The 57,671-nt window shown below is 40.9% G+C and carries 46 protein-coding genes and 1 tRNA gene (1 of these 47 running past the window's edge); 42 read left to right on the top strand and 5 right to left on the bottom strand.

The genetic code is table 11. The features are described 5' to 3' along the window. The 3 genes from feoB to TDIS_RS06295 form a co-directional block, all read left to right on the top strand. A protein-coding gene (gene feoB / locus TDIS_RS06305) for a ferrous iron transport protein B (protein WP_068670465.1) crosses the window boundary here: on the top strand, positions 1–1,141 show its 3' portion. Its footprint begins 881 nt before the window's first position; only the last 1,141 of its 2,022 coding nucleotides appear in the window; its start codon lies off the left edge, out of view; the stop codon is at positions 1,139–1,141. A 20-nt stretch (positions 1,142–1,161) separates the two neighbouring features. Then, positions 1,162–2,442, top strand: coding sequence for a serine--tRNA ligase (serS, locus tag TDIS_RS06300; protein ID WP_068670463.1), 1,281 nt, complete (start codon positions 1,162–1,164; stop codon positions 2,440–2,442). Between the two features lie 40 nt (positions 2,443–2,482). Then, positions 2,483–2,558, top strand: a tRNA-Asn gene (locus TDIS_RS06295). 179 nt (positions 2,559–2,737) lie between these two features. Here TDIS_RS06295 and TDIS_RS06290 read toward each other — a convergent pair. Beyond that, on the bottom strand, positions 2,738–4,009 hold the full coding sequence (locus TDIS_RS06290) for a tyrosine-type recombinase/integrase (RefSeq protein ID WP_153303788.1): 1,272 nt from the start codon (positions 4,007–4,009) through the stop codon (positions 2,738–2,740). Positions 4,010–4,120: 111 nt separating this feature from the next. Here TDIS_RS06290 and TDIS_RS06285 point away from each other — a divergent pair, with 111 nt between their 5' ends. The 19 genes from TDIS_RS06285 (at position 4,121) to TDIS_RS11560 (ending at position 31,752) form a co-directional block, all read left to right on the top strand. Then, complete coding sequence (locus tag TDIS_RS06285) at positions 4,121–4,357, top strand: hypothetical protein (RefSeq protein ID WP_068670459.1); 237 nt, start codon at positions 4,121–4,123, stop codon at positions 4,355–4,357. Next, positions 4,357–4,749, top strand: coding sequence for a putative toxin-antitoxin system toxin component, PIN family (locus TDIS_RS06280; RefSeq protein ID WP_068670457.1), 393 nt, complete (start codon positions 4,357–4,359; stop codon positions 4,747–4,749). The genes TDIS_RS06285 and TDIS_RS06280 overlap by 1 nt, the downstream gene beginning before the upstream one ends. 114 nt (positions 4,750–4,863) lie before the next feature. After that, the gene (locus TDIS_RS06275) at positions 4,864–5,961 is read left to right on the top strand and encodes a DNA adenine methylase (RefSeq protein WP_068670455.1); all 1,098 of its coding nucleotides are present in this window, start codon (positions 4,864–4,866) and stop codon (positions 5,959–5,961) included. Between the two features lie 538 nt (positions 5,962–6,499). After that, on the top strand, positions 6,500–7,753 hold the full coding sequence (locus tag TDIS_RS06270) for an AAA family ATPase (RefSeq protein ID WP_068670453.1): 1,254 nt from the start codon (positions 6,500–6,502) through the stop codon (positions 7,751–7,753). A gap of 98 nt (positions 7,754–7,851) precedes the next feature. After that, complete coding sequence (locus tag TDIS_RS06265) at positions 7,852–9,348, top strand: DUF2779 domain-containing protein (RefSeq protein WP_068670451.1); 1,497 nt, start codon at positions 7,852–7,854, stop codon at positions 9,346–9,348. 71 nt (positions 9,349–9,419) lie between these two features. Continuing rightward, positions 9,420–10,493, top strand: a complete 1,074-nt coding sequence (locus tag TDIS_RS06260) for a metallophosphoesterase family protein (protein WP_068670449.1) — start codon at positions 9,420–9,422, stop codon at positions 10,491–10,493. Between the two features lie 13 nt (positions 10,494–10,506). Further along, positions 10,507–12,795 carry an AAA family ATPase gene (locus tag TDIS_RS06255; RefSeq protein WP_068670447.1) on the top strand — a complete coding sequence of 763 codons (2,289 nt, stop codon included), beginning with the start codon at positions 10,507–10,509 and terminating at the stop codon, positions 12,793–12,795. 140 nt (positions 12,796–12,935) lie between these two features. Next, complete coding sequence (locus TDIS_RS06250; RefSeq protein WP_084271002.1) at positions 12,936–13,130, top strand: nucleotidyltransferase family protein; 195 nt, start codon at positions 12,936–12,938, stop codon at positions 13,128–13,130. Between the two features lie 147 nt (positions 13,131–13,277). After that, positions 13,278–16,136 carry an SNF2-related protein gene (locus TDIS_RS06245; RefSeq protein ID WP_068670442.1) on the top strand — a complete coding sequence of 953 codons (2,859 nt, stop codon included), beginning with the start codon at positions 13,278–13,280 and terminating at the stop codon, positions 16,134–16,136. 168 nt (positions 16,137–16,304) lie between these two features. After that, positions 16,305–19,214: a site-specific DNA-methyltransferase gene (locus tag TDIS_RS06240; RefSeq protein WP_208595681.1), complete on the top strand. Its 2,910-nt coding sequence runs from the start codon at positions 16,305–16,307 to the stop codon at positions 19,212–19,214. A gap of 21 nt (positions 19,215–19,235) precedes the next feature. Continuing rightward, positions 19,236–20,714, top strand: a complete 1,479-nt coding sequence (locus TDIS_RS06235; protein ID WP_068670438.1) for an AAA family ATPase — start codon at positions 19,236–19,238, stop codon at positions 20,712–20,714. Between the two features lie 106 nt (positions 20,715–20,820). After that, on the top strand, positions 20,821–21,159 hold the full coding sequence (locus TDIS_RS06230) for a hypothetical protein (RefSeq protein WP_153303787.1): 339 nt from the start codon (positions 20,821–20,823) through the stop codon (positions 21,157–21,159). Between the two features lie 6 nt (positions 21,160–21,165). Beyond that, the gene (locus tag TDIS_RS06225) at positions 21,166–24,315 is read left to right on the top strand and encodes a DEAD/DEAH box helicase family protein (RefSeq protein ID WP_068670430.1); all 3,150 of its coding nucleotides are present in this window, start codon (positions 21,166–21,168) and stop codon (positions 24,313–24,315) included. A gap of 219 nt (positions 24,316–24,534) precedes the next feature. Further along, positions 24,535–26,376, top strand: a complete 1,842-nt coding sequence (locus tag TDIS_RS06215) for an ATP-binding protein (protein WP_068670427.1) — start codon at positions 24,535–24,537, stop codon at positions 26,374–26,376. Positions 26,377–26,471: 95 nt separating this feature from the next. Beyond that, the gene (locus TDIS_RS06210; protein WP_068670425.1) at positions 26,472–27,338 is read left to right on the top strand and encodes an SIR2 family protein; all 867 of its coding nucleotides are present in this window, start codon (positions 26,472–26,474) and stop codon (positions 27,336–27,338) included. 32 nt (positions 27,339–27,370) lie between these two features. Further along, a complete protein-coding gene (locus tag TDIS_RS06205; protein ID WP_068670423.1) occupies positions 27,371–30,691 on the top strand; it encodes a toll/interleukin-1 receptor domain-containing protein in 3,321 nt (1,106 codons plus the stop codon). 5 nt (positions 30,692–30,696) lie between these two features. Continuing rightward, positions 30,697–31,041 carry a hypothetical protein gene (locus tag TDIS_RS06200; RefSeq protein ID WP_068670421.1) on the top strand — a complete coding sequence of 115 codons (345 nt, stop codon included), beginning with the start codon at positions 30,697–30,699 and terminating at the stop codon, positions 31,039–31,041. A 67-nt stretch (positions 31,042–31,108) separates the two neighbouring features. Further along, on the top strand, positions 31,109–31,357 hold the full coding sequence (locus TDIS_RS06195) for a ribbon-helix-helix protein, CopG family (RefSeq protein ID WP_068670513.1): 249 nt from the start codon (positions 31,109–31,111) through the stop codon (positions 31,355–31,357). After that, positions 31,354–31,752, top strand: coding sequence for a PIN domain-containing protein (locus tag TDIS_RS11560; RefSeq protein ID WP_068670419.1), 399 nt, complete (start codon positions 31,354–31,356; stop codon positions 31,750–31,752). Before TDIS_RS06195 ends, TDIS_RS11560 begins: the two co-directional genes overlap by 4 nt. Positions 31,753–31,774: 22 nt before the next feature. Here TDIS_RS11560 and TDIS_RS06185 read toward each other — a convergent pair whose 3' ends face one another. Next, positions 31,775–33,382 carry a recombinase family protein gene (locus TDIS_RS06185; protein ID WP_068670417.1) on the bottom strand — a complete coding sequence of 536 codons (1,608 nt, stop codon included), beginning with the start codon at positions 33,380–33,382 and terminating at the stop codon, positions 31,775–31,777. Next, a complete protein-coding gene (locus tag TDIS_RS06180; protein ID WP_068670416.1) occupies positions 33,363–33,602 on the bottom strand; it encodes a helix-turn-helix domain-containing protein in 240 nt (79 codons plus the stop codon). The genes TDIS_RS06185 and TDIS_RS06180 overlap by 20 nt, the downstream gene beginning before the upstream one ends. Before the next feature lie 258 nt (positions 33,603–33,860). Here TDIS_RS06180 and TDIS_RS06175 point away from each other — a divergent pair, with 258 nt between their 5' ends. The 19 genes from TDIS_RS06175 to TDIS_RS06085 all read left to right on the top strand — a co-directional run bounded on the left by TDIS_RS06175 (position 33,861) and on the right by TDIS_RS06085 (position 53,602). After that, on the top strand, positions 33,861–35,492 hold the full coding sequence (locus TDIS_RS06175; protein ID WP_068670415.1) for a recombinase family protein: 1,632 nt from the start codon (positions 33,861–33,863) through the stop codon (positions 35,490–35,492). 2 nt (positions 35,493–35,494) lie between these two features. Then, the gene (locus tag TDIS_RS06170; protein ID WP_068670414.1) at positions 35,495–36,151 is read left to right on the top strand and encodes a hypothetical protein; all 657 of its coding nucleotides are present in this window, start codon (positions 35,495–35,497) and stop codon (positions 36,149–36,151) included. A 187-nt stretch (positions 36,152–36,338) separates the two neighbouring features. Further along, positions 36,339–37,805, top strand: a complete 1,467-nt coding sequence (locus TDIS_RS06165) for a B12-binding domain-containing radical SAM protein (protein ID WP_068670413.1) — start codon at positions 36,339–36,341, stop codon at positions 37,803–37,805. A gap of 2 nt (positions 37,806–37,807) precedes the next feature. Then, on the top strand, positions 37,808–38,794 hold the full coding sequence (locus TDIS_RS06160) for an ABC transporter substrate-binding protein (RefSeq protein ID WP_084271000.1): 987 nt from the start codon (positions 37,808–37,810) through the stop codon (positions 38,792–38,794). Beyond that, complete coding sequence (locus tag TDIS_RS06155; protein ID WP_068670412.1) at positions 38,791–39,684, top strand: ABC transporter permease; 894 nt, start codon at positions 38,791–38,793, stop codon at positions 39,682–39,684. Before TDIS_RS06160 ends, TDIS_RS06155 begins: the two co-directional genes overlap by 4 nt. A gap of 2 nt (positions 39,685–39,686) precedes the next feature. Beyond that, positions 39,687–40,418: an ATP-binding cassette domain-containing protein gene (locus TDIS_RS06150; RefSeq protein WP_084270999.1), complete on the top strand. Its 732-nt coding sequence runs from the start codon at positions 39,687–39,689 to the stop codon at positions 40,416–40,418. A gap of 7 nt (positions 40,419–40,425) precedes the next feature. After that, on the top strand, positions 40,426–42,618 hold the full coding sequence (locus TDIS_RS06145) for an ATP-binding protein (RefSeq protein ID WP_068670411.1): 2,193 nt from the start codon (positions 40,426–40,428) through the stop codon (positions 42,616–42,618). Beyond that, a complete protein-coding gene (locus TDIS_RS06140) occupies positions 42,615–44,378 on the top strand; it encodes a sigma 54-interacting transcriptional regulator (protein WP_068670410.1) in 1,764 nt (587 codons plus the stop codon). Before TDIS_RS06145 ends, TDIS_RS06140 begins: the two co-directional genes overlap by 4 nt. Positions 44,379–44,485: 107 nt before the next feature. Continuing rightward, entirely contained in the window at positions 44,486–46,015 is a 1,530-nt protein-coding gene (locus TDIS_RS06135) for an AAA family ATPase (protein WP_161939491.1), read from the top strand. Positions 46,016–46,232: 217 nt separating this feature from the next. Then, positions 46,233–46,784 carry a transglycosylase SLT domain-containing protein gene (locus TDIS_RS11415; RefSeq protein ID WP_068670408.1) on the top strand — a complete coding sequence of 184 codons (552 nt, stop codon included), beginning with the start codon at positions 46,233–46,235 and terminating at the stop codon, positions 46,782–46,784. After that, the gene (locus tag TDIS_RS06125; protein WP_068670406.1) at positions 46,781–47,251 is read left to right on the top strand and encodes a hypothetical protein; all 471 of its coding nucleotides are present in this window, start codon (positions 46,781–46,783) and stop codon (positions 47,249–47,251) included. The genes TDIS_RS11415 and TDIS_RS06125 overlap by 4 nt, the downstream gene beginning before the upstream one ends. Beyond that, positions 47,248–47,727: a hypothetical protein gene (locus TDIS_RS06120; RefSeq protein ID WP_068670404.1), complete on the top strand. Its 480-nt coding sequence runs from the start codon at positions 47,248–47,250 to the stop codon at positions 47,725–47,727. Before TDIS_RS06125 ends, TDIS_RS06120 begins: the two co-directional genes overlap by 4 nt. 12 nt (positions 47,728–47,739) lie before the next feature. After that, positions 47,740–48,138 carry a hypothetical protein gene (locus tag TDIS_RS06115; protein ID WP_068670402.1) on the top strand — a complete coding sequence of 133 codons (399 nt, stop codon included), beginning with the start codon at positions 47,740–47,742 and terminating at the stop codon, positions 48,136–48,138. Between the two features lie 14 nt (positions 48,139–48,152). Then, a complete protein-coding gene (locus TDIS_RS06110; RefSeq protein ID WP_068670400.1) occupies positions 48,153–49,016 on the top strand; it encodes a hypothetical protein in 864 nt (287 codons plus the stop codon). Between the two features lie 67 nt (positions 49,017–49,083). Next, the gene (locus tag TDIS_RS06105; protein ID WP_068670398.1) at positions 49,084–49,596 is read left to right on the top strand and encodes a hypothetical protein; all 513 of its coding nucleotides are present in this window, start codon (positions 49,084–49,086) and stop codon (positions 49,594–49,596) included. Further along, positions 49,589–50,167 carry a hypothetical protein gene (locus TDIS_RS06100; protein WP_068670394.1) on the top strand — a complete coding sequence of 193 codons (579 nt, stop codon included), beginning with the start codon at positions 49,589–49,591 and terminating at the stop codon, positions 50,165–50,167. Before TDIS_RS06105 ends, TDIS_RS06100 begins: the two co-directional genes overlap by 8 nt. Before the next feature lie 7 nt (positions 50,168–50,174). Further along, a complete protein-coding gene (locus tag TDIS_RS06095; protein ID WP_161939490.1) occupies positions 50,175–50,606 on the top strand; it encodes a hypothetical protein in 432 nt (143 codons plus the stop codon). Between the two features lie 2 nt (positions 50,607–50,608). Then, positions 50,609–51,367 (top strand): hypothetical protein, encoded by a 759-nt coding sequence (locus TDIS_RS06090; RefSeq protein WP_068670390.1) that lies wholly within the window; start codon positions 50,609–50,611, stop codon positions 51,365–51,367. 984 nt (positions 51,368–52,351) lie between these two features. Continuing rightward, entirely contained in the window at positions 52,352–53,602 is a 1,251-nt protein-coding gene (locus tag TDIS_RS06085) for a radical SAM/SPASM domain-containing protein (protein WP_068670389.1), read from the top strand. A 30-nt stretch (positions 53,603–53,632) separates the two neighbouring features. On the opposite strand, the gene TDIS_RS06080 is transcribed toward TDIS_RS06085, so the two are convergent. Beyond that, complete coding sequence (locus TDIS_RS06080) at positions 53,633–54,958, bottom strand: ISH6 family transposase (RefSeq protein WP_068670388.1); 1,326 nt, start codon at positions 54,956–54,958, stop codon at positions 53,633–53,635. Positions 54,959–55,277: 319 nt separating this feature from the next. Between TDIS_RS06080 and TDIS_RS06075 the strand changes: the two genes are divergently transcribed. After that, the gene (locus TDIS_RS06075; RefSeq protein WP_068670387.1) at positions 55,278–56,261 is read left to right on the top strand and encodes an ankyrin repeat domain-containing protein; all 984 of its coding nucleotides are present in this window, start codon (positions 55,278–55,280) and stop codon (positions 56,259–56,261) included. Positions 56,262–56,337: 76 nt separating this feature from the next. On the opposite strand, the gene TDIS_RS06070 is transcribed toward TDIS_RS06075, so the two are convergent. Continuing rightward, entirely contained in the window at positions 56,338–57,534 is a 1,197-nt protein-coding gene (locus TDIS_RS06070; RefSeq protein WP_068670386.1) for an IS256 family transposase, read from the bottom strand. Positions 57,535–57,671: the final 137 nt, after the last annotated feature.

Raw genomic sequence — 57,671 nt, 5'->3', positions numbered from 1 at the left:
TATATTTATTCTTTTCATGTATTTGCTATTTTATCTTACCTTTAAACTTGGGGCCTACCCCGTAGCCTGGCTGGAACATCTACTTGAAGCTTCCGAGAACCTTCTGCGGGCCAAACTTCCCCCGGGCCTTCTGCGGGAGATCCTTGTGGAGGGCGTTCTCGGAGGGGTAGGCGGAGTCTTGGTTTATCTGCCTAATATCCTCTTTCTTTTCCTAGGCATAAGCCTTTTCGAGGATACGGGTTATCTCGCGCGCGCGGCCTTCATTATGGATCGGGTTATGCATTCCTTGGGACTTCATGGAAAGTCGTTCATACCCCTTCTTATGGGCTTCGGTTGCAACGTTCCGGCCATCCTGGCTACCCGTACTCTTGAAAACCCACGTGAGCGTATTCTCACCATCCTCATAAATCCTCTCATGAGTTGTTCGGCGCGTTTTCCGGTCTATGTACTTTTTGCCGGGACCTTCTTTCGTGGGCATGAGACCCCGGTGGTCTTCGGGCTCTATGCCCTGGGGATTATCCTAGCGGCCCTCATTGCAAGATTGTTCGGAAGGATTCTGGTCAAAGAAGAGGACACCCCTTTCGTGCTCGAGCTTCCACCCTACCGGTTACCAACGGTCCGCAGCCTTTTCTTCCACATGTGGGACAAGACACGGATCTATCTTCGGAAGATGGGAGGCGTGATTCTGGTGGCCTCGCTCCTGCTATGGGGCTTTTCCGCTTTTCCTAGGGTGGACGGCCGATCCCCGGACCTTGCGGAAAGCTACATAGGTAAGGTGGGCCAAGCCATGGAGCCGGTGCTTGAGCCTCTTGGTTTTGACTGGCGTATGGGGGTGGCCCTTACTACGGGCTTTGTGGCCAAGGAAGTGGTGGTTTCCTCTCTCGGAGTGCTCTATAAGGTGGGGGAAGAAACCACCCAGACCCTTGAGGAGGCTCTCAGGGCTTCCGGCATGTCTCCGGCCGCGGCCTTGGCTTTCATGGTTTTCGTGTTGCTCTATGTGCCGTGTGTAGGGACCCTGATCGCCATCTGGAAGGAGACCGGAAGCTTGAAATATCCGGCCATCAATGTCATTTACCAGTTACTTTTGGCCTGGATCGTGTCCTTCCTTACTTATAGAATAGGGCAGTTTATAATAGGATAGCCAAATTCTGGGAGGCCGAGATGCTTGATATAAGGTTGATCCGGGAAAAGCCTGACTGGGTTAAAGAGAGACTTGCTACTCGCGGTGGAGATTATCCCATAGATCGGCTTTTGGAGCTCGATGAGGAACGGCGTAAGCTTACGGCCGAGGTGGACGGCCTTCGACACGAGCGCAAGAAACTCTCTGAGGAGATAGGGCGTCTCAAGCGCGAGGGGCAAGAGGCCGAAGATCTCGTCCGCCGAGTGAAAGAGATCGGGGAAAGGATCAAGGAGGTCGAAGATAGGCTACGGACTCTCAAGGAGGAGGAAAACCGGTTGCTTCTTGAGATTCCGAATATACCCCACGAAAGCGTTCCCGTGGGGGAAGACGAGACCGAGAACCAGGTGGTTAAGCGGTGGGGAGATCTTCCGAAATTCGACTTCGAACCTCGGCCGCATTGGGAGATCGGGGTGGAGCTCGGAATTCTCAATTTTGAGCAGGCGGCCAAGATTACAGGTTCCCGTTTTGTAGTTTATCACGGGGTAGGGGCGCTGCTTGAGCGGGCCCTTATCAACTTCATGCTCGATCTCCACATCCGTAAACACGGTTACCGGGAGGTCCTGCCTCCTTTTATCGTTAACGAGACCACCCTTATCGGAACCGGTCAGCTCCCTAAGTTCAAGGAGGATCTATTCAAGCTTGAGGATTGGGACTATTACCTGATACCCACAGCCGAAGTCCCAGTAACCAATCTTCACCGGGACGAGATCCTGACGGAGGAGGTTCTGCCTCTTTATTACACGGCCTACACCCCCTGTTTTCGTTCTGAGGCCGGATCTCACGGCCGTGATACCCGCGGTATCATAAGACAACACCAGTTTAACAAGGTGGAGTTGGTAAAGATCACCAAGCCGGAAACCTCCTACGATGAGCTGGAGAGCCTTCTTCTTGATGCCGAGGAGGTGCTACAGCTTCTTGGACTTCCTTACCGGGTATTGCTCCTCTGTACCGGGGACCTTGGTTTTTCGGCTGCCAAGACCTACGATATTGAGGTCTGGGCCCCGGGACAGAATCGTTTCGTGGAGATTTCATCTTGCTCTAACTGTGAGGATTATCAGGCCCGTCGGGCCAATATTCGTTATCGTCCGAAAGGGGGAGGCAAGCCCCGTTTTGTGCACACTTTGAACGGCTCTGGGGTGGCCGTAGGCCGGACGGTGATGGCCATTCTGGAAAACTACCAACAGGCTGACGGTTCGGTCGTCATCCCAGAGGTGTTGAGACCCTACATGGGAGGCCTCGAGCGCATCGAAAGGCCCTCTTGACAAGGCCGTAGGCCCTTTATAACTTTAAGAACTGATTGGTTCCCCGGTAGCTCAATCGGCAGAGCGGCGGGCTGTTAACCCGTAGGTTGCAGGTTCGAGTCCTGCCCGGGGAGCCAAAAATTCCCGGAAAGTTCCCTACTTACAAAACACCCGCTCTTGAGAACAAATTGCGATAAGGTGCTTGGGGCACCATTGGGGCACTTGCTCTATAAGTCCGCGAGAAACCGACGAAAACTCGCTGCAATCCATTCTCAATAAGAGGGGTCCCGAGAGGTTCGGCTCTGATTTTGGGTGATTATTCCCGGTTTTTCCGGCGGCGGCTCTCCTCTAGGGAGACCACCTTCTGCTTGGCCTCAAAGACCGGAGCCACCATCATGGCGTTCAAGCGGCCATATTTCCGGGTGGTGGATGGGCTACGGTGCCCCAGGGCCGCGCCGACCTGTTCGTAGGTGAAGCCGAGCTGTAGGAGTTGCATGGCGAAAGAGTGGCGGACGGCCTGGTAGAGATTTATCCCCTCCACACCCGCCTTGCGACAGGCCTCTTTGAAGGTAAGGGAGAGGAACTTCGCGGAGTAAGGTCTTGGGTCTTTGTAGCCGGGCACCTTCCGGGCGAAGACGAACATTGAGACCTTGTTCCGCGCAAGATCCTCGAAAAGATCCCTGAGCCTCCCCACAATGGGAATGGCCTTGGCTTTCCCCTCCTTGGGAGCCTCCACCAGCCGGTCGGCGCTGAATGTCCGCTTGATGAGGACGAAGCCCTCTTTGAGGTGGACCGCATCCCACATTAACGCTCGGGCCTCACCAGGGCGGCACCCGGTGAGGAACATGAACTCGAAGATGGGCCGATGGACCTCCGGTATCTCGGCGAGGATACGCTCCTGTGTCTCCGGATCGAGCCACCTGATCTCCGGCTCGGGAACCCGAATCTCCGGGAGGGGAGGAACCTCCTGAAGGATACCCCGGCGCTTCAGCCAGTTCAGAAAAGCCCGGAAGTCCACCAGGCGGTTGCGGATGGTTTTTGGGGAGAGACCTTCTTTCTGCCAGTCCATTGCAAGGCGGTGGAGGTGGACGCCCTGGATTTCGCGAACATCCATGGGGCCGAGGGCTTTCTCAATGAGGCGGAGGGTGTTTCGTTTATCACGGTAAGTGGAAGGCTTGAGATCTTTTTTCGTCTCCAAGTAGTCCTTGATGAGGGTAGGGAGTAAGTATTGCTTGAGTTCGCCCTTTACCCATTTAGAAGGGTCGAAAACACCCGACTCGATTTCATGCTGGATCAGCTCCCGCGCACGCTTGGCAAGCTCCCAAGAGGAGAGCGGCTGTCCGTCTTTGAATGAGTAGATCTTGATTTTGCGGCCCTTCCAACTCAGGTAGATGTAAAATCTGCGTGGGACGGTCTTACATTTGAGGCACAGATAACCTACGGGGGTCTCGGCGAAGGCTTTTCCGCATTTTGGGCACTTCTCTTTGGTCTTGATCCGCACCCGAGGCCCCTTGCGCTCCCTCTCGGGAGGCGCCACGAGCTTCTCGAGATCCAGTAGCACCATCAGAAGCTCTCTGTCAATCCTCACGTTTCATTTTTGTGCCTTCGCCATCAGGAAGAAAACGAATGGAAGCCTTCTAGGAGACAGAAGTAATTTGTGGTATGATTTATTCATACCAATTCTTGAGGAGGGAATGAGATGCCCCGGGTGGTTAAAAAGACCATTTCCCTTCCGCCCGAGCTTGCCCGGGTGGCGGAGGAGATAGCCCGGGAGGAAGGAAAGACTCTTAGTGGCGTGGTTCAGGAGGCCTTGAGGCTTCTCAAAAGGCAAAGGCTTTCCGAGGAATTTAAGTCCATCCAGGACTACTGGTCTCGCAAGGCCCGCGAGAAGGGCATCCTCACCGAAGAGGATCTTGAGTGCTATCTCAAGGATTAATGCGGGTTGTCTTCGATACCAACATTTATATTTCCGCTCTGGTTTTTCCCGGAGGTCTTGCGGAAAAGGCCATCTATCGAGTCCTTGAAGGGAAAGACGAGCTTTTCATTTCCAAAGCGATCCTTGACGAGCTATTGAGAGTCTTAGCGACTAAGTTCAGCAAAGACCGGGAAGAACTTGCCCGCCTAGCGGTATGGCTATCTGAAATAGCTCAATTTGTAAGTCCTAAGAGGAAGCTAACTATCCTTTCGGATGAAGCGGACAATCGGATTCTGGAGTGTGCAGTAGAGGCTGGAGCCGAGGTCATCGTTACCGGAGACCGGGAGATCTTGGATCTTGTCCAGTTTGAGGGGATCAGGATTTTGAGCTTAAGAGAGTATTTGAAAATCTGAAGTCTCTCGCCCAAGCCTGCCCAACATCTTCACATACTTCCACCGCACGATTTTTCCTCGGGGCTTCTTTTTTTTAAAAGGACTAAAAGCACCCTGCGAGGAGAGACCCGAATTATGAGAAGGGGCTTGAAGCCTTTTCTGCGGTGGGTGGGAGGCAAGAGGTGGCTTACCGCAAGGTATGGGGATATGTTTCCCAGGGAGTTCAACCGCTACATCGAGCCCTTTGTGGGCTCCGCAGCGGTTTTCTTCTATCTTCTTCCCGAGAAAGCGATCCTGGGAGACATAAACGAAGATCTGATCCTTACCTATGAGGCACTGCGGGAGGACTGGTGCCGTGTCTACGAGCTTCTCAAGGTCCACTACGAAAAACACTCAAAGGAGTATTACACCCGAGTTCGAAAGGAGAGGCCCGAAGCAATCTTCGAGCGGGCGGCATGGTTTCTTTACTTGAACAGTGCCTGTTTCAATGGGCTTTGTCGGTACAACCTGCGAGGTGAGTTCAACGCCCCCATGGGTAAGGAGATCAAACCTCTTTTGCCTCCGGAATTTTGGGAGGAGGTTTCCTGGGCCCTTCAAGCTGCGGATCTCCGCGTGAGCGATTTTGAGGCTCTGGTGGATCTGGCGGGGAAGGGTGACTTTCTCTTCATAGATCCTCCGTATGCGCTTCCCGAAAAAAGAGGGTTCAAGGACTATGTGCTCAAGGCCTTCGGCTGGGAGGATCAGGAGAGGCTCCTCAAGGCTCTATCGCGGGCTCTTGAGCGGGGAGCCGTGATCCTAGGGACGAATGTCTTTAACGAGGGGCTCGTTGAGATGTACCGGGAGGTTTTCGGGGAAAACCTGGCCCTGGTGGAGAGGGTAAGCTGTTTGGCTGCTAAAAAGGAAGGGCGAGGGAAGTATCGGGAGTTCATCTTCTGGGGAAACCTGGAGGTTCCCGCCGAGCTGAGGCCCGGGTTACCTCTTGAGGATCTTACTCGGAATTGCTTTTCGCTTTCGATCTCGGAGGGCGATTTTTCGAAAGATGGTTTTCAAAACTCTTCCTCTTCTGAGGAGGGGATAGGTTGGATGGAGACGGAGGTCGCCGCTTGGCGGTGGCCGGATGTTTCCGAAGGACGCCACCCTGCCGAAGGGTTGGTAGCCGTAATCGAACCCGTTTTCAAAAATTGGCTTCGAGTGAGGGACGGTCCTTTCGTGGAGGATCAAGACTTTACCTGAAGAATGATCCGACTCAGGTGCCTTTAAGTTGCAGTAATGTAGGCTTTTTCTTCTTAAAGGCCAGCCGAAAGAGGGATATTGCGAAAAAAATCGCCTGCCAGAGGCCTCTCTGGATCGAGCCCTTTTCTTCTGCGGACTCCCCCAGATCTTTTCTCCAGGAAGAGTCTCGCAAGATCAAAAAGTGATTCGAAAATGACGACCGTTCCACGAATTTCTGCCATACTGAGTTTTTAGAAAATCGTTTTTCAATTTGAGAAGGCGGTGTTTTTCGACAACCGTTGGGCATTTTGAGATTCAGACCTGCCGGAAACCTGCTGGCCACCCTAGTAGAGGGAGAACTTAGATTCGAGATGGCAAAAGATCTACTCTTTGGTGGGAAGGATCGACTCTGCCAGGAAGAACTAATCATTATTGGATCTATATATTCTTCCCCGAGACCCCCTTGAGGCCCTTCTGAAAGCTTCCTGAGTCCTTCCGGAAAGATCTTTTCCTCGGATCTTTCTTTAGGTGAGGACACCGAAGGGGAGGACGAAAGGGAATGGATCTTGGTCTGGATCTGGATCTCATGGCGATCTTGGTTGCGTTGGTTTTCGTGGTGCTCCTCCTTGTGCGGAGTTTCCGGATATTAGGGCCTGCGGCATCCGCTCCTTCGGAGGGGGCTTTTTTCTTCTTTTTAGACAGGGGTGAAAACCCTAAAAGGAGGAGCGCCATGAAAGAGTGTCATTGCCCGAAGCAAAAACTTTTGAGGCTAAAGGAAGAGCTTCTCGCCAAGCATCTTTACGGTCTCAAAGAGGAGCTTTTGGAGGAGCTTGAAAAGGGCTCTTTCAAAGGAGATGACGACGTGGTGGTGAGGGCAAGGGCTTTGGTAGCTGGTCTTGACGAATTTCGGCTTTTCTATCCCCAACTTCAGCGTCCGGTCTTAGAAAATCTTTCCGATGAAAAGGTCCTTGAGCTTTTCGAGCACATGAAAAGGGAGCTTCCTTTAAGGGAAGAGGTGGTTAAGAGGATTCTGGTGCAGTTTCTTTTAAAGTTTTTGATGGGGTCTCGGTGCACGCGGGCTCCTTTCCTGGTGGGACCTCCGGGAACAGGCAAGAGCCAGGCGGTCGTGGCGCTTCGGTATGCGCTTGAGAGAATTGGAATTTCGGCCTGCGTGATGAGAGTGGTCTGCACCTCGGGGGATGAAGGGAAGGAACAGATGGACATGAAACTTTTCGGGACCGAAGCTCACTATTCCAACGCCCATCCTTCGGAGATCTTGAAGCTTGTGGCGCAGAAGAAACACCGGGTGGTGATCGTCTTTCTGGATGAAGTGGACAAGGCCGGGGTAGAGATCGTGCCCATCCTGGTGAAACTGCTTGATCCAGCCCAACCTCTGGAGGACAACTTTGTTTCCGGGATGTTTCCTAGTCGCAGGCATGATATGAGGTACAAGGTTTTTGTGATGCTTGCGGGGAATAGGACCGGGGAGTTCGAAGGGCTACCGGAGCTTTGCGATCGGGTGGAGTTCATCGAGTTTCCGCCTTACAGCCCGGAGGAGAAGGTGAAGGTTCTCCTGAACCTTTCTTACAGGAACCTTTCGAATGTCTTGAAGAGGTATTCTGCTGAGACTGTCCGCAAGGTGGCCCGAAAGGTTTTGGCGGCGCATAAAAGTCTCGAAGTGACTTTTCGGTATCTGGTAAACCGGGTGGAGGTGGAGCTTCTTGAAGAGCGATTTCCGTTTCTAAGAACTGGCAGTAAGAAGATCAAAGGACTTACGGTCATTTCTAGAATTGGCTTTTGCCTCTCTAAATAGAAAGGAGGAATAACCGCTAATGGCTAGCCCCGGGGAGGGGCCGGCTAGGCCACTCCTCGGGGAGTTCAGGAGGCAATGAAGAATAAGGAGGGCCAAAAATGCGACACAATCTTAAAAGTCAAAACATCGGTTTATCGAAAAGCCGGATCATGTCTTATCTTCAATGTCCGAAAAGGTTATGGCTTGAAGTCCACAAGCCGGAACTTAAGGAAGAAAATAAAGACGAACTGAAGTTATGTATCTTCTGGGGAAACAAATTAAACGAAATAGCTAGAACACGATATCCAGGAGGTATTCTGATTGAGTATTCTCAAAATCTATCTCATACTCTGGAAAAAACCAAACAATTGATAAATGAGAACATACATTCGGCATTTTTTGAACCCGCTTTTGCTCACCAAGGACTCCTCGTTCGAGTGGACATTTTGAAAAGACTAAGAAACAAATACGAACTGATAGAAGTAAAATCTGCCAAGAAAATAAAAGATTATTACCTCGATGATTGTGCTATACAGTGGTTTACTTTACAAAATTCCGGTATACCGGTAACCAAAGTCAAGGTAGCCTACATAAACGAAAACTTCGAATATCGGGGGGACGGAAACTACGGTGACCTTTTAATAACGGAAGATGTTACCGAAAAATGTCGGCCCAAAATCCAGAAGATCCCTCAATGGATAGATGACGCTTACCGAATCATTGCCTCGCCTGAGGAAATAAACCAATTTCCCGGATCGCACTGTAATAGTCCGGTAAAATGTCCCTTTCAGAGTTACTGTAAAAACCTCCACGGAATAGAGTTTCCGATATGGAATCTCCCCCGGATTACCAACAACCAACATTACGAGTCATTCCTTAAGAAAGGCGTTTACGACATCCGCCACATCACCGAAGCGGAGGCCTGTCTTCTTTCCGAAAAACAGAAGCTGGTTTGGGAATGTACGGTGAGAAACAAAGAGTATTTTGATCCCACACTGCGGGAAAAACTCCGGAGTTACACTTATCCCCGCTTTTATCTCGATTTTGAAACGGTAAGTTTTGTGGTTCCGGTATGGGAAAGAACCCGTCCCTACCAACATATTCCCTTTCAATATTCCTGTCACATAGAAACGGCCCCCGGAGTATTGGAACACCGGGAATACGTAGACCTTAGCGGAAACGATCCGCGAAGAGAGTTCGTCGAAAGTCTTATAACGCTCTTCAAGGGCACCCAAGGTCCCATATTTGTTTACTGGAATTTCGAGGGGAGAATCCTCTCCCAGCTTGCTCAGGATTTTCCGGAATACAGGGAAGACCTGGAGAGCATTAAGGCCCGTCTCGTGGATCTCTGCAAGCTCTTAAACGACCACTACTACCATCCCGACATGAAAGGCTCATGGTCTTTAAAGAGCGTGGCTCCAGTGGTCATCCCCGGATTTTCTTACGAGGATTTGGAAATAAGTCACGGAAGCATGGCCACACATGCCTATCTCCAGGCTTACTACGGAATGATCCCTCAGGAAGAAATCCCGAAGCTTGAAAGGGAACTCAAGCGGTATTGCGGGCTTGACACACAAGCCCTTTACGAGCTGGTCCGAATCTTCTCCCAAAAATAGGACCGTTCAAACTTATTGAACGGTGAGGTGTTATAAAATAAAGACCAAACCAAAAGAAAAGGAGTTTACCGATGAAACTTTACCATCTCTCTGATCTTCACCTAGGGGTTGAATCCCCGTTTCTAGGAAGAGCGGGTCATCAGAGGATGGTGATGCGAAAACTTCGGGAGGTGATATCTCGAGCCAGAGAAGAAGATGTAAAGTTCGTGGTGCTAGCGGGAGATATTTTCGATTCCAACGCCCTGTCCTCCTCTCTGGTTCTGGAATTTCTGGAGCTCCTTTCCGAGGCCAAAGATGTAAACTTCATACTCCTTCCCGGAGGTGGAAACGCTCACAGAGAGGAGGTAAGCGGACACGATGCCTATACCGAAAATTCCCTTTACCGAAGACTGGAGGTTAAGTCCTATTTCGACCGCAAAGATCACCTGTTTCTCTTAACCCCGGAAGACCCTGTGGCGGTCTTCAGAGAGGAAGGCATGGCCTTCTACGGCGGATTTTTCGACTACCCCAAAACAAGACTTGCGGAGGGCGTGTCGTATCATGTGGCGGTCATGCACGGAGCCTTTGGCGAAAGACCGGAGTTTAAGGAAAAGTCTCTGAAAGACGAAAGGGCCCTCGCTTACGATTATCTGGCTCTCGGGCACTATCACCGTTTCAAAATGCTTTCCAACAAAGCCGCCTACAGCGGGGCCTTCATCCAGTTTGAATTTCTGCCTTATCGGAAGGGAGCAAGCGGTTATGTAGAGGTTGACCTTTCTATCTCCCCTCATCCCCAAATCGCTTATAGAGCCTTTGAGGATGCCCCTCGTTTTATTTACTTCAAGGTGCTCTCTGATAAAGATCTGGAAAAGCTTAAGACTCTGGACTTTGAACATTCTTATGTGAAAATCACCGGTTATCTAGAGGACTTCAGAGACGATCTTGAGGAGATCAAGAATCGCTACCCGGATAGAATTCGAATAGATGAGGCCGCGGAGATCAAAAGAGAGGCCCTTATCTTTGTAGAGGCTCTGGAAAAAATCCTTGAGAAAAAAGTCCCCGAAGAGTTGCGGGAGGAGGTCAAGGAAGTTCTGCTTTACGGCCTTAAGATTAGCTCTCGCAAATCGGACTTTGAACGGTTTTTGAGGGACAAATACGGCCTTTAAGGGGGAAACAGCTATGAGACTCCTCAAGGTATCCTTCAAAAACTATAAAATCCTAGAGGACAGGGAATTTGAGTTTAAGGACAATCCCTTTGTCTTTACGGCTCCGAATGAGACGGGAAAATCTACCCTCATCGAGGGCATAAAAGACGCCTTTTCACTTTCCCCGGAAAGACTCAAGGCCAAGAGAACCGAGGGAAAAGAGATAGATCCGGTCTTGGAAGTAACCTTCGAGATTGGAGAGCACACCTACACCCTCAAAGTTAATGCTCAGGACGGAACGGTGCGGCTTTCGGGAAGCGATGGTACGGATCTCGGCCGAGCCAAGGCCATAGAGGATTTTCTGGAGCGAAAGGGGTATCATTTCTTTCCCGCGGTCTTAAACGGCCTTCTGGTCTTAAAGGAAAGGGATCTTGCCACCGAAACCGGAAAGGGCCTAAAGAGTTTGCTTGACACAGTCCTCAAATCGGCAAGCATCGAAGAAGTGAAAAAGCTGCTAGAAGACATACTCATTTTCCAGAAAGGGAGCACACAGAGGTTCAAGAGCAGGCCCTTTGGAAAAGAGGAAAAATCCCTCAAGGAAGAGCTGAAACGCACAGAGGAACGCTTAACCGAAACCATTAAAAGACACGAGGAATATCGAAGGAACAAAGAGGAGCTTGAGAAAACGAAAGCTGAGCTTGAAGAGAAAATTAAAGCGAAGACGGCTCTTGAGGCTGAAATTGAAAGAGACAAAAGATTACTGAATTATGCCACCTTCAAGGAAACGGAAAATAAGATAAAAGATTTGAAGAAAAAAATTGAAGACCTTGAAAAACAACTGAAAGAATACGGCCAGAAAGAGAAGGAAAAACTAGAAGAAAAAGAAAAGCTCAAAAGGCAAGAAAATGAAGTTTTCGAGAAAATCAACCAGCTAAACAGGAAAAAACTTGAGTTAATAAAGGCAGAACAGGAACTCAAAGATACCAACCAAAAGATTAAATTTTTACAAGAGATAGAAGAACTAAACCGGAAACTCGGGAAGTTTCAAAACCGGAGTTCCAAAGAACTGAGATCCGATTTTTTAGATTGGGAGACCTATCGAAGGCTGTGCCATAGGTCAAGGGGCATCATCAGGGTCTTGGAAGCTAAAGACAAAGTCGGGGTTGGAGATCAAGCTAAATTAGGCCCGGGGGAAGCTTACGAATTCGAAGGCGAAGCCCTTATTCGCTACCGGGATCTTTCGCTTCAAATCTATACCTCCCAGGAGATAGAAAAAGTAAAGAAAAAAGTCGAAAAACTGGCCAAAACTTACGGAAGCATTGAAACCCTGGAGGACTTGATAAGTTTACTTGAACAAAAGGAGCGTCTTTCCACAAGATTCGATACCGAGGAAGATCTGGTCCGACTGCGAGAGAAAGCCAGAGCCTTATCGGACAAAATAAAGGAATTGGAGAATATCGACGAAGAAATAGAAAAAAAGGAAAAAGAAAGAGAAGCGTTAAGCCGAAGGCTTGAGGAAGTAGAAAAAGGGCTTGAGGAGATTCAAAAACGGAAAAGCGAGCTTGAACCTAAAAGACAGAAGTTTGAGGATGAGAGGGATCGTCAAGAGGAGGCGCTTAAATCCCTCGAAAAAGAGATAGAAAACCTCACTCTTAAGGAAGCTAAAGAGTTTGAAGAAGAGTGTTCGCACCTAGATCTCGAAGATTTGAAAACCAAAATCGAAGAGAAAGAAAGGCGGCTTGAAGAACTACGGGAAGAAATAGTGGAGCTAGAGAAGAAAAAGAGCCTTTATGAAGGCTTGACCCAAAAAGAGCCGGATAAAAAAGAGCTTGACGACCTACTTTTCCAGAAAAGAGAGCTTGAAGAGAAGCTCCGGCGCATGCTAAATATGGAAAGAGTCCTGCGGTTTGGGCTTGAGGTGCTTGCGGAGTTGAGGGGGGAGATTAATCGTCGATATTTAGGAGAGTTCGAATCCAGCGTAAGCGACCTCTTCTCCCGTATTACCTACGGAAATTACACTGGCGTAAAATTCAAGACCGAAAGCCTCTTTTTCGACGGCGACACCTTTAAAACCAAATGGAGAGCTATCCGTAAGGACGGAAGATCCTTTCCCATTAACGAGCTTTCTGACGGAACCTCTTCTCAGCTCCTTCTCTCCGCCCGATTGGCCCTGATTCGTCTCTTTTTCGACCGCAAGGCCTTTTTGCTGCTTGACGAACCCTTCGCCTATTTTGACCATGACCGCACCCAAAAGACGATGGAGATATTGCATTCCCTTACCAAGGAGGGCTGGCAGGTAATCGTAATGAGTGCGAAGGGATAGAAAAAGGAGCTCGGGCGTTATGGGAACGAAACTTTAGACGACATAAAACGCATTTTTCAAGAGCACAAATCAATATTAGCTAAAGAATTTCGGGTTTAAAGAGATTAATCTTTTTATTCTTGTGTGCAGGGGAGGAAATCTTGGGTAGTGATATTGATATTTTAGTGGAATTTGAAAGGCTAATCGGCTTAAAGATTGTTGGCCTCAAAGATTATTTAGAACGCATTTTAGGAGTAAAGGTTGATGTAGTTTCTAAAAAGGCTGTTATCAGGAAACCCAGGCTTTCCGCCTTCACATCTTATCTCACTTTAGCTTGTCAAGAAAATTTAAGTTAGGTAGAAAAACCTTTTAAAGGGGGAAAGAAATACTTGTAGGGTGGCTTAGGAAAAACTACGAATATCCCGAAATCGAGATGACCGAGGAGCGCGAGATCATCGGCGTCGTGAGCCAGAAGATAAAGTCAGAAGATAAAGAAGTACTGAATGATTACCGACTATCACGCTAAATATTACGCTTACGCTATTAAACAACGTAGTAGCCAAGAATTAACCCGTCTATCGCACTCTCTTTTTGATGCCGCGGTTGATCTTAATCCTCACCAAATTGAAGCCGCTCTTTTTGCTTTGCGTTCTCCTATTTCCAAAGGAGTTATTTTGGCTGATGAAGTAGGTCTTGGAAAAACTATCGAGGCCGGGTTAGTACTATGCCAGTTTTGGGCAGAACGCAAGCGTAAACTTTTGATTATTTGTCCAGCTTCTATTCGCAAACAATGGTCTCTTGAATTAGAGGAAAAATTTTTCCTGCCTACAATTATTCTTGATGCTAAATCTTTCAAAGAATCTATGGCACAAGGAAATCCCAATCCTTTCGATTGTGACCGAATTGTTATTACTTCTATGCACTATGCCAGCCGGATGGCCCATTACATTCGCGCAGTTAATTGGGATCTAGTAGTTATAGACGAAGCCCATAAACTGCGAAATCTTTATCGGCCTTCGAATCGGATCGGACAAAATATAAAATTTGCTTTAGAAGACCGTCCTAAAATTCTTTTGACGGCCACTCCGCTTCAAAACTCTCTACTCGAACTCTATGGACTTTCTCTTTTGATAGACGAACGCATTTTTGGAGATCTAAAAGCTTTCCGTGCCCAATATATGGGACGAAACGGTAATTTGTTAGAGCTACGAGAAAGGCTTCAAAAGTTTTGTTATCGAACTCTTAGGCGTCAGGTAACCGAATATATTCGCTACACTGAAAGGCGTCTTATTACCCAACCCTTTACTCCTTCGGATGACGAGCAAGGCCTTTATGAAGCTATATCATCCTATCTACAGCGTGAAGATACTTACGCCTTTCCAAAGCGACATCGTCATCTCATGATTCTAATTGCCAGAAAACTTTTGGCTTCTTCTCCGAGAGCAGTAGCCGCCATGCTAGAGGCTTTACGTGACAGACTTATCGAACTTCGAGATGGGCTCAAAGAAAAAGATGATAGCGACCTGCTCGAACGCATCCTCAATGAGGAAGAGCTCGAAAGCGAACTTATTGAAGAAGACACTGAGCCGGAGGAAGAACTCTCCACAGAAGAAATCGATTTACAAAAACTTGAAGCCGAAATTTCTGAGCTTGACTCCCTCATTCGCTGGGCGAAAAGCATAGGCATAGATAGTAAGGCCCGAGCTCTTCTTAAGGCTTTAGAAATTGGCTTTAAAAAAATGGAGGAAATGGGGGCGGCTCGAAAAGCCGTTATTTTTACAGAGTCTCGCCGTACTCAACAGTTTCTCAAAGATTTCCTAGAAGCCAACGGCTATGCTGGGCGCATAGTCACTTTTAGTGGCACTAATACAGACCCTGAAAGCCATCGCATTTATGAAAAATGGCTTGAAGTTAACGCCGGCACCGGCCGTATAACCGGTAATAAGCAAGTGGACATCAGAACGGCTCTAATTGAACATTTCCGAGACTATGCCGAAATTTTGATTGCCACGGAAGCCGGGGCGGAAGGAATAAATCTCCAGTTCTGTTCTCTGGTGATTAACTACGATCTTCCTTGGAATCCCCAGCGTATCGAACAGCGTATCGGTCGTTGCCATCGTTATGGCCAAAAGTTTGATGTAGTGGTAATCAATTTTTTAAACCAGCGCAACGCTGCAGATCAAAGAGTTTACGAGCTTTTGACCGAAAAATTTCGTCTTTTCACTGGACTTTTTGGTGCTTCGGATGAAGTCCTTGGAGCTATAGAATCAGGCGTAGATTTCGAAAAAAGGGTTTTGGAAATATACCAAACTTGCCGTACCCCAGAAGAAATCGATGAAGCCTTTCGTAAGCTCCAAAAAGAGCTTGATGAAAAGATCAAGAGCACTTTAGCTGAAACCCGCCGCAAACTTTTGGAACATTTTGACGAAGAAGTTCACGAACGCCTAAAACTCCGCTTAAGCGAAACAGAGCAATATCTTGATCGTCTAAGTCGTATGTTTTGGGGTCTTACCAAGAATATTCTTAAAGATTGCGCCAAATTTGATGATAAATCTTTGAGTTTTGAGCTCTATCGTTCTCCGATAGAAGGAATTCCCCTCGGCCGTTATTATTTGAAAACCTCTCAAAGTTCTAAAAAGATAGGAGCACGGTTTCTTTATCGTTTTTCTCATCCCTTAGGAGAGTATGTTCTGAACGAAGGCCAAAAGCTTCCTACCCCTCCCATGCATGTAATTTTTGATATAACAAACCACCCTGCGCGTATTACTGTGATTGAAAACCTTAAAGGTCAATCCGGTTGGATACATTTACAAAGGCTGGTAATAGAATCTTTTCAAAAAGAGGAATACTTACTTTTTTCCGGTGTTACTGACGAGGGTCAATCTCTCGACCAGGAAATATGCGAAAAACTTTTCCTTTGCGGTGGAGAAGTGGAAGGACCTGTCCAAATTCCGCAAGAAGTAGCCAAACGCCTAGAGGCAGAGACCGAACGTCATGTTCAGGCCACCATTGCACGCTCTCTTGAAGAAAACAACCGCTACTTTCAGGAAGCAAGAGAACAACTTGAAAAATGGGCAGATGATATGATTTTGGCTGCTGAGCAGGAACTTAACCAAACCAAAGAACAGATAAAAGCCCTAAGGCGCCAGGCTCGTTTGGCCGCCACTCTTGAAGAACAACACAAAATTCAGCGTAAACTTCAAGAGCTTGAACGGAAAAAGCGCCGCTTACGACAAAAAATTTTTGATATCGAGGATGAAATTTTGGCCAAACGGGATGAACTTATCGAACAACTTGAGCGAAGACTTAGACAGAAGACTTATCGAGAACCTCTTTTTACTATTAGATGGTCGGTTATATAAAAATTAAGGGGGAGGATCTAAATGTCCCAGCAGTTTGAAAAACTAAAAAAACTTCTGGCCGAGCTTTTTCAATTTGACCACGCTGATCTTGATTTCGGCATCTACCGCATCATGAATGCCAAGAGAGAAGAAATTTCTCGCTTTCTTAATGAAGATCTTCTCCCCCAAGTGAAAGAAATTTTGGGCCAGATGGACGAGGAGCGCCGGCAGGCTCTGGAAAAAGAGCTTATCAAATTGGAAAACCAGCTTAAAGACGCTGGCGTTGATCCTGAGCAATCTCCAAAAGTCAAAGAGCTTCGTGCCCAGTTACAAAGAACGACGGATCAAGCGGCGCTTGAAGAGGAAGTCTATTCCCATCTCTACACCTTCTTCAGTCGCTACTACGATGAGGGAGATTTCATTTCAAAACGCCGCTATAAGGAAAATGTTTACGCCATTCCTTACAACGGTGAAGAAGTAAAACTTTACTGGGCCAATTACGATCAATATTACATCAAAACTAGCGAATATTTCCGCAATTACGCTTTTAGACTTCGTTCCGGTAAAAGGGTCCGTTTCGAGGTTGTCCAAGCCGAGGCTGACCGGGACAATATAAAAACTACCAATTCTAAAAAACGTCGCTTTGTGCTCCACGAAGCCGATCCCATCGCGGAGGAAGCCGGCGAACTGGTTATTCGTTTTGAATACCGGCCGGACGACCGCAAACAAGAAGAAATCAATAAGGCTATTGCCGAGTTTATTCTTTTGGAAACCGATGGCTTTGAGGATTGGAAAAAAGAACTCAAGGAGCCGCGTCCTACTCCAAAGAATAAAGACCGAACCCTTCTAGAGAAACATCTGGCCGCTTTTACTGCCCGAAACACCTTTGACTATTTCATCCACAAAGACCTGGGCGGATTCTTACGCCGGGAGCTCGATTTTTACATCAAGAATGAGGTCGTTCACCTGGACGATATAGAAAACGAGTCTGCGCCACGGGTAGAACAATATCTCGCTAAAGTTAAAGCTATCCGCCGCATCGGGCACAAGATCATCGATTTTCTCGCCCAGCTTGAAAACTTTCAGAAAAAACTCTGGCTCAAAAAGAAATTTATCTGGGAGACGCAATATTGCATAACCCTTGACCGTATTTTTGCCATTGAGGACGAGGAAAAACGAAACTGGCTCATTGAACGTATCCTTGAAAATCAGGACCAAATCGAAGAGTGGAAAAAACTTTACCATGTCCATGAGATAAAGGGCGATCTAGTTCGGCCGGGCTGGTCAGAACCGCCGACCATAGAATTTTTGAAAGCCCATCCCCATCTGGTGATAGACACCCGCCATTTTGACGAAGAGTTCAAGCTCAAGCTTATTTCCTCTTTTGATAACCTGGACGAGGAGCTTGACGGTCTTCTCGTCCACGGCGAAAACTTCCAGGCGTTAAATCTTTTGCTCGAGCGGTATAGGGGGCAGGTTAAGTGTATTTACATTGATCCGCCGTATAATTCAAAAACAACGGAAATTCTTTACAAGAATGATTATAAACATTCCTCTTGGCTTACATTGATAGATAATCGACTCGCCTTAAGTCGAATTTTTGCTACAGAAGATGGAAGCCATATAATAGCTATTGATGAAAATGAACAGGAATTACTTGGCCGTTTGCTATCACTACATTTTCCAGAAGATCATTTTGAAAAAATTTGCGTTTCCATTATTCACAATAAAAAAGGAATTCAGGGAAAATATTTTTCTTATAATCATGATTTTGCTTATTTTTGTATTCCACATAAATTACCAAAAATACATGGAAAGCCTATTCCAAAAGAAGAATGGGAATACGTGAATCTCAGAAAATGGGGCAGAGAATCCGAAAGAGAAACAGCAAGAAATTGTTTTTATCCTATTTATGTAAACATTAAAAATAAAAACATTGTAGGTTTTGGTGATGTATGTGATGAGAATTTTCATCCAGGAAAAGCTAATATTTACATAAATGACCAAATAGTAGCTATTTATCCAGTAGATCAACAAGGAATAGAAAGAAAATGGAGATATTCAAGAGATTCTATAGAAAAAATCAAGCATTTACTTAAAGTCCATATTACTCGTGAGGGCGAAATTCAGATTTTAAAAGCTAATACAGAAAAACAATTTAAAACTGTTTGGGATGATCCGAAGTATATAGCCGGAGATTATGGAACTCGTATATTAACCGAATTAGGATTAAAATTTGACGAAAATTTGTATCCTAAGTCTATTTATACAGTATCTGATGCAATTTATGCAGTATCAAACCATTCAGACCTCATCCTCGACTACTTCGCCGGCTCCGGCACCACGGCACATGCGGTGATCAATCTCAATCGCGAAGATGGCGGGAAAAGGAAATATATCCTGGTGGAGGTGGCGGATTATTTCGACACCGTGCTCCTTCCCCGTATAAAGAAGATTATTTATTCCCGTGATTGGAAGGACGGCAAGCCCAAGCCGGATAAGGACGGCAATCTAAACGGCATAAGCCACTTCCTCAAATACATTCGTCTAGAATCTTACGAAGATACCCTTAACAATCTGGAACTCAAACGCACCGAAATTCAACAAAAACTCCTTTATGAAAATCGGGAGTTTCGTGAGGATTACATCCTGCGCTACATGCTGGAGTTTGAAACTCGGGAAAGCCTTTTGAATGTCGAACGCTTTGAAGATCCTTTCAATTACGAAATGGAAATTGCCACCACTACTGTGGGCGATACCCGCCGGGTCAAAGTGGATATGGTGGAGACCTTCAACTATCTTATAGGTCTGAGAGTAAAGACTGTAGATCATATCCGTGGCGTGCGCGTGATCACCGGCGAAAATCCACAAGGAGAGAAAGTCCTTATCCTCTGGCGCAATACTAAAGAGATGGACGCTGAGAAGCTTAATGAATGGTTTAGAAAGCAGGGGTACAACACCAGAGACCAGGAGTTCGACATCATCTATGTGAACGGCGATAATTTCTTAGAAAATCTCCGCCGCGAAGACCATACCTGGAAAGTCAGGCTTATTGAAGAAGAATTTTTGAAAAGAATGTTTGAAGTAAGAGATGTATAAAACTCAATAGGAGAAAAAATAATGGAGTTAATTCTTGACATTAAACGGTTAGGGCCAGTAAAAGATTCTCGGATCGTTTGGCGACCTCTTACGGTCTTTATTGGACCGAACAATACCGGAAAAACATATACCGCTTATCTGATACACGCCTTACTGAACACCTATCCTGACCAGTGCGGCCTGGGCGAAGAAAAGATTTCCGAGCTTTTTTTACATGAGCGTCTCAAATTCAATTTTGAAGAACTCAAAGAACAATGGATAGAAGCTTGGAAAAAAGAAATTGCAGAATCGATGCTACCCAATTTTTGGCGAAAATATTTCGGTATAGAGAATAAAATACCTAAACTTGAAATATCCTTGATTACAAAAGAAGAAAAGGTACAAAAATTGGAATTTGAGGGTGATATTCCTATTTCTGGAATAGTAGGAGAGATAGATGAAAATACTCTGGAAGGAGCAGAAGTTGGTAGATTATTTTATTCTGCTTTCTTGAAAAAAGATGGTAATATTTTTGAAGTCTATATACCTTATGACAGTCAAGACGAACATGTTTTTGGAGAATATCTGGAAGAATATGATACAGATACTGAGTACTATTTTTTTGAAGAGACATTTTGCGAAGAATTTGCTTATTTTTTAGGATTTCCTAGACATAATTTAATAATTCCTTCCGAACGCACGTCTTTTCTTTTTTATCGTCAATGGTTTGTCTTGAAAAATCAGCTCACACAATTATGGAGAGAAAATATATCTATCAAAAAATGGCGCAAAAAACTTTTTTCTCTTTTACAATATATCGAATTTCCGGAAGTCTTTGAAGATTTTTTAACGTTTCTTTTGCTTAGTGAGAGGAAAAAAGTCTCTCAAGTTTATGATAAAGTGATAGCTCTTCTAGAGCAAAAATTACTTAAAGGAAGAATTAATTTCAAAAAAGATGAATTTTGGTTCAATTTTGGAGAAGGAGAGATAAAAATTTCCGGAGCCAGTTCGGGGGTTAAGGCCCTGCTTCCCCTGGAGAAGTTTTTGAGAAGCGCTCCCGAAGGGGCCTTTCTGGTGATAGATGAGCCGGAAATGCATCTGCATCCTGAAGCTCAGGTGATTCTGGCCATAGCCCTAGCCATGGCGGTCAACCTGGGCCTACGAGTCCTATTGACCACCCACAGCCCTTACATCCTTGACACCTTCAATTTTCTGGCTTGGTCTTATCGAATCCGCGAAAAAATAAAAGAAAACGGTCTTTCTTCTCTAGAAGAACGCTTAAAAAATATTCTTAAAGCCCCTCCTTTTGAGGTGCCTGAGGAGGCCTTGTTGGACCCTTCCAGATTTTCGGCCTATTTTTTCCGGACGGACGGCCAGGTAGAAGACATCCGGAAGATTCCTAAAGAAGTCCCGGAGGTTGATATTGACTGGAGCACATTTTCGCAAGTCTCTGAAGCCCTTTGGGAAAAACTAGGTCTTCTGGGGGAACTTCAGGATGAAATTCTTAAGAGAGAGCAGTGAAATAGGGCTTTTTCGCCTCTTTCAGTGCCTGATAAGAGGTAATTCTATTAAAGAAAAAGGAGTAACCGTTTCTTTCCCCACCATCGAACCGGACGAGCTTATCCTGATGGTAAATATTGATATAAAAAGGCATCATATGCCATGTCTGAAGCACTTTGCTGAATTGGATTCATCTGTAGCTTTGCCGGACATATTATTGATATATGCCAAGCTACAATCTGGGTTGATCCGGGTCAAATTCTTTCTGCTTGAACTTGGGAAACATGAAGAAGCCGAGCTTGAAAATAAAGAAAGAGGAGCCCGCTATCTTTTTGAAAATCTAGGGCTTCAAATAAATCCTTCGAGGACTTTTGTAATAATTGCAGGTGGGTCACACGGTCGGCAACCTCGAAATAGGAAGTACAGAAAAATCCGGGCCGAGAATCTTTTGAGCGCTATAAAATAAGCCAGAATGCCGAAGAAAAGAACTAAACATCAATCAAAACCTAAATTGCCTTTCGAAAAGCGGCTGGTATTAAATCGCTGGGTTTTATCTCTTTTTGGCAAAGATTCTTTTGATAGTCTGGCTCAAGCCCTGAAGCGGCCAGAACTCGAAGGCTTTGACGAAAACAATGTCACTAAATTCTATCATGAGCTGGTGAAGCAAATTGAGGGTACTGGTCCTTTAACACCAGAGGATCTTCTTCGTTACGATGAAAACATTGTGCGCCATTGGAGAAAAATAACCGAAAATCGTAATCGTTTAGGCCATGTCCTTTATCCCAAATATTTCCAATATCTGGCTTTGCTTTTCACGGAGATTTATCTGGACCGCTATTTTCGAAACCTCGAGGGGCTACTCAATTCTCTGAATGCTTATCTTGAGCGTTTCAAGGAAAATTATCCCGAGGAAGAACTTAAACCTTTCGAAAAGGGAGATCTCAACAAACTGGTCTTCTGGATGGCCACGGGAAGCGGAAAAACACTTTTAATGCACGTGAACCTCCTGCAATATCTGCACTACCTTAGGTTATATGGAAAGCCAGAAGAATTGAACCGCATTATCTTGCTTACGCCGAATGAAGGGCTTTCCCTTCAACACCTGGAAGAATTTAATCTTTCCGGCATTCCGGCGGAGATCTTCCGTAAGGAAAGTGGAGGGCTCTTTGCTCGGGAGACAGTCCTGATTATAGATATTCACAAACTTCGCGAAGAAGCCGGCGAAAAAACCATCCCCCCAGAGACCTTTGAAGGGAATAATCTTGTCCTCGTAGATGAAGGGCACCGCGGAGCCTCCGGCGGAAAAGAAAGTTCATGGCTTTCGCGGCGCGATAAACTCTGTGAGAAGGGCTTTTCCTTTGAATATTCCGCCACTTTTGGCCAAGCCGTCAAAGGCGATAAAGAACTGGAAGCTCTTTACGCCAAGTGTATCATCTTTGACTATTCCTATCGCTATTTTTATCAAGATGGTTACGGTAAGGATTATCGCATCCTCAATTTGGAAGACGATTCCGACGAAGTCATACGCAAAAAATATCTTACCGCCGGGCTTCTTACCTTCTATCAACAACTAAGACTTTACCTGGATAAAAAAGAAGAATTTCGGCCTTACCTTTTAGCCAAGCCCTTATGGGTTTTTGTAGGTGGCAGCGTAAATGCTGTACGCACACAACATGGCCGAAAAGTTTCAGACGTTCTTGATATTTTGCTCTTTTTGGCAAATTTCATAAAAAATCGTTCCGAAAGTATAGAGATTATTGAACAGCTTCTCCAGGGACGTTCCGGACTTTTGGACAAGAAAGGCCACGAACTCTTTGCTGGGGTTTTCCGCTATTTGAATACTCTTAAACTTTCAGCCGAAGAGGTCTATCACGACATTTTGGAAATCGTTTTCAATACCAAGGCTCCAGGCGCTCTGCATCTAGAACATTTGAAAGACGCTGAGGGCGAAATCGCCATTAAAGTGGGAGATAACGAACCCTTTGGTGTTATCAATGTAGGTGATCCAGGGAATTTACTGAAACTTTGTGAAAACCATCCTAATCTGGTTATTACTGAAAAGGTAATTTCTGGAAGTCTCTTTCATAATCTCAACGAGGAAGATTCCACAGTGAACATTCTCATCGGCTCCCGTAAGTTTACCGAGGGCTGGAACAGCTGGCGTGTAAGCACCATGGGCTTGATGAATATTGGAAAAAAAGAAGGAGCTCAAATTATTCAGCTATTCGGCCGCGGAGTGCGCTTGAAAGGTAAAGATTACTGCCTCAAACGAAGCCGCCGTTTGGAAGGAATTGAACCGCCTAAATATATTGAGATTTTGGAAACGCTAAATGTTTTCGGAGTTAGAGCCGATTACATGCGGCAATTTAAAGAATATCTTGAGGAAGAAGGTCTCCCGACCAATGAAGATCGCATTGAATTCATTCTTCCTGTAGTCAAAAATTTTAACAGCAGCCGACCATTAAAGATTGTTCGTTTAAAAGAAGGGATCGATTTTAAGCGCAATGGCCCGAAACCTTACTTTGGAGAAGTAACCGAATACTTAAGACGTTACAAAGTAGTTGTAGACTGGTATCCCCGCCTTCAGGCTTTGGAAAGTGGCGCTGGAATAGGTTCCAAACAAAGGGCAGAGAAAGACCTTTGTTTCTTCGAAGAAAAACACGTTGCTTTTCTCGATATCGACCAAATTTACTTTGAGCTTCAAGAATATAAAGCCGAACGTTCCTGGCACAATGTAAGGCTTGAGAGAGACGAAATCCCAAAGCTCCTGACCGATAAATCGTGGTACGAGCTTTACATCCCCCGGGAAGAAATGGAATTTAAAAGTTTTGAACAAGTTCGTCGTTGGCAGGAAATTGCGGTAACCCTTCTCAAAAAGTATTTAGATAGACATTATTCATATTGCAAGCGTGAATGGGAGAATGAATATCTCGAAGTTTCCGAACTAAGACCAGACGATCCGAACTTTTTTGAAAAGTATCGTATTTATATCGAAGCTTCACGAGAAGATATTGTGAAAAAGTTGGAGGAGCTAAAGAACCTAGTCCAGTCTGGAACGTTTAAACGGGATTTCGAATTTGAAAACATTTTAGCTATCAATTTTGGGCGCCATTTATATCAACCTTTACTTTATATTCGAGGAGATTTTATTGAAGTAAGGCCTGTGATTTTAGATTCCGAAAGTGAAAGGGATTTTCTATTCGACTTGCGGAATTTCTACAAGAAAAATAGAGACTTTTTCCAAAATAAGGAGCTTTATCTTTTACGCAATCGTAGCCGCAGAGGAATAGGGTTTTTTGAGGCCGGAAATTTTTACCCCGATTTTATTCTTTGGCTACTTCTACCAGATATTCAACATGTAGCCTTTATTGATCCCAAGGGAATCCGAAAACGTGAAGGCCCTAATGATCCCAAGTTGAGATTTTATCAGAGCATCAAGGAAATAGAACGCAAATTAGGTGATCCTCAGTTGAAGCTCCATTCTTTTATCGTTTCTTATACTCTTTACAGCGATATCAAATGGTGGGGCCTTACTAAAGAAGAACTCGAAAATCGCCATGTCCTTTTTCAAAAGGATGACAAGGAGACATACATTGAGAAAATGTTTGAAAAAATAATATAAAATGTTTGCAGAATTTAAAATTCTTTATTTAAACCAAACCAACAGCTGCTCCGCCGACACCACCGCCCTTGAGAAACAAATAGACCGTTTAGTTTGCAAACTTTATAATTTAACCCCAAAAGAAATTGGCCTAATAGAGAAAAATGTTTTTTTAAAACACATCTGTTTTAAAAAGGATAATATTCAAAAGTGTAAGTTGTTAGAAAGAGGTGAAGGAGAATGAAAATTGCGAAAGTTATACTTGAAGATTTTAGAGCTTTTAAGGGAAAAGTTGTAATTCCTTTGGATGATTTTACAGCTTTTATAGGAAAAAATGATCAGGGGAAATCGTCTATCCTTGAAGCTATTGATATTTTTCTTAACGATGGAAAGGGAGTGGTTAAAACGAATCATGAAGATATAAATGTCCATGCGCGGGCAGAAGGTAAAAATAGTTTCAAAATAGGTATTGTTTTTAAAAATTTTCCACAGGAGTTGATAATTGATGAAAGATATCCTACAAATCTTAAAAATGAATTTTTACTTAACGAGGATGAGTTATTGGAAGTATGGAAAACCTTTACATTTTCGGGCAGATTGAAGGTAGTAACAACTATTGCCTGTATACATCCAGTTAATGATAATTTCCTTAAAGACCTTTTAAGAAAGAAACGGCGCGAGCTTCAACAATTTGTGAATGACAACTCTATATTATGTAGCAACAGAAATATTAATGCAATCTTAAGAGAATCAATAAGAAAATTTTATAAACAAAAAGATGGAAATTTAAAACTTGAAAAGATTGAAATTCAAGTGGACGCAGAAGATGCTAAGGCGATTTGGGAAAAACTAAAAAATTATTTACCTATATATGGTCTTTTTCACTCTGATCGCAAAAATCTTGATCAAGATGCTGAAATTCAGGATCCACTTAAAATTGCAGTTGAAAGAATATTTAAAGATGATGAGGAAATTAAAGAGCAACTCCTTAAAATAGCCGAAAAAGTTGAAAATCAGATAAAATCAATCGCTGAAAGTACTATACAACAATTTAAAAAATTAGCTAAACAAGAAACTAAAATTGAACCAGATATTCCTTCAGCTGTGGACCTAAAATGGAAAGATGTCTATAAGGGAATTGGGTTTAAAACAGATGACGGTGTACCTCTTAATAAAAGAGGGAGTGGATTTAGAAGGTTGGTTCTTCTTAGTTTCTTTATTTCTGAAAAAGAAAAAAGAAAAGAGGAAAGTACCTTTCATGTTATTTATGCTATTGAAGAGCCTGAAACTTCTTTACATCCAGATTTACAAAGAATTTTATTAGACAGCTTATTAGGTTTAGCAAATTCTGATATTTATCAAGTGTTAATTACTACTCACAGCCCTTCTTTTATAAGGTTACTTCCAACTGATAGCATTAAATATATAGAAAAGGAAAATAACTCTGTAAGTGTTGCAATTTTTGATGAAAATATTCTTAGTAAAATTATACAAAATTTAGGAATTATGCCAACTATTGGAAAAGTTATTTGGTGTGTTGAGGGAGAAACTGACGAAAAATTTTTGATAAATATTAATCAAAATATTCCAGAACTAAAAGAAATAATCGATTTGAGTGTTTACATTAATTCGGGGGTATTAGCTTTCAATATAATGGGAGGTAGTCAACTAAAAAATCATATTGACCGTCACATTTTTAGAAATACTAATGCAATTGAATTTCATCTTTATGATAGAGATGAAGATGAAAAATACAAAAATGAAATAGAAAAAGTAAAACAGCGAAAAGATGGTTCAAATGGGCTTTTGACAAAAAAAAGAGAGATAGAGAATTATATTCCCCAGAAGCTTATTGAAACTGAGCTTAATATTATTCTTGGAAATATTTCAGATTGGGATAATGCTGATATTCCAAAGTTAGTTGCAAACAAGAAGGGGATAAAAGAAAAAGATGCCAAGAAACTTCTTTGTGGAAAAGTAGCACAGAAAATTACTAAAAGTCATTTAGAAGAACTCAATGCATGGGAAGAAATAAAAAATTGGTTTGAAATTGTGAAAGGGATGTGTAATAAAGTTATTTGACACATTATTTTTGACGCCCTCGGTTTAACCGAAGAAGAAAGAAGTCTATTGGGCTGTAGCTGAACTAGTAAAAAATAGATTAAAAAAGGCAATAAGTGTGTGTAAAAAAGATGTTTATATATTCTATAGAAGAAGAAATACATTTAGAGACTTTAATTGAAAATTTGAAAAGCAATAAAGAACTATGTTGCTTTTGGTTAGGAGCGGGCGTTTCAAAAATTGCAGGTTATCCTTTGTGGGAAGAGCTTATAATGAAATTAAAAGAAATTTTTATATGGAGAGGAGTTGTGGAGCCACATATCTTGAGATTATTAGATGATCCCTATCTTAAATTTCCTCAAAAAATGCAGTGCTTTAAAGGATGTCATAAATACTTATACATAGATACAATGAAGAAAGTTTTTGAAGAAGTTGAATATATGTTAGATAAAGAAGTATTTAAAATTATAGGAAAATTTTTAAACCAAGAGATTTTAATAATCACGACTAACATTGATAAAGGTTTGCAAAATACTCTCAATTTATCAGATGATCATATAAGTATAATTCCCATTGAAAATTGTTCTATTAACTCCAAAATTATTTATCTTCATGGAAGAATAGATAAACCGGAATCATGGGTATTTGCGGAAGAAGATTACGCGAAATTTTATCATAATCCACCTAGGAAAGTTCGAGAATGTTGGGAAAAAATTTTCAACAATTATATGATTTTTGTATATATAGGGTATAGTTTAACCGAAATGGAGATATATTCACAATTTTTTAATGAAGATGCAAAAAGAAAAAAAGTTTTTTGGATACCAGGGATTTCTGAAAAAAACAAGGAAAATATTAAAAATAATATAAGGTATTTTAGATATGTTTTGGAATTAGATTTTAAAACTATTCCATATATAGTAGAAGATAAAACAAGCTTAATTAAATTGCTTTCTGAAATTTATGATAAAGCTTTTAATTAGCTGTAAAATAAGACTCATGGAGGATAAAAGAAATGTCTAAAATTTATATATTTGTATCTCATACTTCTAAAGATCATGATTTTGTTTGGGAGCTTACAAAAAAAATGAAAGAAGATTTAAAGAGTATAGCAGAAATTTTTGTTGATGATTGGGAAATTAAAGTTGGAGATTCAATTGTTAGAAAAATAGATGAAGCCTCTCAAAAAGCTGATTTTTTTATAATTGTATTATCTAAATATTCAATCAAGCAAGAATGGGTTCAAAGGGAAATAGATATTGCTTTTACCAGACTTACGCAAAACAAAAGCAAAATTTTACCTGTCTGGTTAGAAATTTCAGAAGAGGAAGTTCCTCCTATACTAGTTCCATTAAAAGCAGCTCTTTTTAAAACTAGAGTCATTATTGATGAAGAGGAGTATCAGAAATTAATAGAACGTATTTTGAATCATGAAAAAGCAAAAAGTTTATTAAAATTTCAGGAAAGGGTGCTAGATAACATTAAACATTTAGATATTATTTTACAAAAAGAAGAAAAAAAAGAACAACCTACAAGACAAGAAGTTCAAATTGCTTTAAGTTTGCTAAAAGAATCTTCTGTTTATGAAAGATACTTTTTTTCTAAACTAACTTCTATTGAATGTTTTGATATTGAATGGTTTGATGTTCTTAAATTAGAAGGCTTCTTCTCTCCTGAAAAAGCTCCTGGTCCTGAACCTGCTGACAAAGAAGGATTTTACAGAATTCCATACTGGAATGTATTGGATTACTTAGAGCGAGTTTCTCAAGAAGCAAAAGAACCCGGTAATGAAATGTATATTGATGCACTTTTAGGAATTGTCAAAGAAGTAACAGAATATCATAAACAGACACAAAAATTGGATAATTACCATATCTGGAGTTCTTTTGTCAGAATAATATCAAACTTGCCTAATGAAAAGATCACAAAAGAAATTATTAATCTAATACCTGTATGGCTTGATTCCAGATTTAGCACTGAACTTCAAGCAATAGAAATTATGGAGAAACTTTTTCCAAAATTCCTTAAAGATAATCTATATGATATTCAAAAAGCAGAGCAAATTATTTGGCACCTTACTGAAATAAAAGAAGAATATGGAAAAAAGTTTCTTAAAGTTGATATTTACTTATTTAAAGAATTTTTTGAAAAGCATTTAAATATTATAGCCGAAAAATGCTCCATAAAAGTTGTAAGTATCTTCGTTAAAAGAATAAAAGAATTAGTTTCAACTGAATATGAAGGAACACTTAATTCTTTATATGATTATGAAGGAGCAAATTATTTATTGGAAAGACCTGTAGAGTTATTTATCTATATTTTGAGCAAAATTTTGCTTATTAAAACTAAAAAAGATCCTCAAAATGTAAAACAAATTTTAGAATCATTCTTTAAAGAATCTTATCCAATTTTTACTAAAATAGCTTTGTTTGTAGTTGGTCAAAATATAGACAAGTTTAAAGATGTTTTCTGGAGAATCATTGAAAGCGATAAAGGAGATAAAATTTTTGAAGGAGCTTTTCTTTTTTGGGGAGATGAACTTAAAAAGGTTCTGGGAAATCTTGGTCCGTTAGATAATAATAAAAGAGAACTTTTAAAAGAAAAAATTGAAATAGCAGCTGATAAATATATTGAAATGTTAGAAGACAAAGATGAAAAGGAAAGAGAAAAATGGAAAGCTATTTTTAAACAGATGATTTATAAAGCTTTGTCTTATGATGAAAAATTTAAAGTTTTATATGATGAAATGAAGAAAATAACAGGAATAGACGCAGAATTACATCCTGCAATAGGAAAAGTAGAAGTTAAAACCGGCTGGGGGAAGTCTCCCCTTGGTGTAGAAGAAATTTTGGAAAGGGATAATATAACCCTTGCTGAGTATCTTATAGAGTTTAAAACTACTGATTTTTGGGAGGGACCTACAGTAGAAGCACTTGCTGACAATTTAAGAACAGCTGTAAAAACTGAACCTCAAAAATTTACTCAAAATTTAGAACCATTTCTTAATGTAGGATATTTGTATATCACAAGACTTCTTGAAGGACTAACAGAGGCCTTAAAAGAAAGCAAATTTATAGATTACAAAAGAATTTTAGATTTTATTAAAAAATATATCAACAGGAATGAATTTTGGCAGGATAAATATATAGTTGAATCATCACTCTCTGCCAAACATACATGGGTTATTAGTGCTTTTTGTTCTTTTATAACTGAAGGATTTCAAAATAAAACTTATCCTATTCCAGAAGAACTTTTTGAAAAGGTGGAACAACTTATTCATTTAATATTGGAAAAATTACAAATTGAAAAACCAGCTCAAGAAATATCTGACCACATTTTTTATTCTTTGAATACTCCATTAGGTCGGGTAATTGAAACTTATATAAAATTTATTCTTACAGTGATTCGGTCTTCATCTGATAAGAAAGAATCTATAATAAAGAATTTTATAAAAAAATATGAAGAGCTTTTGAAAAAATCAGTTGTTGAAGCATACACATTATTTGGAATGTATCTTTTGAATTTTTATTTCCATATAGATAAAGATTTTACTATAGAAATTGTTAAGTCTCTAAAAGAAGGAGAAGAAATTTGGGAAGCTTTTATGGAAGGATATTTTGCTATTGGACGTATTAATAATGAAGTTTATGATCTTATGAAAAAACATTATGAAATAAGTTTGAATTATAATTTTAAGAATAATTTTTCTAAAGAAAAGCTTATTGAGCATCTATCTTTAGCATATCTTATTGATTTAGAAAGTTTAGAGCCATCAAGTTTATTTTATAAACTTATAGAAAAGTTTGATTCAGAAGATATTAATAAAATTATATGGTTTTTCTGGAGGCAAAGAGATTACTTGAAAGAAGACAATGAAAGAAACAGGCAAATTAAAAAGAAAATTTTAGATTTTTGGCAGTTTGTTTATAATAAACTAAAGGATAAAGGAGAGGAATATCTTTCAGAAAAAGAAAAAGAAATTTTATCTAATATTGTAGAGCTAATAGTATTTTTACCAGAATTAACTGAGCCTTATAAAAACTGGTTAAAATTTTCTGTCCCATTTATAAAGGATCCTGTAATTTTCTCTTTCTTTTTAGATTATCTTGAGAAACTTATAGAAATTGGAGACAGAATTCAAGCAGCTAAAAACATAGGTGAAATTTTGCTAAAAGCTCCAGTTTTTGAATATCCAAAAGATAAAATAAAAGCATTTATCAAATATCTTTGTGAAACTGAAGATGATGGAGTTAAAAAGATAGCTAAAGATATATGTGAAAAATATATTAAATCTGAAACCTTTTTCGTAAAAGAAGTTTGTGAAAAGTGTAATTAAACAAAATGTCATACATAAACTTAAACCACCTCGGTGAAAAATGGTTCGAACTTAAAAAACAAAGAATGAAAAACCTTCTCAAAATCGCTCCGCCGGATGAGGCCCTTTATCGTGAAATAATGCTTTCTCTCGATTATCCCAAAAACAAAGTAAATTTCTTAGAACTCGCTTTAATCTTACCTTATTCGGAGATAAAGAAGTTAGAAGAAAGAAAAGCTATAGAAAAAGCTCTTTTATATAGAGCTGGTTTTACAGATGACAGAGACGGTTTGCCAGAGGATTTTGATTTTTCTTTAATAATCTTTGTAAGGTCCAATGGAGCTGGAAAGAAATTTGGGAAGAAAGGATAGCCGTTTTGTTGCTCTTTCTGGAGGGGGCATTATCTCAGTAAAGAAAATTCTTTACTGGAGTTTTTCTATGGGCCGCACCACAAAAGTTGTAAATTTTTCTTTGCCACTGGATCTCTATAAGAAAACGGAAAACCTGGCTCGTCGCAGGAAAGTTCCTAAAAGTCAAATTTTGAAAGAGGCTCTTGAGGCTTATGTGGCTTCAGAGGAAAGGTGGGAAAAGCTTCGTGCCTGGAGAGCTGAAACGGCGGAGGCTCTGGGTTTAAGGAGTGAAGGGGATATAGAGAGGCTTGTTCACGAATATCGTAAAGAGCTTTGATTAGAGCGGTATTCGATACCAATGTGTATCTTTCAGCCATCCTTTTTGGTGGCGTATGCGCCGAGCTGAGAGATCTTGCTAGGAAAGGAAAAATTGAAGTATTCGTTTGCGAGGTAATTCTTGCCGAGGTGGCCGGGGTCCTCAGGAAAAAATTCGGAATTTCAGGGCGTACGGATTTTGAGCCCCAGAGAATTCCTGGAGCTATTGAGCCAGGAACTATAGGATGGCCCTTGCCTTTACCGCCGAGATTTAACCCAAGAAATATACGCGTCGCAGTACCCCAAAAGTCAATTTATTTGGAATACCCATTACATCTATTTGGGACACCGCGGGGCACCTTCGGGGCACCTCACGGACTCATGATTTCTTCGTTTTTCTCACGCAAATTATGCTAAATAGAGGGGTGAAAAGTGGCTGTTAACCCGTAGGTTGCAGGTTCGAGTCCTGCCCGGGGAGCCAAATGATACGCTCAGCAAAACTCTCCCCCGAGGAAATAGGTCCGATATCCCACAATTCGAGTTTGATTTTGGTCGCTTCTTGGCCGTCCCGGACTTCTTTTCCGTAATAGATGATGCGCTTTATTAGAAGGTGTAGGAGATCGTATTTCTCCTCGGGCGTGAGGTGTTCAAAAACCTCTTTGAAGTATCTGAAATTGGCTTTGAGACTTTCGGCATTTAAATAGTTGTTCTCTACCTCGTTAATTTTGAATTCCAGAAGCTCGATTTCCTTTTTCAATCCGTCTCGTTCTTCTCCAAGTTCCTTTAGTTTCTGGAGTATAAAAGCGAAACGGGGGTCCGTTTCTTCCAACCCCTCAAGAAGGTTCATCATTTTGCGAGCGCTACCTTCTACTTCCTGTAGTCTTTTTGCCAAAGCCTGTTTTTTCTTTTTTAAACGCTCCCCCTCCTCCCTTTCCTCCCGAATAGCCTCCTCCACCACCTCGTCCACAAACTCCGGGCTTTCAGCAAGGAATTGAAGTTCTTTTACGATCAGATCTTCAAGTGCTTTGGCATTTACGGCCCCTATAGGGCATTTACCTTTGCTGGGGTCGTTATTCACCAGGCACCGATAGTAGTAATATTTTCGGCCCTTTGAGTAAGCAAAAGAGGGGGCCATGGCACACCCACAATGTCCACAGTAAACCAGCCCCTTTAAGAGGAATTTTTCGGTACCGGCCCTGAAACCGGTGTTCGATGCACGATTCTGGTCAAGCATTTCCTGCACGTAATAAAAGACCTCTTCGTCAACAATTCCCGGATGCCTCCCCTCATAAATTTCGCCGCCATATTTTATCTTCCCGATATACACGGGATCTCTGAGGAGTCGGCTGAGGTTGTTTTTATTGAACCTGGCTCCACCCATTACTTTTCCTTGACGGGTAACCCATTTTTTGGTGCGATACCCCTTGCTGTTGAGAATTTTGGCCGTTTCACTCAAAGAACCGGTGTTTAGGTAAGTCTCAAAGATTTCCCTCACCACCTCTGCTTCCTCACTATTTGGTACGAGAACGCCGTCTTTCACATCGTAGCCCAGAGGCGGATAACCACCGTTCCATAACCCTTTTTGGGCCCGATATTTCATAATATCTATCGTTCTTTCCGCCGTTTGTTCTCGCTCAAGCTGAGCAAACACCAGAATTATCCTGATCACACTCCGTCCTATAGCGGTGGAGGTATCAAAGTTTTCGTTTAGCGAAATCAGGTCTACGCCCTTTTCTTCAAAAAATTTGAACATTTGTTCAAAATCCAAGATGGAACGGGAGAGACGATCTATTTTCTTGACAATGACCGTATTGATTAAGCCCTTTTCGATATCCGAAAGGAGTCTTTGAAGAGCGGGCCGGTTGGTATCTTTAGCCGAGCGCCCCTCTTCCCGATAAACCTTGTAATTCTTCCAGCCTTTGAACTCACAAAAGGCCTTTAACTTCTGCTCCTGCTCGTCTAAGGATTCTCCCTCCTCAGCCTGGCCCACCGTGGAAACCCTTACATAAAGACCGCATCGCCTTTCATTATCTTTGATTTGTTTCATCCTGCTTATCGGTATGTTTTTCCGGAATGTATTCGAAGAGATCCCCCACCTGACAGTTAAAGAAGCGGCACAGCCGGTCTATGGTTTCCAAATCAATCCTTTTGGCCGTCTCGTAGTACAGCTTGGCCACCATATGTCTGGGCACTCCACTTCCACGGGCTACATCTATGATCTTGAGCTTTCTCTCCCCCATAAGCCGCGAGAGATGGCATTTGATCATGTCCCCATTTTACAACCAGAAATCCCTTTCTGTAAAGACAGGGAATTTTTGTATCTCTAAATAACAAAATGGTATTGACAGAACCAAAAGGGATGTTAATGTATATTACTGAATGGATTTTAGAATAACATAAAGAAAGGTTGGACGACATGAACGAGGACCTTAAAAGGGTCGTTCTTGATTTGATTGCTCGAATAATTCTCTTGGAAATTTTGAATTTCGAAGAAAAAGAGGGTTCAGAAGGAGGAGGTGACGAAGATGGGCCACAGCGTTAGATGCGCTATATATGCCCGATATAGCTCTTCCAACCAGCGTGAGGCCTCCATCGAGGATCAGATCAGGAGATGCAAGCAATTTGCTTCTTCTCGTGGGTGGGAAGTCCTTGAAGAGCATATCTATGTTGACCAGGCTATATCCGGAAGTTCCTTGGATATACGGGAGGCCTTTAAAAGACTTTTGAGAATAGCCTTATCTCCCGACCCGCCGTTTCAGTACATTCTGGTTGACGACACCTCCCGAGTGGCAAGAAACACAAGGGAGGCTCTTGAGATATTCCATGTTCTCTCTTTTAACGATATCGGAGTCTATTTTGTCTCCCAGGGGATAGATACTAAGACCGAGATCGCCGAAGAAATTATCACCATGCACGGTCTCATGGATGCCCTTTTTCTCAAGGAACTGGCCGCCAAGACCAAGAGAGGTATGGAAGGCCAGGTCTTAAAGCAATTTAGCGCCGGCGGGCGTCGCTACGGTTACCGTTCTGTGCCGGTATACAACGGAAAGGTGGATATTTATGGTCTACCCATTGCCGAAGGATATAAACTTGTGATCGAACCCAGTGAAGCTCAAACCGTTTTGCGTATCTTTAAGATGTATGGCGAGGAGGGACTGAGTGCCAGACAGATTGTAAACATTTTAAATAAAGAGCTCAAAGAAAAAGGGTATCCTAAGCCACCCAGGGGTAAATACTGGTCGGTAACTACCATTTTGGGAAGTCCTTCCCAAGGCACGGGCATTCTTAACAACGAATTATACCGCGGTATTTATCGCTGGAACCGCACCTCTACCAAACGAAATCCGGTGACGGGAAAAGTCAAGAGGATAAAAAATCCTAAGGAAGAATGGGTGGAAACAATATTGCCTCATCTCAGGATAGTTCCCGATGATCTCTGGTTCAAAGTTAAGGCCAGACAAAAAGAAGTCGCCAGTATAGCGCGAAAAAATTTTGCCAAAGCCAAAAGCCGTTATTCTTCCAATTTGTTTACAGGTCTAATCCAATGTGGTGTTTGTGGCGGAAATATAGTGGTAGTCCAGGGAGGCAAAAAGAAAAAATACGGTTGCTCAACTTATTGGAATAAAGGTGAAATTGCCTGCAACAATAGTCTGAAAATATCAAAAGAAATACTATGGAAAGAGATTTATCGAAATCTTCAGATTGATTTAACTTCTAAAGATAAAGCTTATATTTTAGATAAAGTAAACAACATGATTCGAGAAGAATATAAAAAAAGAAATCAAAGTACTCAGATAGAATGGATAAAGAAAGAACTGGCAAAGACAGAGAAAGAATTAAAAAACATTATTGAGGCCATAAAAGCTGGGATTATTACAGAAACAACAAAAGAAGTGCTTGTTCAAACAGAAAATAGAAAGAAGATGCTTATAGAAGAACTAAATAAAACTATAAAATATAAGCCAAAAATACCAATTTTGACTATGCAAACTTTAGATAACTACCTAAACAATCTTCCGGAACTTTTGGAAAAATATTCTACCATAGGGAGAGAAATTATAAAAATCTGTGTGGGAAATATTACTTTGTATCTTTTCAATAACGGTCAATATAAACTCGAATTTACCAATAAAATTGAGCTTAAGGAGGCGGCTTAACCATGTTTAAAAAACTTTCTTATTCCAAGTTTATCCGGGTAACTTTGAATCGTTTGGATTTAATGAGGGTGCGTTTTCTGGCCGATGTTCTGGCCCGGGGAGCGGTGGTCAAGCATAGCCATGTTTTGGGAGCCGCTGGCCAGGTCCTCGTGGCTAAGGCTTTTCCAGAACTCAAGCTTAACGGCCGTTTTTATCTTGAAGGCGATGGAGGATACGACTATCTCAATGCCCGTTTTAATACCAAAACCACGGTCAAATGCGCTGATTATCTACCTATCCTGTGGTGCGAGCAGGCGATTCTTTCGGGCGAAAAGGAAGGCGCGCTAGTTTATATAGGAGTGGTCATGGATCCCTACGAGGAGTCCTCTGAAACCTGGAGCGGAGAAATCTACGGTTTTGCGACTATCTTCCATCTGAGGCGCCTGCTCCAAAAGAAGAAATTTGTGGCCAGCCATTATCTCCCGTCTCTCGTAGGTTTTCCTAGTTGTTACCTGTATCCTCCCTCCTGGCTCAAAGCCTATTTGAAATTCAAGGATACAAACCCAGAATTATTGGAAGAATTTTTCAGCAAAGAGGATTTAGTAGCGTTAAATGAAGCGCTGTTTGATTTTACATCCTCTTTTTCCGGTTCTTTTTCTGATGAAGCTCAAATTCTGTAAACAAGTTATCTTGCTCAGACATAAATAATTTCAGCTTTTGTAACTTACAAATAACTTACAATCTTTAATAACTTTCACCTCTTAAATCGAATTTACTGTTTAATACACTGAATTTTGTGCTATTTTCAATGAAAGTTTTGGCATTGCATTTGCTATAGTTTTCAAAAAAAGAGTCCCCAAATCAAAAATGAAAAAGTTAATATTGGTACAACCTCCTCTTTTAGGATTGCTTGATGGATTTTCTTTTGGTTTGATTAGTTTGGCTAATTATATTGTTTTGAATAATAAAAACGTCGAAGTAGATCTATTAGATTTTAGTCGCATGTCCTTTAGTGAGGTAGAAAACCGTATTTCTGAAATTTCAAATGATGTAGATGGTTCAAACTTATCCTTTATAGGAATAACTACTACTACTGCTACTTATCAAGCTGCATTATTTGTGGCAAAAACTTTTAAGAAATTCCTGCCAAAATCAGTTATAATATTTGGGGGGCCTCATGCTACTGCGGATTATGGAACTATTTTGAAATATCACAGAGATATTGTAGATGTTATTATCATAGGAGAAGGAGAAAAATCGTTAAATTATCTATTGCAAAATTATCCAAAATTAGAGCTAATTCCCGGAATCGCTTATGTAAGAAATAATAGAATCCATAAAAATTTTCCCCCACCTTTATTGACACAAGAAGAATTAGATTCTATACCTGTTGTTTTTAAAAATAAATCTATTGGAACTCCGGGGAAATTCAATCATATTACATATGTATCTTCCAGAGGCTGTTTTTATAAATGTTCTTTTTGCGCTGTTGGAAATAACAAGATTCGTTCTAAAAGCATAAAAGCATTTATAAGAGATATAGAAAGTTTGTTAAAATTGGGATTTAAAAGGATAGCTATTGAAGATAATTTCTTTGTGCATTCTTTGCAAAGAGCCAAGGATATATGTAAAGCTCTTATAGAGCTTAAAAAGAAGAGGAATTTCACTTGGGATTGTCAGACTCGAGTAGAATCTTTAATTCATGAAGACATCGTTGATCTGCTGGAAGCTGCTGGATGCGAAGCAGTATACATAGGGGTTGAGTCATTTAATTTTGATCATTTAATTTATTTGAATAAGACCAAAAATCCTGAATATTATATAAAAGTTTTGCTTGAAAAAGTAATTCCCAACTTGATGGATAGTAAAATTGAATGTTATTTAAATCTTCAGTTTGGATTGCCAAATGAAACGACCTATCATGTTGAAAATACTATTAGTATATTAGAATCTATTGGACATATGGCTCTTAACAAAGGAAAATTTATAACAATTTTCCCTCAACTGCATGTTATTTATCCTGGAACTCCACTTTTCTATCAAGAGTTAAAAAACGGTTTGTTTCCAGAGGATATTTTCGAATACTTTACTAAGTGGGAAATGGACCATCAACCAGTAATTGCTTGGCTAGGAGAGCATTTTGCTCATGGAGCGGGAGGGCTTCCTATAGGGATATTGGATAAGAAACGACTAAAAGATAGAGTATTTGATTTACAAACTGACAAAATTTTGGCAATTTCTTATACATTAAAAAAAATTTCTAGACTGCCCGGGATTAAAGTTTTTAATTATGGAGATTATATTGTTTCTGAATTAATGGGAAAAGGAGGGTAAAAATGTGGAAAAAGATAGTTTTTCTGATAATTATATTTCTAATAATAGTTACACTTTTAACTATCAAATTTAGTATTAAAGAACAAAAAAAACATTACAAACTCATAGCAATTGCTACATTAATGTCGCATCCTGCTTTAGATGCAGTTATCCAGAATCTTAAAAAAGAACTCGAGATGGAAGGCTTTGTAGAAAATAAAAATGTAAAATACATTATAAGAAACGCGAACGGACAAATACAATTGGCAGCCAATATTGCTAATGAATTGTCTGCCCTCAATCCGGATGTAATAGTAGCTGTAACAACTCCTATGTCTCAAGCTATAGTCAAGGTTGCACGATGTCCGGTAGTTTTTGCAGCGGTTACAGATCCTGTGGGAGCAGGTTTAGTGAAATCATTAGATAAATGTGAAAAGATGATTACTGGTACTAGTGACGCTTGGCCTTACTATGATCAACTCAAACTAATAAAAGAAATCACTCCCAAGGTTAAAGTGCTAGGTGTTCTTTATAATCCCGGTGAAGCTGCTTCGCAGTATGGTATCAAAAAAATAAGATATTATGCTCCTAAGTTAGGGTTTAAACTGCTCGAAGGGGCGGTTAGTTCTACTGCAGAAGTGTATCCAGTAGCTCAAAATTTAGCTTCTAGAGTTGATGCCTTATTTTTGTCTAGCGATAATACGGTTATTAGTGGTGTTGGTGCTGCTTTAAAGGTTGCTATAGAACACAAGATTCCTCTATATGTTGGAGACAGTGGAACGGTAGCTAAGGGAGGATTAGCTGCCGTTTCTGTGGGATATCCTGAGTTGGGTAGAGAAACAGGTAAATTAGTGGCTCGAGTTTTAAGAGGGGAACGATGTATTCCTGTTGTAGTGGCTCGCGGTTCTGAAATTTACCTTAATTTAAAAGCTGCTGAACTAATGGGTGTTTCGATTCCGAAAGAGATTATCAAGAAAGCTAAAAAAATTTACTACGAAATTCAAAAATGAATTGGTTGATTCCTTTAGATATTGGTTTAATCATGGGTTTGATTTTTTCCTGGGTGGTTCTATCTCTTGCAATAGCTTTTAGACTTTTTAATTTTCCCGATTTAACTATAGAAGGCTCTTTCCTCTTGGGTGCCGCTGTTTATGCAACTTTGTATAAAGCCAATTTTAATATCTGTCTATCTATTTTTGTGGCTAGCATAGCTGGCGGATTATCTGGATTTTTGACTGCTCTTTTGCACTCACGATTTAAATTGAATAAATTTTTAGCCGCTATTATTGTGATAGCTATCATTTATTCTTTAAGCTTAAGACTTATGGGAGCATCTAATATTAGCCTTTTGAAGACAAAAACTCTTCTTGATTACCTGAATCGATACTTATATTGTGGTTTCCATGTTGGAATTATTGGTTTCCTTTTTTTATTTGTCGTTTTTGGATTGATTTTTATATCTCATCTTTTGTCTACCAAATTTGGGCTTCGTTTGCGAGTTTCTGGATCTAATCCAGAATATGCTAGGTCATTAGGTATCAATGTTTCTATTAGTTTAATCATAGGATTGTTTTTTACGAACTGTCTAGCCGCCTTTTCTGGTATCTTGCTTGCCATGTATCAAGGATTCGTTGATGTAGGTATGGGACAAGGGACCCTGATTTTGGCTCTAGCAGCGATGACTATAGGAGAACGTGTTTTACCAGAATCGTGTTTTTCTTTCCATAATTTTGTTTGTCTTTCTGCTGTTGTTGGAAGTATTTTATATCAACTTTTGGTTGCATATGCTGTTAGATTTGGGCTGGCCCCTACAGATTTAAAACTAGTGACAGCTTTACTTGTTTTAATGGTGGTAATTCTGCGTGTCTCTCGAGATTCAGAATTGTTTGCTGATATGTAATTATGGACAATCCAATTCTTTATATCGAAAATTTGGAAGTTTCTTATAACCGATGGGGACAAACTATTAAGGCTCTTGATGGTGTCAACTTGTCTATTCCGTCAGCTCAATGGATCATGCTTATTGGGCATAATGGTTCTGGTAAGTCTACACTATTAAAAGCTATTAGTGGTAGAATTTTTTTGTATAGTGGTAGAATTTTTATTAATAATAAACCAATAGAACAAATGACCGTTAAAGAAATTTCTGATAGTATTTTTTATGTGCATCAGGATCCTTTATTGGGAACAGCTGCATCTTTAACTATATTCGAAAACCTTTATGTTGCAGATTGGAACTCTAAAGGTTTGTCTAGAAAACAATTACAGGAAAAATATTTAGCTTTATTAGAGCCTTTAGGCCTTGGCAATAAACTCAAACAAATGGCTAAAACATTGTCAGGCGGAGAACGGCAATTGTTAGCTCTTACTATTGCCCACCTTCGTCCAGCAAAAATTTTTCTTCTTGATGAACCTTTAGCAGCATTAGATCCAAAAAATGCAGAAAAATGTATGGAGCTTATAAAAAGTTTATATAATAAAGGAAAGACTATCGTGCAAGTAACACACGATTTGGATCTAGCTAAAAAATATGCAGACAGAATTATTGTTATGGCACATGGAAAAATAATTTCAGATTTTAAAAAGGAAGAATTTGATATAGGAGATCTATCAAATTTGTTGAATAGGAGGTAATTTTTAAATGATTAAGATAGGGAGTTATGATAAAAATTCCCTTGTTAGATCTGGGATTATTGGTAGTATTTTGAAATTTTCTAAACCTAGAGAGGTTTTAATTTATCCTTTTTTAGATTATCTTTACCTTTATTTTCAACCTAGTAAAAAAGATGATCCTCTGGTTTTCATGTTTTGGGAAGGAGATAGATGTATATTTTCTTCTTTTAACGATCTTTATTATACCAAAAAATACGGATTAATAAAAGAAAATTTTACTCCTCCCCCTCATAGAATGCTTCTTTCCGATTCTGGCTTTTATTTGTCTATACATAAAGTAAATAGCCAAAAATTGAAACAATTTGAAAAGAAAAAAAATGCAAAGTCTAACAGAGACAACTTAGCAGAATTGCAAAATGAGCTTTTGCCAGTAGATAAGGAGAAAACAGAAAGTTTAGAAATACTTTTTGAAGACTCACAATTTAAGTTATTTTTCATTGAAAGAGGCACTTTAAATTCTTTATTAAGTGCAATTCAATCTGAGATAAAAGATCCATATATGTCAAAATTAGTTGATGATTATGAGAAACAAATTGATGAAGATCTTGATATAAAGTTCGTTAATAAATGTACGGATGGTCTAAGAGTAATTCTTGATGAATGTTGGCAAGATATTCAAGATTTTTTATCAATTAACTCAGAAGATAAGCCGGAGTTAGGAAATATTTTTTGTGTAATTAGAATGGCTTGTTATAAAAACTTAAGATATACCATATTTCCATATACTGCCAAGATTTTATTATCAAAAAACCAGGCAAACATACTTCAAGATTGGATGGAACATAAATGTAATAAATGTAGAAAAAACTGCAAAGTAAAAAATGGTGCTAATATTGTTGATGTTTTAGAGGCACCTTTAAGTAAGAACGCCAGAGCTATTGCGGATTTGGTTTTTTGTTCAGGAATTGTTGAGTTTGGCCGTGAACCTAGTGATAAAGTTTGGGACACTTATAAAGAGAATTTTGAAATGGATAAAAGTAGGCAACAAGTTGAAAGATGTATCTATCCTTCTGGATATATATATTATGTACCCATTCATGTTGGAGGACACCCATGGTTAGCATTATTTACATTCAGTTCTGGCCAAGATAGATGGCTATATAATTACACTTTTTATCGTGATATCATCTCAGTAGTGGCTACCAAATTACGATTAAAAGCTTTAGATCAATATATTTTACAAATAGGTAATATTTTTATTGAAAAGTTGAATGAACCTTCTAAATTAGTATCAGAATTTATAGAAGAAACAAATAAAAAATTAAAATGGTTAGCAAGAATTTATCCATTTCCATTAATTCGAATAGAAGAAAATAAAAAAGCTAAAAAAATTGATGTTCTTTATTATAGAAATTTGCCTATTATTGCTAAAGAAAATCCATTTTTTGGCAAACCTCAAGTTAATTATGGTGCCTTTAAAGAGGAGGTTTTGTTAGAGAAAGTAGTTGATTATATTAACAAAGAAGTTAGCCATGTTTTAGAGATTCATAATTTAAGTGTTTCTCGACATTCTGCCATTTTTTCTCATGCAATGCCAACGTATATAAATAAAATAAAAGGAGATGTTATAAATAAAAGGTATGAAAAAGTTTTAGAAAAATTGGATTTTCTTTCTAATTTTTGCAACTTAGCTATGGCAGCTATTGATAGTAGAAGGAGAAATCGACTGAATTTTTCTTCTAAAAAATTGGAGGAATTTAAATTTTTTTTACAAGAAACCATAATAGAGAAAACTATTGAAAGAGTGGCAGATTATATTGAAGTTAAACCCAAAATTACTTTTTTTTGGAATATAGAGAAATGTGGAAATGTAATATATACTGAAGAGTATCTTTTTAGTGTAATATATGAAGTTATCTTAAATGCTGTAAAGTATTCTATAGAAAAAGGCAATATTGAAATATCTTTATCTCTTAAAAATAATGACAAAGTGTTTTTAATTGTTTCGAATTACTCGAGATTTGATTATGAAAAGACAAAAAGAATAATAAAAGCTATATTGGAGGGGACTGATGATTATTTGGGAACGGAATTTTTAAAATTATGTGCTAGAGCTTGTAACTATGATCAACCCAAATGGAGATGTGAAAAAATTAATAATGGTAAATATACTAAAATTATTACTGAAATTCAAATTGCAAAAATGGAGGAGATAAAATGATTGATTTTAAAATTTTAATTTTGGATGACAATCCTGGTAGTATTTATGGTATTTTAGAAACTTTTTGTAGAGAATATTTGAATGTGAATTTTTCTTTAGAAATTAACGTTAATCACTCTATTTCTGAAGTTTTAAGAAAAAGAGTTTCTATTTCTTTTGTTTTAAATGATGAACATGAAGATCAAGTAGATAGGATTATTGATGTCATTAGAAACAATAAATTAAATCAAAAGTTTGATTTAGTATTAATTGATGATCATTGGGGGCCGGATGAAGAATATGCTGGACAAGATAAAATATTGCCTGAAGTATTTAAAAAAATTAAAGGCTCCTATCCGGGCTTGCCCTGGATAACTTTGTTTACGAAGCATTTTTATGATTCTAGTAGGCTTAAACGTTTTTATGCGAACTTAGAAAATAAAGGGATAGATTCAGAAAGGATTTTGCCTCCATACCATAAAGATGCTAATTCTTTATTTAATTTACTTTTTTGGGCTATTAAAAGTAAAATTTACTATTTAGAAGCTTTACAAGCAAAAAAATCTGCTAAAAAATTTATAGAAATAACTAAAATTTTAGAGTTCGATAGAATAAAATTAAGATACAATCCCCAAGACTATGGATTAATTGGTAATTCAGATTATATGAAAAGTCTTTTTAAAATTATACAATTATATGCAGAATCTGATGTAAATATTTTGATTACTGGAGAAACTGGTACAGGTAAGACTAAAATCGCAGAAGTTATTCATAAGTTAAGTTCTAGAAGAAAGGGACCTTATAAGGATATAAATTGTGCTAATCTTCCAAAAGAGCTTCTTGAAAGTGAACTTTTTGGTCATGAAAAAGGGGCTTTTACAGGAGCTGATAGGATGAAGAGAGGAATATTTGAATTAGCAAATGGGGGCACAATATTTTTAGATGAAATAACAGAAATGCCTCCAGAAGTACAAGCAAAGTTATTAAAAGCTATAGAAGAAAAAAGAATTAGACGTGTCGGCGGTACTGAATATATTAATGTCGATGTAAGGATAATAGCAGCTACTAATAAAAATATAGAAGAATTAATTAAAAGTGGTAAATTTAGAAACGACTTATTTGCCCGTTTTCCAGCTCGTATAAATATTAGTCCACTTAGAGAACATAAAGAAGATATTCTCTCTTTAATTGATTTTTTTAGGAATAAATTTCAAAAACAATATAATAGAAATATAGAAATTTCTGAAGATGCGATAGAGTTTTTAATGAACTATAATTTCCCCGGAAATATTAGAGAACTTGAAGATATAATAGAAAATATATTTATTCACTGTTCCAATGTTTCTGAAGTTACTAAAAAACATGTTTGGGCAATTTTAAATCTCCGTATATCAAGTACTGAAAATGAAATAGAAAAATGCTTGTCTCAAGAGATAGAAACTGATGAAAACGATGAATATATTCGGGTTCAAGATATTTTAAATAGGCTAGAAGAAGCTTGCAAAAAAGCTTTAGAGCAAAAATTATCTGAAGGCACAGAGAATTATTGTCTTACTCGCAAAGAATGGGCTAAGTACTGTCGTAGGGAAAGAGGAGGAAAGCAGGGAGTTACTACGCAGTATATAGATAATATTTTTAAAAAATATGCCAAAGAAATTCTTGAACTTTTAGAAAAATACTCTGATAGATGGCCATGTTTAAATAATCTCAAAATTCTAGATAAAAGATCAAAAACTTTGACGGATTTGAAAGAGTTTTGTAAAAAGAAAATGGCTAGCTAAACTTTTACCTTTCCGGCGGGCGCAAGGCCGGTTTTTTATTTCGAGGATCATAATTGCTGTGAGTTTTTGTTCTTGAAATTTTCTATAAAATTTTTATGATAACATCCGTGCGTAAAAAATTCGTAGGTCGGCAGGAAGAGCTTGAGCGGTTGGAGTTTGAGTATCGGCGTCCGGGTGGAAGCCTGGTAACCATCTACGGACGCAGGCGTGTAGGCAAAACCCGACTTGTGCGCCAGTTTGGTCAGGGAAAACCTTTAGTTCTTTATTTCCAGGCTCAGGAGGTCACCCTCACCCAGAATCTCGCCGCCCTTCTCCGTAGTTTCAACCGCTTGGCCTCCGAAACGAATCTTAAGCCCTATTTAACCCTTTCCCAAAGCGCTTTTTCTGAGATGGATCTTCTGGAAAGTTTCATCCGTGCCGCTACAGCCAGGGCCCGGGAGACCGGCCAAAAGTTCGTTTTCATCCTCGATGAGTTCCCCAGGCTGCTTAAGAGAACCCGCCTTGAGGAGCAAAAATACCCTTCCTTCGATTCCTTTATTCAGCGTCTATGGGACGAAGGTCTTTCGGAATCTCCGGTAATGTTCATCCTTCTGGGTTCCTCGGTCTCCATGATGCAGGAGGCTTTTTCGGATGCGGCTGCTCCGCTTTTTGGAAGACGCACCGCCTCTTTGGCTCTGCGTCCCCTTGCTATGGACTATCTTGCGGAATACCTGGATCTGGACCTAAGGGTAAAAGACCACCGCTGGCAAACATTCTATCTCTATGCCCTTCTCGGAGGGGTGCCCTTCAACTGGGAGGTTCTGTCCGCGGCTCTGGAATTCGAAGAGGGAGATTTCTCTAAAGCCCTTATGCGGATCTTTACCAGAGAACCGATCCTGCGGGAGGAATTCGACCGGGTCTTCAGGGAGGAACCTTTAGCCGGGCGCATTCTCAAGGCTATTGTGGTGGCCCTCTCCAGGAAACCTTTGCGGGAGGAGGCCCTGCGGGAGGCCACCGGTATTCCTAGCCTATCTCCTTATCTTTCCCTCCTTCAGCGCCTCGGTGTGGTTGAACCGGATCCGGAATTTTCTAAAAGGGATCTGAAGAAGAAAAAGTTCTTCTGGCGTATCTCCGATCCCTTCCTCTGTTTCCTGGGAAGATTCGGAAGCGAGCTTGAGGAATCTTCCTGGCGAGAGCCGGAGGTGGTCTGGCAGGGCATTGAAAAGCGACTTTCGGACGAACACCTGGGTCCTCTTTACGAATTTCTCTGGAGAAAGGCGCTGGCCGCCCAGGCCCCTCCCGGCATGAAAGTAGGCCAGATCACCGTGCCAAGCCCCTCCGAAAGAAAATCCTATCAGGTGGATGTTATCGGCGTCATAGGCGAAGAACTGATTTTTCTGGCGGAAGTCAAACTCAAAGGATGGAGCCGAAACTATTTTGAGACCAATGTCAAGAAGAAACTAACCCTCTTAGAAAAGATCTTTAAGGTATCCCCACATTTCAAACTTCTGGTAATTTCTACCGAAAAGGATCCTGAGAGTTTGAAAAGTTTTAAACAGCACGGGCTTGATGTTCTCTGGCTCGACTACCCTTATAAAGAGGTTTTAAAGAAAGTGCGTACTTTCTATGCCGGTTTTTCACCTTCGACAAAAGCATAATTCGAGATCCGACTTTTCTTTTCCCGGAGAAGGCCACTTATCAGAAAGTAACAGAATTTCAAAGCTTGATCCTCACTAAAAGATAAGTCCTTTCCACTAGTAAACAAATTTCAAAGTAACCTAAAGTAACTTACAAATAATTTTCAAATTATTTTCCGAAATTTTGGCACATTAATTGCATATTATTGGGTAGAATAGGTCGATAGGAGAAGTAAAGATGTACTGGAGAATGGTTATAGCTATATTGGTACTCAGCATAAAAATTCAATCAGTTTGGGCTTATGACTCTACAGAGCTTAAAAAGTTTCAGGAGCTAGTATCTTTCACGAGGATGTTAATCAACACTAAAATTGTCAGTAATCATAAATTTGTAAACTACAATTACTCAATAGAAACTTACATTGAAGAGGCAGCTTATGTATACGATTTAGATCCTCTATTGTTGAAGGCCATCATTAAGCACGAAAGTAACTTCAATCCTTACGCTGTAAGTTACAAAGGGGCTATAGGGTTAATGCAGTTGATGCCGGAAACGATAGAGTTTTTGAAGGTGCGTGATCCCTGGGATCCTCGCGAAAACATTTTCGCAGGGGCTCGTTACTATCGCATGCTTCTTGATCGGTTTAATGGTGATCACTATAAGGCTTTGCTGGCCTATCATGCCGGTCCTGAAGCCGTAAGGAAGGGACGCATTCCCCGGGAAAGTCATAAATACGCCACACAGGTCTTAATGACCTGGAAAAAATACAGAAAAGGAGGTGTGCTATGAGGAATTACTTGATGCTTTTACTAGTTTTACCATTATTAGCGTTTGTTTTAACCGGATGTTTTAGTTACAGAGCCTCCACTATCAGCTGGGAAGAGGAGAAGTTAAGGTCTCGGGTTCTTTTGGATCGGTTTGAGGAGAGCATAGCCGGGCACGACTGTTATGAGGCCGAAAATTACAAAGCACAACTTTTCAGCACGGCAGCTTTTTCAAGCAACCGGATTAAGACTTTGCTGTTGACCAAACTCTGTTTCTGTTACCTGGAATCCGAAGGCAATGTCCAGATGTTTTCGAAGTGTGCCTCCGAACTTGAAGATGTCTCGCAAGGACTTCCCTATTTACGCAAGGAGACACAGTTTGTGTTGGAATTGGGGAGCTATATCTCGGAGGGTAAATCGTCCGAGGATTTCCGTGTTTCTCCTGAGATCCGCGATGCTTTGGCCACCATTTTCCAAGGAGGTGAGCGATGAAAACTTTGAGATTCATTTCGAGCTTAATTTTGGCCTCCTGTTGTTTTTTGCTGGCTACGGTTTGGTTTATGCCGAGGATAGCGCCGGAAATCGCGGGGACAAGAGATGTTTCCAAGAGGTCTATGGAGGCCGTAGCTTATCGGGAGAATGAGAAGGAGGTTCTTAGTAAAGCATTCTCTGAGAAGAGTGAGTCTAAAACTGTATTCGGGAAGGTTAGTCGTTTTGGGAAAGCTGGGTATACCCCGGAGAGAGCCGGAGAGAAGGCCCCAAGAGCTTTAGTGTCACATTTGGGCGGGGATCGAAATTCTAAATCGCTTAAGGGGGATTCTGAATACTTCGATGGTGGTAAGGGAGGGGAATACTCCGGGAGGAAGGGGGAAGGAAACGATAAGGGGAAGGCTTATCCTCCGGGGGAGAGAGATCCTCTGGAGGAAGCCGAATCGACCCTTATTTCGCTGGAACGAATATTTAAATAAAGGAGGGGAGCCATGAGGAGGTATTTAGTGACCATAGTCTCTTTAACTCTGATTTTCGGTGTTATTTCAGTAGCTTTTGCTGGTTCCAGAGGGCGTATGATTCAGAGGCTTTGGCAGAGGCATGAGCGTGGAATTTCGGGTTTGATAGAGTGCTGGAGAAGCGGAAGGCCTATGGCTGCTTGCAAGCGTTACCTGGAGGAGATTGTTTCTGCGGAGGTAGGGCTTCTGGCTTACGGAGTTTCTCCCAAGGATCCTCGTCTTGTGTGCGGCATAGCCTCAAAGGAAGAGGGGTTGAATGTAAGCCGTTTCGTATACGAGCTGATTTTACAGCGATTTGAAAAGCAGACGGGTTGGAGACCCACGGCGACATTTCCCGTCTCCATAGAGACGGGAAATAACAATAATTCTTAAGGAGGAGGTGTGCCATGAGGGGAATTATAAAAGGAATTAAAGGAGTGATGTTTAAGATCTTAGTAGTGACGGTAGCCTGGATCAACATTGTGGGATACGCGCTTGCTGTTGAGACTACAATGATTGTCAAGCTCCAGGAAGACATCAGAAATTCGTTTAAGAGGCTCGATCATATGCAGAAGGAGTACGAGGGAAAGGTTGTAGAGCTTGATCGGGAGATCCAGGAAGTGATCCAGGAGATCGGTGCTACTAAGGATCCGGAGAGGAGGAACTACTTAGCGAAGCGGTATTTCCGGTTGCGCGCAGAAATTCTAGCTACTACGGCCAAGACATACGCTGAGATTCACGATATTTTGGTGAACACCATATCCAAGATGGAAAAGCTTTATCGTCTCATGGAAGATAATGAAGAGCTTTCTCCTCTTTCGGAGGATGACAAGAGGATTGTAAGTAATATCATGGTGGGGCTCCGGAATCTCTTTTACAGCATCTTAGAATCTTCGCCCAACAATCCCAGACTTGCGCTTATTTCTCACAATATAAAAAGTTTGGACGAGCGGTTCAGGCGGTTTTTCCGTTCCAACGATAATATTAGCTTCCAGGAACAAATCGATTATTTGACGGATCTGGCCGCTTCTATCCGTGCCTCTTTGTCTCTGCTTGAGGAAGAGAGGGGTGAAATTTTTCGGAACATTTATCAGTTTGTGCAGACAAATATTACGAATCAGGTCTTTCGTTTAAAACCAACATATTACAATATTGTGAAAAATTATTCACGGTATCACAAGTATGATGCCGAAGTTTTGAGTAGCGTAAGGGGGGACACACCGGAGGCTGATTATCCCTTCGCCGACTTGAACAGTGTAGGCCAGTATTAAACTCCTTGCGGGAGAGGCCCAAGAGGCGGCCTCTCCTTATTTAATTTTTTTCACAGGGGGTGAGAAAATGAAAGCGAACTTCAATAAGCTTGCAGACTTCTCTTTCATCTTGATTTCCGTTGTGGTGTTAATGTTGACCCTTTTCAATTTACCTTACAATTTAGTTACAATTTTAAGATTCCTTTGGGGTTATATAGGGCCAACAACTGTTCTTCTTGTGCCTATGGCGGTTTTCGTTCTCGCAGTGGTCTTCATTTTACCGTTTGGACGCTTGAGAAGCAAGGATGTAACCACGGAGCTACTGCGGGTCATCTGTTTCCTGGCACCACTTCTGGGGTTTATTGGAACACTTCTTGGGTTTAGTTCGGGGACCCTGGGTTTCAAACACGGTTTTGACACCAAAGCCGTGGCTCAGATGGCGGTGCGCACAGGACAGGGGATAAGCTCGACTTTATTCGGAATTGTCATTTTTGCTCTTTCTGGCCTTATCCTTCGTTACGGAGTGAGAGAGGATTCCACCAATATTTCTCATTTATTGGCGAAAATTTCTCACGCTTTAGAGGAGGTGTCCCATGAATAAAAAAATATTGATAATTTTAGTTATAATATTGGGAATATTTTGCGATTTCTGTTTAAGCAAAAATAACAATCTTTTCGAAAATGAGGAATCTTCCTCCGTGAGAAGAGAGGCTGTCATAAGTTGTTTGAAGGATATTATCCTATATCAGCACATAATTGAGTTGTTAGCTGCAAAAGAAAGAGAAGATATGAAGCAGTTGCAGACTGCCAAAGATGAGACGGAAAGTAGATATTGGGCCTTGGTGATTTTAGAGTACGAGGGCCTTAAGTTGTATTATTTCGGTGAATCCTTATCGCGGATTTTGATTCTCAGAAGAATGCTTGAGAGAAGAGATCAGAACGAGGAACTTCTGGAATATGTACATAACCTAGAAAGATATTTTCAGGAAGCGATTGTGTGCAATCCCATAGGGATTCGGACAATTGAACTTATAAAAGGAAGGGAGCTTATAAGAGGGGAGAGGAGGTCAAGGGATGAGGAAGCGATTTCGAAGGCCTGGATCGAATTGAGGAAACATTTCGAAGTACTAAAGCGAGATTTTCACGAATTTATGGAGAGAAAGGGGGTTTAAGATGGGCATGGGCGGCAGAAGGCTTGAGAGTCTTAAGTTTGATGCCAGCTGGATAGATCTTGTGACCATTATTCTTCTGGTTTACATGTTCATGACCGTGGCTCTGGCTACCGCCATCAGAGAGGAGATTCAGACTCAAGTAAATCTCCTGAAAAAGAAAGCCCAAACTAATAGTCAGGCCTTTGGTCCGGAAACGCCGAAGCTTTCCATCGTGCCCGATGGTCAAAAAGGCTATCGCTTTGTCCTGGAGTCACAAAAGCTTGGGAAATTGGAATTTTCTTCGGTCAAAGGGGTAGTGGCGGAGCTTGAGCGTTTAAGGCCCCAGGCCCTGGTTTTGCGGGTGGATCAAAACACGCCCTTCAGGTATCCCCAGGAGATCATGATCGCAGCCAAGGATTTGGGAATCCGGCTGGGCCTGGCCTACATAAAAAGGAAATAGCCATGAAAAGAGCCATCCGCTGGCTGCCCTTTATTTTGGGGTTGACATTAGCCATTTTCCTGTGCTACAAGCTCAATTTGAAGGAAAAGAGCCGTGAGGCTCCTATGGAGGTGGGGCGGGTAACCTTTCAAAGGCAAGAGTCTGTAGTCCCTCTTCAGATGGTTGAACTGCCAAGGCCTAAACCGCTTGAAGCCCGAGATATTCGTAGAGCTGCCAAAAAATCCTCCGTCCAGGTAAAGCTTCGCTCCCGGGCAAGGGAATCTTCCGGTAAAAGAGTCCTCGGAAACCGCTCGAACGAACCTGTTATTGTTGCCGAATACGGCCTGCCTTTTGAGAAATATCTTGAATATATGCGGCGTCTCGGGGCACAGGTTGTTGTTTACGATGTTGAAAAAGGCCGGTTTGTATGCTCTATCCTGCTGGATGGCACACTTCTGCCCAATCCTTCTTTAAAAGGCTATAGTCCTCGAGCCAGGCGCTTAACTTCCGATTTTCCGAATCGGGAACAAGTTTTTCAGCAGGTACGGGAGCTTTTTGGTCCGGGCGATTATGAGATTCTTTTGCTGTTGCCTCAGGAAGTGGAAGAAAGGTTTTTGAGGGAAATCAAAAAAGCTCTGGAAAGCTTTGGATATTCCTGGTGGGATGTATTGTCCGTTAAAATAAGATATGAAGAAGATATTCAGGGCTTAGAGATAATTTTGAAAGAAATTTTTACTCCAGGCAAAAGAGTTGTGGTAAATTATGTTTTTAAGGGGTATTGAAAATGCTTCGATTTGATAAAGAATGGAAATTAAAGCTATTGAAAGAGTGTTTGGGTTTATGGGTGGAAAGGGAGTGTCCTTCTTGGGCGGCCTAAACATCTTGATCGTCTTCGCGCTATTAAAACCGGGAGAGTAGATCTGGAGGAGTGTGTAGAGGAATTACCAAGCAAGCCTATTAGGGTAAAATTGCACGATAAGTTGAAGCCGGATGAACTGGTTATTAGAGCTGGTGCATGGATTGATGAACTTATAGTGGATTATATTGTATTTCGTAAACCTTATTGGAAGGCAAAAAGGAATTTGTTGATAAAAAAGAATAGGAGGTAAAATATGTCTGGGAGAAAAGTAACTTATTGGTGTAATGATTGCGGTCATAGATGGAAAGGTATAAAACATCACGGAACAAAAGCACCTAAATGTCCAAAGTGTGGGAGTTGGAATGTAAGTAGAAAATGAGAAGATATATCTCTGTTGAACAACTTGTATATACTTGACACTTTAACAACTAAAGATGTTCAGGAGTATGATAAGTGGCGTAATTTCTTTGATTTTTGGATAAGTTTAGTATAGATTTCACTAAGAACATTTATTTGTGGGAGGGTGTTATGAAGGTAATAAATGCAAAGGATTGTAAGAAAAAGAAAAAAAAGAAGGGTGTGGTGGAAGTTAGTGGTAAGCCTCATTCTAAGTGTTGTATGAATCACCAGTAGAGACCTTTGAAAAATTTTGGAATTTTGTTCATATAAGCACTTTAAATACATTAGATATATGTACAAGTGATATTTAGGTAATTGCTTTATTGTATAATTTCAGGATAAGGTAAAGGAGTTATGAAGAAAGGAGCTAGAAGAGATAGGTTTTTAAAGGGTAAAGGTATAGAATAGTATTGATGTGGGGAGATAAAATATTGTTAAGATTGATGATTAATGAGAAAAATTATTGGACAAATGGATTTTGGAAGGTAGAATTATGTAATAAAGTAATATGCAACTTCCGAATTATGTTTTGAGAATAGATTTAAGCGATTTTGATTTAGGTTCAAAAGTTCTTTTGTTTAATACGGTTAACCAAGTTCTTGTAGAGTTGGATAAAGAAGAAGCTAAGTGTCTATTTGAGAGAGGATGCTCTTCTGAAGATCAATTTGAAAGACTTTTTAAAGATTTAGAAAAAGTAGGAATATTTGATGAACCTCAACTTGAATCTGAGCCCTTCAATACATCTAGAATAGTTATAGTTCCAACTTTAAGGTGCAATAAAAGTTGTTCTTATTGTTATCATGGAGGAACAATTAATTTGGAAATGAAAATTGCGGATATTCCTACATTACTTCATTATATCAAAAATTTTATAAAAGAGAAAAAGCCACAAAAAGTTTCTGTAATTTGGCATGGAGGAGAACCTTTACTTGTTGTAAATTTTATTAGTAGGCTGTCTAATGAGTTACACAGGATAGCTTTTTTGAACGATTTAGGATATGAGGAAACATTATTAACTAATGGAGTTCTTTTATCAGAAGATATGGCTATTTTTATAATGAAAAATACATATATTAGAGATATTCAGATTTCTATAGATAAGGAAACAAGCGAATCCTCTTTGCAGAAAATAAAACTTTCAGTGAAAAAACTTCTGGAAGAGGGATGTGCTATAACTATCAAGTACAATGTGCAAGAACAAAATTGGGATAGAATCAAGCAAATAGCTCAGTATTTTTCTTCTATTTCAAATGGAAATCTTTTTTTTATTTTGGGATATTTGGAACCTCATGGAGATTTGGGTACATGGTCTCCCATGAGTTATTCGGAATTTATAGATCGCTACTGGTCTTTAGCGGATTTTTTCAGATCATTAAGAATAGGATGGGAACCTTCCCTTCCAACGAGATTGTTTTCTGCATGTGTTGCAGATGATCCAAATTCTATTACAATAGGCCCAGATTTATTTACTTACAGGTGTAATGTAAATATACCTTCATCCAAATGGAGAATTTTTGGAATACATGATCAGGAAAATGGGAAAGTTAATAAAATGGCAGAAACTATTTTTTTAGACTATGACCCTTTCAATGATCCATTATGTAAAGATTGTCCTGTTGTTTATCTATGTATGGGAGGGTGTCATATTAAGAGAATATTTAATCAAAGGACAAAAGAATACTGTAAAGGGACGGTATTGAGGGTTAAGTGGCAAGTAGTGGATTTTTATAAATCCAAAGTTATTTGTAAAAATCGTTGATATATATGACCATCTATTTTTGGCCTTGTATCAAAGTGGCGTGATAGGCCACCTCCAGTGGTATTTCACCTCTAAAGCCACGAGTTTCGGACGAATCCCCGCCCCCAGCAGCCTCTCCTCAAAGGCCTCCCAGCTCTCCACCCCAAAAATCCTCCTTGCCATCGCCCGAAATAAGGCTATAAGCCCTCTCTCGCTCCATCTCTTGCCTATCCGTCTTACCCGTAGCTTAATCCGACCTATAACGTTCTCCGCCATATTTGAAACATTCGGAATCCATTCTCCTTTCTCCAAAAAATACTCCAAAAATATGAACAAATTCTCGCCCAGCCGCTTCAAATAGCTATGCGCCCGCGGATATACCTCCCGATCAAAAACCTCAAGCAACTCCTCCCACAGCCGACGGCTCTCCTCAAGAATCCCCTCCACTTTCTCTCTGATCCCAGGCCGATCCTTGGTTTTTAGCCTGAAAAGCGGGATCTCGCTCAAAAGATCCACCAAGTCCCGGTTCTCAAGCCCCCGAAAGCCGTCCTGATAAAGCACGAAGCTAAGATCCCTCCAGCCATGCCAGACACACCTCTGGTGCCTCATCCCTTCCCGTAAAAGTGCCTCTATCCCCGGCTCCCCATCGCTGATCAAAACCTCAACTTCCTCATAATCTATAACTCTCTCAAGCTCCCTGCGTACCTCCTCCCAGCTCCTATTCACAAAAAATCCCACCGGTATCCACGGCCCTTCCCCTCTCTCGGCTGCCAGCACCACCCGCACATCTCCCCACCCTGCATCCCTCCCGCGACCACTCTGAAGCCTCACCTTCATGGTGTCAACCATCAAGTGACGAAACTTCCGGCCCTTGGTGAATACCTCGCTGAAGGCAAAAATTTCACGGAAGTTCCGATGGACAGTAGCATGGGAGGGTACTTCAAGCCCCATCTCGTAGCTTGCTTCTCTGGCCGCCTGCCGAAAAGAAGTAAGCACCGAAAGCCTTGTGGCCAACCGCAAGGCTCCCGGCGAAAAACGTCTCCCTGAACGAAAATCGACCGCCAGAGGAAGAAGCCTAAGACTCTTGCGACTCTGTTTATCCAGGATCTGGTGATTGACCACCTGGACTTTCCCGAAAGAGGTTTTGAAGGTGCGCAATCTTCCGTGCCGTCCGTTTTTGACGAATCTTTCAGGATGCAAGGCTTGTAACATGAACGAAAGGCGTTCCTGGAGAGCTTCCAGAAGAGTTTTTATCATTAGGCGACCTGATTCCTTTAGACTCTGGCGGCCGGTCTCTTCTATAACGGCCAGTGAGACCTTGCCCAAAGGGATTTCGAAGGTTATGAAAATATTTATGAGTAATTGCCTTGGGGCCACTGTTTCACCTCCTTATGAGAGTTTATTCCCCGGTGGCCCCATTTTACCTCCTTCATCACGCCACTTTGTGATAGGGTCCAAAATTTGGGATGATGGCATAGATTTTGCTTGTATAGAAAAAATAGAAAATAAAAATACACTTACAAAAAAAGGGGGTAGAAGTTATGGGAAGGGGATATAAAGGAGATAAAATAGATGCAAAATATCACAAAAAAGAGTTGGGAAAACTTTTAAAAGCTTTTAAAAAATAAAATAAAGAAAAAAGATTGGTAGTTCTTTTTCAAATTTATTAAAAATTTTCCTGGAAGGTAGTAAATGAATGAAAAATAAAAATAAATTGCTATTTGAGGCGGCAGAAGTTGGAGATATTGAAAAAGTAAGTTATTTACTTGAACACGGAGCAGATGTAAATGCAAGAGATGAAAATGGTCGCACCCCTCTTCATTTAGCAGCAGATGGTGTTTATTTTAAAATAGCTTTTATGAATGCAAGAAACAAAGATGATTTTGACGCAGCATGTTATGGGAATTTAGTAGTGGCAGAATCGTTGCTTAAGCTTGGAGCAGATGTAAACGCAAAAGACATAAATAAGCGAACCCCTCTTCATTTAGCCGCTCAAAGTGAATATTCAAAAATGGTTGATCTTTTATTAAAATACCGAGCTGATATAAACGCAAGAGATGAAGATGGTTGGACGCCACTTCATATAGCGTCATATTATGGAAATCCAGAAGTAGTAGAATGCTTACTTAAACACGGAGCGGATGTGAATGCAAGAGATAATGACGGTTTAATGCCGCTTCACTTAGCAGCAGGAAATGGAACTTCTAAAGTAGTAAAAATATTGCTCCAATATGGAGCGGATGTAAATGCAAGGATTGATAATTCTTGTGATATATCTCCTTTTGGAAATATGTTTATGGGCGATGAAATACCTCTTCATTTTGCTGCGCGAAACACCGAAGGAAAAATAGCAGAAATTTTAATCCAACACGGAGCAGATATAAATGCAAGAAATAGAAAAGGCAGAACCCCACTTCATTTAGCGGCATGGGATGGAAACTCCGAGGTGGCAGAAATTCTGCTTAAGCATGGGGCTGATGTAAACGCAAAAGATGAGGACGGTAAAACTCCTCTGCATTTAGCTCCAGTTATTCATCCAGGATCGAGATTGGTGAGTCGTTTAAAGGTCGTAAAAATTCTTCTCAATTATGGGACGGATGTAAATGTTCAGGATAAAGAAGGAAAAACTCCCTCCTGTTTAATAGGTGAATTACTCAATCGTGAGACGGATGTTAGTTAGTAGATACTCGATAGAATGAAGGAGGGCATGATGGGGGAGGAAGCGAGGGCGCTTGTCAAGTTTTCTGTGTCTGGACTTAGTGGTCATCTTTAGAAAACCTCTCCTCAAAAAGGCATCTCAGGAGATGAGCTATTTCCCGATACTTCCAGTTGGGACGCCTCCAGCGACCCTCTAAAAGTTCTTTGGCCAATACCCCGTACCGAAAATTACGATCCCTTTCCGAATGAAAATACCCTCCACAAGCCCTCTCCGCCTCCTCTATTTTCCGATTAAGGCCTTCGGCCAGATTCGTCGAAGAAAATAACGGTCTCAGCTCTTTTGGGTATTTCAAGAAAGCCAGATAACGCTCCTTGCGGTTGGCAACCCTTTTCACAAACCGCAACCCCTGCGGTAGCTTTTCCAACAGGGCTTCAAAAAGCCTCAAGCCTTCCTCATAGTTGAGGCTATTCTTGATACTCTGGAAATAGTCTCTGAAAGTTCGATAGTGCTCTCGGCTGAGGTGTTTTCTGGCGTTGCGCAGAAGGTGTACGGTGCAGAGCTGAATATCTGCCCTGGGAAAGAAGGCTTCGGTAAGGGAAGAGAGGCCGGGAAAATCATCGTGAACCACAATAAGGATTCTTCTTAAGCCCCTCTGGATAAGCTTCTCAAGAACTTTTTTCCAGTTTTCCTGGCTTTCCTGGCCTTCAAAGGTGTAAAGGCCCAGGATCAGCTTTTGGCCTTCCAGGGTAAGACCCAGGGCCACGTAGGTGGTGTATTCCCGGACTTCCTTTCCCTCTTTAACTTTCTGGCGGATGGATTTGCCGTCCAGGAAGATGGCGGCCAGATCCGAGGGCAGAGGCGAGGAGTTGAGGGTTTCAAGATAAGTTACGAATTCTTCAATCACTTCATCCAGGTAGTCTTGGTTGAAGGGCAGATCTATATTTTGGAGGGCTCGGGAGGCGCTCTGTATAGAACGAGCCCCAAGAAGGAAGGAGAAAGCTAGATTGAGGTAGTCTTCAGGGAGGTAGCGAGTATGGCCTGGAGGAAGAAAGAAAGGGCGAAATTTTTCGTAGCGGGTGCGGGCAATTTCTACCGGAAAGGATAGTCCTCCTATCTGGAGATTTCTCTGGTAGAAACCGTTTCCTTTGTCGTGGGGATGATTTTTAAGGTGGATGGCGCGGTGAGCCAGGCCCAGGTTTTTGAAGAGCCAGGAGAAGAATTCCTGAGGAACAAAGTCTTCCCACTTCTGGAGTTCCTCTAGAAATTTTTCGGTAAAGAGGTTATCTTGCTTCATAGGTGTACCTCCTGTTTTAGATTTTTTTCTTTTGCTCGGGGAGCCCCTCCAGTAGAAGAGGCTCCCTTTTTTTTCTTAATACCCGGACACAAAAATTTAAGTACCACCGGCCGGGGGGTAAAAATAAATTTGATCTT

Source organism: Thermosulfurimonas dismutans, assembly GCF_001652585.1.
GTDB classification, from domain to species: Bacteria; Desulfobacterota; Thermodesulfobacteria; order Thermodesulfobacteriales; family Thermodesulfobacteriaceae; genus Thermosulfurimonas; species Thermosulfurimonas dismutans.
The sequence above is the reverse complement of the archived record's forward strand: the minus strand, read 5'-3'. Positions and strand labels throughout refer to the sequence as shown.

What these genes read in the sequence shown, in the direction of transcription:
- TDIS_RS06075 (WP_068670387.1), top strand. Translation starts at nt 55,278, where the DNA reads ATGAAAAATAAAAATAAATTGCTATTTGAGGCGGCAGAAGTTGGAGAT.
- TDIS_RS06145 (WP_068670411.1), top strand. Translation starts at nt 40,426, where the DNA reads ATGATTAAGATAGGGAGTTATGATAAAAATTCCCTTGTTAGATCTGGG.
- TDIS_RS06110 (WP_068670400.1), top strand. Translation starts at nt 48,153, where the DNA reads ATGAGGGGAATTATAAAAGGAATTAAAGGAGTGATGTTTAAGATCTTA.
- TDIS_RS06180 (WP_068670416.1), bottom strand. Translation starts at nt 33,602, where the DNA reads ATGATCAAATGCCATCTCTCGCGGCTTATGGGGGAGAGAAAGCTCAAG.
- TDIS_RS06160 (WP_084271000.1), top strand. Translation starts at nt 37,808, where the DNA reads ATGTGGAAAAAGATAGTTTTTCTGATAATTATATTTCTAATAATAGTT.
- serS (WP_068670463.1), top strand. Translation starts at nt 1,162, where the DNA reads ATGCTTGATATAAGGTTGATCCGGGAAAAGCCTGACTGGGTTAAAGAG.
- TDIS_RS06125 (WP_068670406.1), top strand. Translation starts at nt 46,781, where the DNA reads ATGAGGAATTACTTGATGCTTTTACTAGTTTTACCATTATTAGCGTTT.
- TDIS_RS06140 (WP_068670410.1), top strand. Translation starts at nt 42,615, where the DNA reads ATGATTGATTTTAAAATTTTAATTTTGGATGACAATCCTGGTAGTATT.
- TDIS_RS06225 (WP_068670430.1), top strand. Translation starts at nt 21,166, where the DNA reads ATGCCGAAGAAAAGAACTAAACATCAATCAAAACCTAAATTGCCTTTC.
- TDIS_RS06165 (WP_068670413.1), top strand. Translation starts at nt 36,339, where the DNA reads ATGAAAAAGTTAATATTGGTACAACCTCCTCTTTTAGGATTGCTTGAT.
- TDIS_RS06265 (WP_068670451.1), top strand. Translation starts at nt 7,852, where the DNA reads ATGCGACACAATCTTAAAAGTCAAAACATCGGTTTATCGAAAAGCCGG.
- TDIS_RS06245 (WP_068670442.1), top strand. Translation starts at nt 13,278, where the DNA reads ATGATTACCGACTATCACGCTAAATATTACGCTTACGCTATTAAACAA.
- TDIS_RS06175 (WP_068670415.1), top strand. Translation starts at nt 33,861, where the DNA reads ATGGGCCACAGCGTTAGATGCGCTATATATGCCCGATATAGCTCTTCC.
- TDIS_RS06195 (WP_068670513.1), top strand. Translation starts at nt 31,109, where the DNA reads ATGGGCCGCACCACAAAAGTTGTAAATTTTTCTTTGCCACTGGATCTC.
- TDIS_RS06070 (WP_068670386.1), bottom strand. Translation starts at nt 57,534, where the DNA reads ATGAAGCAAGATAACCTCTTTACCGAAAAATTTCTAGAGGAACTCCAG.
- TDIS_RS11415 (WP_068670408.1), top strand. Translation starts at nt 46,233, where the DNA reads ATGTACTGGAGAATGGTTATAGCTATATTGGTACTCAGCATAAAAATT.
- TDIS_RS06260 (WP_068670449.1), top strand. Translation starts at nt 9,420, where the DNA reads ATGAAACTTTACCATCTCTCTGATCTTCACCTAGGGGTTGAATCCCCG.
- TDIS_RS06170 (WP_068670414.1), top strand. Translation starts at nt 35,495, where the DNA reads ATGTTTAAAAAACTTTCTTATTCCAAGTTTATCCGGGTAACTTTGAAT.
- TDIS_RS06150 (WP_084270999.1), top strand. Translation starts at nt 39,687, where the DNA reads ATGGACAATCCAATTCTTTATATCGAAAATTTGGAAGTTTCTTATAAC.
- TDIS_RS06185 (WP_068670417.1), bottom strand. Translation starts at nt 33,382, where the DNA reads ATGAAACAAATCAAAGATAATGAAAGGCGATGCGGTCTTTATGTAAGG.
- TDIS_RS06095 (WP_161939490.1), top strand. Translation starts at nt 50,175, where the DNA reads ATGGGCGGCAGAAGGCTTGAGAGTCTTAAGTTTGATGCCAGCTGGATA.
- TDIS_RS06235 (WP_068670438.1), top strand. Translation starts at nt 19,236, where the DNA reads ATGGAGTTAATTCTTGACATTAAACGGTTAGGGCCAGTAAAAGATTCT.
- TDIS_RS06120 (WP_068670404.1), top strand. Translation starts at nt 47,248, where the DNA reads ATGAAAACTTTGAGATTCATTTCGAGCTTAATTTTGGCCTCCTGTTGT.
- TDIS_RS06090 (WP_068670390.1), top strand. Translation starts at nt 50,609, where the DNA reads ATGAAAAGAGCCATCCGCTGGCTGCCCTTTATTTTGGGGTTGACATTA.
- TDIS_RS06200 (WP_068670421.1), top strand. Translation starts at nt 30,697, where the DNA reads ATGTCATACATAAACTTAAACCACCTCGGTGAAAAATGGTTCGAACTT.
- TDIS_RS06155 (WP_068670412.1), top strand. Translation starts at nt 38,791, where the DNA reads ATGAATTGGTTGATTCCTTTAGATATTGGTTTAATCATGGGTTTGATT.
- TDIS_RS06230 (WP_153303787.1), top strand. Translation starts at nt 20,821, where the DNA reads ATGGTAAATATTGATATAAAAAGGCATCATATGCCATGTCTGAAGCAC.
- TDIS_RS06275 (WP_068670455.1), top strand. Translation starts at nt 4,864, where the DNA reads ATGAGAAGGGGCTTGAAGCCTTTTCTGCGGTGGGTGGGAGGCAAGAGG.
- TDIS_RS06285 (WP_068670459.1), top strand. Translation starts at nt 4,121, where the DNA reads ATGCCCCGGGTGGTTAAAAAGACCATTTCCCTTCCGCCCGAGCTTGCC.
- TDIS_RS06215 (WP_068670427.1), top strand. Translation starts at nt 24,535, where the DNA reads ATGAAAATTGCGAAAGTTATACTTGAAGATTTTAGAGCTTTTAAGGGA.
- TDIS_RS06255 (WP_068670447.1), top strand. Translation starts at nt 10,507, where the DNA reads ATGAGACTCCTCAAGGTATCCTTCAAAAACTATAAAATCCTAGAGGAC.
- TDIS_RS06115 (WP_068670402.1), top strand. Translation starts at nt 47,740, where the DNA reads ATGAGGAGGTATTTAGTGACCATAGTCTCTTTAACTCTGATTTTCGGT.
- TDIS_RS06205 (WP_068670423.1), top strand. Translation starts at nt 27,371, where the DNA reads ATGTCTAAAATTTATATATTTGTATCTCATACTTCTAAAGATCATGAT.
- TDIS_RS06270 (WP_068670453.1), top strand. Translation starts at nt 6,500, where the DNA reads ATGGATCTTGGTCTGGATCTGGATCTCATGGCGATCTTGGTTGCGTTG.
- TDIS_RS06280 (WP_068670457.1), top strand. Translation starts at nt 4,357, where the DNA reads ATGCGGGTTGTCTTCGATACCAACATTTATATTTCCGCTCTGGTTTTT.
- TDIS_RS06100 (WP_068670394.1), top strand. Translation starts at nt 49,589, where the DNA reads ATGAATAAAAAAATATTGATAATTTTAGTTATAATATTGGGAATATTT.
- TDIS_RS06105 (WP_068670398.1), top strand. Translation starts at nt 49,084, where the DNA reads ATGAAAGCGAACTTCAATAAGCTTGCAGACTTCTCTTTCATCTTGATT.
- TDIS_RS06085 (WP_068670389.1), top strand. Translation starts at nt 52,352, where the DNA reads ATGCAACTTCCGAATTATGTTTTGAGAATAGATTTAAGCGATTTTGAT.